This is a genomic window from Sphaerospermopsis kisseleviana CS-549 (genome assembly GCF_028329225.1).
GTDB lineage: Bacteria > Cyanobacteriota > Cyanobacteriia > Cyanobacteriales > Nostocaceae > Sphaerospermopsis > Sphaerospermopsis kisseleviana.
The window spans coordinates 1-57,671 of the sequence record NZ_JAQMTI010000084.1; the positions used below are offsets into that span (position 1 = coordinate 1).

A 57,671-nucleotide genomic window follows, 5' to 3' on the forward strand; every position below is an offset into this window, starting at 1 on the left:
CCCTTCGACACCGCCCTTCGACACCGCCCTTCGACACCGCCCTTCGACACCGCCCTTCGACTGCGCCCTTCGACACCGCTCAGGACAGGCTCAGGACAGGCTCAGGACAAGTCGCTATCAAGGAGTCAGAAGTTTAAGGATATCAAGGAGTTTTTTGTATTTGGAAACGAGGTAAAAACCAACAAAGTGCGAGGTTTTCCTACTCATAGTTTCCAAAACCTTGCACCTATTTTCTTTGTTATAGTCAATGGGTAAAGCGTCGTAATAAAATGGAGTTGGTGACAACACTAACTGAACTAAAAGCCATGAGGGCAGCGGCGCTGGAGGGGCTAAGAACAAAACCAAAATGGGGTAGTAAAACACCGGCTGCTAAGGGAATACCAATTGTATTATATGCAAAAGCCCAAAACAAGTTTTGACGTATTTTGTTGAAAGTGGCACGGCTGAGTTGTATTGATTCCACAACATCAGAAAGACTATCACGCATTAATATAATTTCGGCGGTTTCCATAGCTACATCTGTTCCAGAATGTAAAGCAATGCCGACATCTGCCTGAGATAAGGCGGGAGCGTCATTAATGCCATCTCCTACCATAGCAACGCTAGTGGTTTTACTTATCTCCCCAGTTTGAAGAGCTTGGATGGTGCTGGCTTTTTTCGCTGGGGGAATACCTGCCATGACATCGGTGCTGTTGAGTCCGAGTTGTTGAGCGATCGCATTCGCTGCTTCTAATCTATCACCACTCAGTATAATTACTCGCAAACCCAGCTGACGCAATTTGTCTACTGTTGCTTTGGCATCTGGTCTGAGGGTATCACTGACGGCAATTAATCCAACTAAATTATCACCAACTGCAACACTAATAACTGTTTTCCCCTGTTCCGCTAATCTTTGTGCGTGTTCTTGGGCAGTGTCAGTAATTCCGTGCCAGTTTAACCATTCCCAGTTACCTAACAACACAGTTTTACCATCCACGACAGCGGATACACCCATTCCTGGTTCAGTATGAAAGTCTACTGCGTGGGGAATGGATAAATTTAGCTGCTGTGCTTCTTGTTGAATTGCTTTAGCTAGGGGGTGATAGGTGCCGCTTTCTACTGCTGCTGCTAGTTGCAGAAGTGAGGATGGTTCTAAGTCTGTAAATGGTAAACAGTCTGTCACTGTGGGGTTGCCTGTGGTGAGAGTGCCGGTTTTATCAAAGACTACGGTATTTAGTTGGTGGACTTTTTCTAACACATCACCACCTTTGATTAATAAACCGCGTTCTGCACCCATCCCAGTGCCGACAAGAATAGCTGTGGGGGTAGCGAGTCCTAAAGCACAGGGACAAGCAACCACCATCACAGCGATCGCTAATTTTAAACTAATTAAAAGTGAAGAATATTCAATGTTGGCGGTTTGATGATGTGCTGCATGACTCATCATTTCCATACCATTGGAAATAATATTCACCTCTGGCCAAATATGAGTACCAAAAAAGTACCAAAACAGAAAAGTTAGCAAAGAAGCTGTTAAAACGCCATAAGTAAAATAACCAGCAACCGTATCTGCTAATTTCTGAACAGGTGCTTTGCGAGTTTGGGCGGTTTCTACCAAAGCGACAATGTGCGCCAAAGTGGTATCGTCGCCGGTTCTGGTAGCTTGAATAGCGATCGCACCAGACTGGTTAATAGTTCCCGCTGCAACAGCATCTCCTGGTTGCTTCATCACTGGTACTGCTTCACCAGTTAACATCGACTCATCTACTGTTGTTTGTCCAAACCGCACCTCGCCATCAACAGGTATTTTATCACCTGGTAACACCTGCAACCATTCACCAACCCGCACTTGTTCGGCTGGTATTTCAATAATATTTGCCCCTGCTACTAATTTATCTGAGTCTGGGTTAACAATTAACCTAGCTATCTGAGGTTGAAGTGCTAATAATTGTCGAAATGCAGATGCTGCGCGTCCTCTAGCTTGTTTTTCTAAAGTTCTGCCTAAGAGGATAAAACCCAGCATCATCACTGGTTCATCAAAAAAGCATTCCCAACCCATTTGGGGAAACAACAGCGCCACCAAACTAGCAATATAAGCTGTTAGACTTCCCAAACCGATCAAGGTATTCATATTTGGCGTTCCCCGTCGCCAACCTTGCCAGCCATCTATAATAATGGGACGACCAGGAATAAGTAACGCTACTGTTGCTAGTCCACAGTGAAACCAGATGTTATTCAATATTGGGAAAATAAAACCACCAAAATGTCCTATTCCTGAAAATAACAATAATACAAAAGCAACTACTAATTGTTTGAAAGCCGCTTGCATTTCCTGACGCTGTTTTGCGTCTGGATCATATTTTTCTTTCCCTGCTTGAGTTTTCGGTGTGCGGGGTTGAGAAGGAAAACCTGTAGCTGTTAATGTTTGTGCTAATGCTTGTGCCAGTGCATCGGCATCTATAGCACCAACTTCTGCTTCTACAACTGCCACTTCTGTAGCTAGGTTGACGCAGACATTTTTAACGTCTGGATGTTGGGTTAGCTGTTTTTCTACTGCTTTCACACAGCCAGCGCACTTCATACCCCCTACATCTAAAATAATTTTCTCTGAGTTTGTATCTCTATTGGAGGGCGCGGTTTCTGGGGTAAGTTTATTTTCAGGAACAAGTTGCATGACAAGTTATGAGATTCGCTACAAAAATGCAATGCCTAAAAAAAGGCAGTTCTACTTTGAGAGTAGGCGAAATCTGGAACTATGACCAACTGTGATAGTATTTAATTTAAAAATTAAAATATTGAATTAAATTTGTAAACTATTATCAAGGAATCCAGTGCCTATAGGTAAAATATATCACAGATACAAGCTGTATAGGCAACATAAAAATTAGACTTTTGTAGAAATAGTTAATTTCCCAATTGGATGTAGTGGTAAAATACACCATAGATATTAGTAATAATATTAGCAATGTGAGATATTTAGATTTGGATATTGGCATATTTTAAGAAAATAGGGAATGGGGGAAAATTTTAGATTTTAGATTTTAGATTTTAGATTTTAGATTTTAGATTGGAGATCACAAAAACAATCCAAAATCAAAAATCCAAAATTAATAACTCCTGGCTTCTTTTTTAGAACCAACCCTGCTTTTTGACGAAGTAGGTATTAACAAAGTCTTCATGGTTTTTATTCAAGTAAATCATGCCTTCAATTAACCCTACAAGCTGCATAATTATTAGTGTAAATCCGTAAGTGAGAGAACCACCGACTACAGAAATAACTAGCATGATAAAGCCTTCTGGGGCATAACCCAGAATAAATTTATGTATCCCAAATCCCCCCAAAATAATGCCACAGTACCCAGATAAAAGTTGTTTGGTAGCATGAGATGGATTAAGATTAGTCATATTTAGTGAAGCTCCTGTATATGTAGGGTTTGCTCTTGAAAGTCTTCTGGTGCGGGCAGGCAAGAGGCAAGAGGCAAGAGTTTGAGCTATCTGTTGGTAACAAATTTTTTCATATTTCATCCTCAAAATGCTCAATTTTGCCACTCTTACCTTCAAAACCCTTGCACCTCAAAATCTTTTTTATCAGCCTTAAACCTTTGATTTATCAGGGTTTTGCATTTATATGGCTTACGCCACGCTCCGCTATCAGCATCCCCTATGTAATTATCAGAGTATTTCTAGTTTAAGTAAATGAGAAATTTAACCACAGAAGAGAATTCTGAAGGTGAGATCAACAAATTTGATTTTGAATCTTCAATGTCAAATCAAAAATCCAAAATTTCAAATCTAAAATTTGGTAAGTTAGTTGATAAATTTTGGTGCAGATGGTTTACAGATTTATATGTTCAACTTCAGCAAAGTTGAATATCATTAACCTGAATAATCGGCAGCATCTGTGATACTACTCTAGTGTTTACGGGTTGATTGTTATTATGTCCGGGAATTTTTTTCATTTATACCCATCTGCAAAATTAATTTTACAGATGTAGGTGGGGTTGAGGTAAGAAACCCAAAACCTCAAGGACTGGTATAAGTTGGGTTTCCTATCAACTGTCACCTATTACCTGCTATAGCGGTGATGTTGCGCTGCTGGAAATTTGAGAATTTCAGATTTATATGTCGATATAATCAAATATTTTTGATTTTTTCAACTGTAATTGTCGGTTTTAATTATTGCTGCCCAAAAGAAATAAACTGAGCAAAGTACCACTATTCCAAAGTCCGTGGAGGAGCATGGGAGCGAGAAGATTGCGCGATCGCGTGTATACTATTCCTAAAACCATGCCTAATGCTGTGAGTGGCAAAATTTCCGATAAGCTGAGGTGAGCAGCAGCAAATAACAAACTACTCAAAAAAATTGCACTCCAAACAGGTAAATAACGAGTGAGGGAGGGTAATAAAAACCCACGAAATAGAAATTCCTCAAAAAATGGCGCTGCTATGGCCGCAGTAAAGAAAAATATTCCCAATGCTACATCATCTCTGCTTTCTAGCGCCAATTGTAACAGGGGGTTGCTTCCGCCTTGTCCGTTCCATAGTTGTTGATTGATTAATGATACTATGACGACTATGGGTAAAGCTGTGCAGTAGCCACCCAGTCCCCAGAAAAACCAATTACTGAAAAACCGGAAGCGAAACCAATCTTCTGGTAAGGGAAAATAACGTTTAATAGAAAAATACAGCACTGAGAGCGCACCCAAGGCAACCATTACATAACTCACCAAGACAGAAAAAGCCTGAACTCGCACATTATCCGAGGAACGGGAGATAGGGAGGAGGGTTAACAATTCAGGTATAAATAATTGTCCCATCAAGAAAAATCCCAGGACAAAAACCTGTAAAATTGTTTCCACATTCCAAGGAGTTGACCAAGGCTTTTGGGCATTTGTCGCTAAGATAGACTCTCTGCCCTTGAGTAAAAGCTGAATAATTAAAGCTATTAGTAAGATTAGACCAATAAAAGCTGTTAAGCTGGGAATAGTGGCAATTAAGGCTAATTTTAATACTGCATCGGTAGCGGCTGCTTGTTGTGCAGCCTGAACATCTGCTAAAGCAGCTTGACGTTGTTGGAGTTGGTAAAGCTGAGTTAAAGCCGTGGAGCGAAACCAACCTTCTAAATTTTTTTGTATCAGTGGTTGAGCATTTGGGAGTAGACGCGGCGGGTTGCTCCATAGTCCACTAAGGACGTTAGCGGTGGCGGTAAATTCGGTTTCAGAGGGTTCTTGTACTTGACTCCAAGTTTTTTGGGCTTTATCTGTTTCCCCTTGCTGTGCTTGTAATATTCCTAAGCGTAAGTCTAATTCATCCCGCAATTTTTGCAGTTTGCTGATAGACTTCTCTAGCTCTTTTTGTTGTTGTTGGGGAGAGGTTTTGGTTTCCAGGGGTTCATTTGGTAGGGGTTTGGCAGGTGTGACAGCGGTAATATCTTGAGCGCGAAGCTTGTCCAGTTGGTTTTTGGTTTTATCCAAGTTTGTTTTTACAGACTCACGCGCCTCTAGATATTGCTTGGCTGCACTTTCTAGGGGTTTATCACCTACTATTGCTGCCCGAAGAGCTTGAAAACTCTCGTCGTTGCTATCTTCTGGTTGCCATGCTTGGGCTTGCAAGACAATATTCGTTTGGTACAGTTCCAAACGACTTTGAAACTGAGGTTTTTGCCAACTAGCAAATAAAGACAAGCCGGACAACATAATCGCTAACAATGTTAGCGCAGTTAACAGCAACCGTTTACGTGACATCTATCCCCCTTGAACTTACCTGTAGAGAGCGATCGCCCCTTGGCAATTATAAGATAATCTGGCAGGTTGGGGGGGATAAGGGACTTCTAAATCAAAAAATATCTAAAAATATCTAATTTTTATGACAGCAGGGGTGAAGGGAATTGACACATAATTACCCCCGCATCTTGCGGGGGATTTGTGATCAAAAATGTCGTTTACCTTAGTTTAGTATGGAGTAGATTTACTGACCGGACATTTGTGGTGCTTTGTCTAGTCTCCAGGTGAAGTAGCTCTCTGGGTTGTTGTCAGGAACTATAAACCCAGTTGCTCCTCCTGATGTCTGAGGGGGTCTAGGAGAACTACTTTGTCCTTGTCCTTGTTGTCCTGGTATTTGTGGTATTTGTGGTATTTGTGGCATTTGTTGTTCTTGTCCTTGTCCTCCAACTAACAACTCTTGTGCATTTGTGGATAGTTCTTCCAGTAAATTAAACATTGAAACTTACCTCACTTACATTATTGATTTAGTTAAGGGTTCTGTCCCATTTATTAATTGACAATAAGTGGTTTTTGAAGGTAATTCATGTGTCAGATGGCAGAATTTCTATTATGCCTTTTGGTTACTATAAGAGGTAGAGTATTATTGATACAGATAAAATCAATCTTTTTCTCGGTTTTTTGGATTAAGAGCTAACCGATCTTACCTCTCACCCAAGCACGGAAAGATTTTAACAAAGCAATTTCACCCATATTTTTACTCTGCTGAATGAATCTAGTCATATCACTAACAGAAATCACAGGAAAAGCAACACTAAAATTAATTTCAATATACTCGCCTTCTAACAATTGATAAAACTTCAAAACATCACCGTCATATCTCCAAAGTTCAGCCACACCTAACGCAGCGTAAATATTAAACTTATTTACAGAACTGCTAGTAATATCAATTTCAATTGCTAAATCTGGAGGAGGATCTATTTCTAAATTTAAAGTTTCTTTACCTCTGATAGCTGGTTCATTTTGGATATAATAACAAGTATCTGGTTCAATGCCTTTTTTATTTATTTTACGTTTTAATGTAGTAGATCCAGCACTTATTAATTCTGTATCTAATACTTCAGCTAAAGCAAATATCAATCTATCAAATTGAATTTTTGGGTTTTCGTGTTCAAATAGTGGAGTCATAATTTCTAAAGTACCGCAGTCATAAGCAAAGCGAGAACCTCTATTTTCACCTGTATCTTTGAGCAAGGATTCAAAGGTATCCCAACTAACGTCATATAAAACTGTTCTTTGTTCTGCGGGTGTTGATTGGAGAAGCATAGTCATTAATAAAAAATGATTTACTTTTTATACATTAACCAAAGATTCATCTTTTTCCCAAGTAAATAAAGATTCGAGTTCACCAGATTCAGCAAAAGTGATTGCAGCTATTAAACATTGGGGTAAATTAACACACATCTGAGAAGGATAATTACCAAGTTGACCGCCAACAACTAATTTTTTTATTGGCTTAGAGATTGATAATTCAGGTGTAACTACAATAATTTTATCTTTCTGAGAATCTTTATTTTTTTGTTTTTTTAGCTGATCAGAAAGTTTAATTAAAGTTATGACTCTTTTATAAGAATGAGAAAGCTTAGATATATCGTAGCGTGGCTGATCTAAAAGAGAATAAAAATTATAGTTGTCTAAAGTTGCTGTAACAACGTATTTACCAGAAAACCCGGATTTACCTCCTCCAATCATCATATAACTATCATCATCAGCTTCTAAACTGACTAAAGTTTTAATCTTACCATCTAAGTCAAAAATAGCTGCTTCTATTTGTCGCAAAGTAGGATTTTTAATGACATTTTCTTCATTTTTGTTACCTGTCCAATTGTCTGTATATAATTGGGTGACAAACATAATTACCTCCTTGTCTTTGGTGCTTGTACTATAATTGTTTTGCTGCCACTGGGAGTAATAATTTCTAATTCCTTGAGTTAAAATGTTACACTAAAACTTTATTATTTACAATACCTATTCTGTCACGATACTAGATAAAATACCTAAAATTTTACCGATATTATTAATATAATATTCGCTCAAGTCAATTTCTACCACTTGATCAATAAGTTTTAAAAATTTCCAGTTAGTTCCAGTAGTAACAGTTCCATAAATTGTTTGAATGTTATTACCCTCCCGTTCATTAAACATTCTAGCAGCGATCATTTCTGCTACACATTGTCCTAAACCTGCATTAATATTTTCTTTTTTTGCTTCTACAATTGTCACCACAGGAGCATTAACAATTAATAATTCTGGGGAACGACTAATAATAAAATCACAATTACCATTTAATCCCTTTTCACTATCTACAGTAAAATCAATACCAGAAAATAGACTAATTTGATTTTTTAAATACTTTCTCACACTAATTAAAATCGGTGCAATTATCATTTCAGAACGTGATTTTTCCGTATTACTTGCAAGTGCTAAAGGGACATTTTCTTGTAATAACTCTGCTAATAAAGCTGGACATTCAATTTCTGGAATAGAAGCAAAAATATTAACTTTATCTATAATAGTTAAAGCAAAGGATTTTCTAACTTTGTCTAGAGTAAATTCACTGTATGACATAACTATCTTCTCCAGAAGCAATTAATATTATCTCTGCTCCTCTGCGCCTCTGCGTGAGAAATAAAAAAGGTGGGCATTGCCCACCCAAAATATTATTTATCTATTCACCAAACACACTAGCAAAGAAATCTAAAGTTTCCTTCAAAGCTTTGATAAAAACATCAATTTCTTCACGGGTATTGTAAAAAGATAAACTGACTCGTGCAGTTCCCGCTAAACCTAAATGACGGTGTAAAGGTTGGGTACAATGATGTCCAGAACGAATAGCAACACCTTCTTGATCTAACAAAGTTGCTAAATCATTGGCGTGAACTTCGGAAGCTGTAAAAGCTGCTAAAGCGGCTCTACCTTCACCGTGAGCATCGGGTTTTGGTCCGTAGATTCTGATTTGAGGTATTTGGGCTAATTGATCGAATAAATAGGCTGTTAATTCCGCTTCATAAGCATGAATTTTATCCATACCAATGTTAGTTAAATAATCTATAGCTGCACCCAGGGCGATCGCCTCACCAATAGCAGGTGTACCGGCTTCAAATTTGTGGGGTAATTCTGCATAGGTGGAATGGTCTAAATACACCTCTGCAATCATTTCTCCACCACCAAAAAATGGCGGCATTGCTTCTAATAATTCTAATTTCCCATATAAGAAACCAATACCAGTGGGAGCTAACATTTTATGTCCAGAAGCTACCAACCAATCACAGTCAATTTCTTGGACATTAATAGGAGTATGGGGGACACTTTGGCAAGCATCCATTAAGAATTTTGCACCGTATTGGTGAGCAATTTCAGCTATTTCTTTAACTGGGTTAATACAACCCAAGGTATTAGAAATATGAACTATAGAAACGAGTTTTGTTTTTTCGGAAATCAGTTTTTTAAACTGTTCAAAATCAAAGGTTTCTTCTGGAGTGAGTTCGACAAATTTTAAAACTGCACCTGTTTTTTGAGCGACAAATTGCCAAGGAACTATATTACTATGGTGTTCCATAACTGAGAGAATTATTTCGTCTCCCGGTTGTAAGTTGTTCATTCCCCAACTGTAAGCAACTAGGTTAATAGCTTCACTAGCGTTGCGTGTAAAAACAATTTCTTGGCGAGATTTGGCGTTAATAAAATTAGCTACTTTGTCTCTTGCTGCTTCGTAAGCGTCGGTAGCTTTGGCACTTAAATAATGTGCGCCGCGATGCACGTTGGCGTTATATTGTTCGTAATAATCACGCCATGCGTTTAATACTGATAATGGTTTTTGGGAAGTTGCAGCGTTATCGAGGTAAACGAGGGGTTTACCGTGGACTTCTTGATGTAATATTGGGAAGTCTTGGCGAACTTTATCAGCGAGGGTTTTGGTAGAAGTGAATGTCATTTTTAATAAGTATTTCAGGAGTACAGAATAATTTCTAAATTTTAGAAATTCGACAATTCAACAGAAAATATAAAGTTCGTAGTAAGGACTTTAGTCCTTAAAATCTTTATGTTTGAGCGATGAATCGCTCACTACGAACTTACAATGCTTTACTTACTTGTGAGAGCGACGACTGTTTTTAACAGTTTTTCTCTCAATGATGAAACAGGAATTAAGTTAATAATTTCTGCTGCGAAGGCGTTAACTAATAGTTTGCGTGCGTCGGTTTCATCTATTCCGCGACTTTGCAAGTAGAAGATTTCATCGTCTTCCAATTGACTGACGGTTGCACCGTGAGCGCATTTAACGTTATCTGCGGTTATTTCTAGTTGGGGTTTGGTGTCAACTCTGGCTTTTGATGATAACAATAAGTTGCGGTTTAATTGTGCAGCGTCGGTTAATTGTGCGGGTTTGGGAACGAAAATTTTACCGTTAAATACTCCATGAGCGCGATCGCCTATAATGCACTTGTGTAGTTGTTTACTAACACCATGCGGATGATTTAAGGATATAGCACTGTGAGTATCAGCTAATTGTTTATCACCAATAACTGTTAAACCATTGAGTGTTGTTTCTGTTTGTTCTCCTGTTTGTAAAATCTCCAAATTATGACGGGAAATTTTACCACCAATTGTTACAGTATTACAAGTATAACGACTATACCGCGCTTGTGTTACCGCAGTTTTGCTAATGTGAAAAGCAGCATTACTTTCTAACACAATTCTATTGTGATTAACCTGAGCATTTTCATTTACCCAGATTTCCGTCACACTATTATTAAAGTAAACTTGCTCCTCTTGTGGAACAGGCATCTTGCCTGTTAAATATTCTCCAATACCTGTAACATACTCTTCAATCAAACTCACCTGAGAATTACTTTCAGCTATTACCAAACAACGAGGTTGAGAAATAATAGCTGACTCACCAGCAACAGAAATAAATAACAGATGAATGGGATTTTCTACAACCACATTTTTACCCACCCAAACCACTGCGACATCATTTAAACCGACAGTATTCAGAGCAGTAAAAACATCCCTTGTTACCTCAGACTTGTCCTGAGCGAAGTAGAAGGGCTGTGCTAAATATTCCTGAGCAACATCATCATCTAAAACATCTAAATTACCAACCTTTAAACCAGCAGGTAAATTTTCAGTATCAGATAAATTCGCTGCAAAAACACCATTTACAAAAACCAAACGGTGAGCAACTTCAGGTAAAGCAAAATCATCTGGTAGGGACAATTCATGAATTGTCCCTACATTAAAACTTACCTCTTTCAGTGGAGATAAATCAGTAAAACGCCATTCTTCATCGCGGGTGTTGGGAATAACAGAATGACGTACCCACTTAACAGCATCATTCTTAATTTGTTGTACCCAACCGCTTTTTTCAGATGCAGAAACCTGATTTAATAAACCAGTTAAAAAAGCATCTCGATTTAACAAAGAATTAGAAATAGAACTAGGAGAAACATCAATATTCATGATTACACACCTACTCCTAAAGCTTCTTCCAACACCCAATCATAACCACGAGATTCTAACTCTAAAGCTAACTCTTTACCACCACTTCTAATAATGCGTCCTTGAGCCATTACATGAACAAAATCAGGGACAATATAATCAAGAAGACGCTGATAGTGAGTAATCATAATTGTGGCATTTTCAGCATTAGTTAACTGATTCACCCCATTAGCAACAATTTTCAGAGCATCAATATCTAAACCAGAATCAGTTTCATCCAAAATTGCTAACTTAGGTTCTAAAATAGCCATTTGCAGAATTTCATTCCGCTTTTTCTCACCACCAGAAAAACCCTCATTCACACTACGATTGAGAAAAGAAGGATTCATTTTCACAACTTCCAACTTTTCTTCAACCAAATCATCAAAATCGAAAGCGTCAACTTCTTCCAAACCTTGAGCTTTTCTCCGAGAATTATAAGCAACCCGTAAAAAATCCAAATTGCTCACACCGGGAATTTCTAGAGGATATTGAAAAGCCAAAAACACACCACTTCTAGCGCGTTCTTCCGCTTCCATTTCCAAAAGATTTTGTCCTTGGAAAATCACCTCACCACCAGTCACAGAATAAGCAGGATGTCCCGCTAACACTTTAGAAAACGTACTCTTACCAGAACCATTTGGACCCATAATCGCGTGAACTTCACCAGCGCGAACCTCCAAATTTAACCCCTTTAAAATTTGAGTTCCATCAACATCAGCCTTCAAATCCTTAACAGACAAAATCAAATCACTATTTTCAATAATCATGTTCTCTCTCTCTTCTCTCTTCTTTCTTTGTGAACTTTGCGTACTTTGCGGTTCGTTTCAAAAAAAACCTCAAAGAAAACAGATTAACCCACACTACCTTCCAACTTCAAACTCAATAACTTATCAGCCTCAACAGCAAACTCCATAGGAAGCTGATTAAAAACATCCTTACAGAAACCGCTAATCATCATAGAAATAGCATCTTCTGCGGAAATACCACGTTGAGCAAAAAAGAATAATTGATCTTCACCAATCTTAGAAGTAGATGCTTCATGCTCAACCTTTCCAGTATTATTCTGAACTTGAATATAAGGAAAAGTATTAGCCTGTGCATTATCCCCAATTAACATCGAATCACATTGAGAATAATTTCTAGCACCCTTCGCAGTAGGATTAATCTTCACCAAACCACGATAACTATTACTTGATTTTCCAGCAGAAATACCTTTAGAAATAATTGTACTGCGAGTGTTTTTACCAATATGAATCATCTTAGTGCCAGTATCAGCTTGTTGCTTATGATTTGTTAATGCAACAGAGTAGAACTCACCCACAGAATTATCACCAACTAACACACAGCTAGGATATTTCCAAGTAATAGCAGAACCGGTTTCTACTTGAGTCCAAGAAATCTTAGAATTGACACCTTGACACAAACCGCGCTTGGTTACAAAGTTGTAAATTCCACCTTTACCATTTTCATCCCCAGCGTACCAGTTTTGCACGGTAGAATATTTAATTTCCGCATTATTTAAAGCTACCAATTCCACAACCGCAGCGTGTAATTGATTGCTGTCGTACATCGGTGCTGTACAACCTTCTAAATAGGAAACATAACTATCATCTTCGGCAATAATTAAGGTTCTTTCAAACTGTCCTGTATCACCGGAATTAATGCGGAAATAAGTTGATAATTCCATTGGTGATTTTACACCTTTGGGGATATAAACAAAAGAGCCATCGCTGAATACTGCGGAATTTAAAGCCGCAAAATAATTATCAGCAATAGGTACAACACTACCCAGATATTTTTTTACTAATTCTGGATGTTCCCGTAATGCTTCGGAAATAGAACAGAAAATAATGCCATCTTTAGCGAGTTTTTCTTTATAAGTAGTCGCTACAGAAACACTGTCAAAAATTGCATCAACAGCAACATTAGTTAATCTTTTTTGTTCATTTAAAGGAATACCTAATTTCTCGAAGGTTTCCAATAAAGTGGGATCAACTTCATCCAAACTGTTGAGTTTTTCTTTCTTTTGTTTCGGTGCGGAATAATAAATGATATCCTGATAATTAATAGGTGGATAGGTGACATGAGGCCATGTAGGTTCGGTCATCTTCAACCATTGACGGTAAGCACGAAGACGAAATTCTAGCATAAATTCCGGTTCTTCTTTTTTAGCGGAAATTAAGCGAATAATGTCTTCATTTAGTCCACGAGGGATGGTGTCGGTTTCGATGTCGGTGACAAAACCGTACTTGTAAGGTTGGTTAACTAAGGTTTTGACGGATGCGCTCATCGGTTCTCTTGTGTTCTCTTTAAAGGATAGGCGACGGGTTCTATAAAGCTGATTCCCGTTTTTTGTTACCAATTGCTAACAGGGCTGTTAGAATAGGTTTACACACTAAAACAACTCGGCTGTTGTTTAATCTAAATCTATTGTACGATAGATTAACAACAACAATGTTGTTTAAGTCAAATTTTTTTAGAGATTTTTTGAATTTTTGGAAATTTTTATTGGGACTAACATGGCCACTACCCAGCAGTCCTCTACTAAGCAGGATATCCTAGAGTATCTTTTAAAACACTCACAAGCTACGGCTCTTGAACTTGCGGAAATATTAGAAGTTAGCCCCCAAGCGATTCGTCGCCATTTAAAGGATTTGGAGGCTGAAGAATTAGTGATATATTCTATACCGGAAAATTCTGGTATGGGTAGACCTCAACATATATATAGTTTAAGTCAACGGGGCAGGGAACATTTACAAAAGAGTGTTAGCAGTGTCGGTGGTGGTTATGGAGAGTTTGCAGTTTCGCTGTTAGATACTTTAGCGGAAACTGTAGGGCGTGAGCAGGTAAAAACGATTTTACAAAAACAGTGGGAAAGAAAGGCGCTGGAATATCGGGAAAGGGTGGGTAATGGTTCTTTAAAGGAACGGGTTGCCGCTTTGGTGGAATTGCGAAAAGCTGAAGGTTTTATGGCTGAGTTTCACCCTGTAGAATCGGATGCTAACGGTGGTGATAGGTTTTTATTTATGGAACACACCTGCGCTATTTCTAATGTGGCTGAGTCGTTTCCTAGTGTGTGTGGTCATGAGTTGGAAATGTTTGGAGCAATTTTACCAGATTGTAGTGTGGAAAGGACTCATTGGTTAATTCATGGTGAGCATCGTTGCGGGTATTTGGTACAGAAAAGATAGGATGTTGAACGCAGATGAACGCGGATAAACGCAGATGAGGAGAAGTAAGATATGGAAGTTGAAAAATTATCTGATCGTCAACAAAGATTAGACAGTTTTTTAGAAGCTGTAAAAGCTGCAAGTCAATTAGAAGATGATATCAGAAAATATGGGTTAGATGCTGCTTATTTATATTTTGAAGATATGGATGGTAATTAGTTGGAAACTTGGGGTGATGATGACGATGAACCCTGTTATATTGAATAAAAAATACATTGAATAGAGTAAAAAGCAAATTATTATGAAAGTTCAAAAAATTAAACTCAAACATTTTAAAAAATTTCGAGATCAGGAATTAGATTTTACTGATCCTGAAACTGGTTTAGCAGAAGATTTAATTGTTATTATTGGTGTAAATGGTGCGGGAAAAACGAGCATTTTACAAGCTATTGCATCCACATTAGGTACAGCTACAGGAAGATTAAAAAAACCTGCTGATTTAGATTGGCCGGGATTTAATTATGAATTATTAGGTAGTAATTGGCGTGGTTCTCCCACCAATGTCACTATTAATGTACAATTTTCTAAATCAGAACTGCAAGCTATTAGCGAATTTCACCAAAAATTAAGAGAAATAGAAAGAGATTTACCAGTTCCTCCTGCTAAAGAATACCTTGTTAATTTAAAATGGCAAGGTGAAAGTGTAACAGCAGATAGAGCAGCAGAATTATTTCAATTTAAAGGACGAGAATATGCTAAACAACTATCTCGTTCTCAAGGATTTTCAGTTTTTGAAAGAGTGGGTACAGTCTTTTGGTACACAGAACAAAGAACTGCAACTAGTCTGACTCCTGAAGATCCAGAAAAACAATTAGAAATTACAGAGGATATTTTACGCGATCGCCTAGCAAAGTGGCAAATTTTTCATGAGAAATATGGAAAAAATGGTAAAAGTTTTCGTCCAGGAGCAAAAGACTTATACGCAAAAATATCCGAAATTTATAAAACTGTTTTTCCAGGACGTGAATTTGCAGGTTTAGAAATGCGAGATAATATTGATGATATTCTCAGCGAACCTTGGTTTTATATTTATAACAGTAAAAATAAAACTCACTATGAATTTTCGGAAATGTCTGGGGGAGAGCGTGCGACATTTCCTATACTTATGGATTTTATGAATTGGAACATTCACAATTCAGTAATTTTAATTGATGAAATCGAATTGCATTTACATCCACCCATGCAACAAGCTTTACTTAGAACTTTACCGAAATTAGGTAAAAATAATCAGTTTATTATTACTACTCATTCTGATTATGTAGCACAATTAGTACCAGAATCATCTATCAGAAGAATAGAGGAGTAATTAAACTGTGAGAGTAGTTGACAAAGTTATTTTTTGTGAGGGTAATCTTGACTTAGGGCTACTTAATAAGGTGGTCGAAAATCAATTTAATAATATTACAATTGTTGCTGCTGGCGGTAAGTTTAGTTTTTCGACATTTATTCAAGGATATTTTTCTTCTGTAGAGGAAAATAAACAGGATAAAAATAATGAGAGGAAAAATCAAGATGAACGAAAAAAATCTGCTAAAAAATATATTACTTTCAGAGATCGTGATTTTGATACTGAACCTACATCAGAAATTAAGTTACTGCAAATAGATAAATTAGGAAATAGATCGTTTCTATCTCATCGTACCTGTATTGAAAATTATTTACTTGAACCTGAACTCATTCATCAATATTGGATAACCAAATATGAAGAACAATTAGAAAATCCTATTTCTAGATGGGGACACAAAGATTCACCAGGAATTGATAAAATCACTCAATGGATAGAAGAAGCTGCAAAGAATTTACAAGCTTATCAAGCTGTCAGATGGGCTTTAGGCAATTTATGTCAACTTAGTGCTAATAGACAACAGTTAAAAACAAAATGGACTGAAAATACAATTCCAGATTCTCTAGATTTATCTAATTGTAAAAGTGAGGCTTTGTCATTAATTAATGAATTTAAAAATACAGTTGAGGAAGTGACAATAGATAAGTTTGAAGAAAGTCTATCTAAGTATTTACAGCTTTTTAATCAACAGGAATTTTGGCAGCAAAAGCAGTATTTAATTTGGTTTAATGGTAAAGATATTTACAAAGCAATGCACAAAATAAGTCAAGATAAAACACGCCCATATAAATCATATATTTCTATGGATAAATTTTCTAAATGGGCAGTTAATAATATTGACATTAATCAATACCCTGATTTGATTGAATTGAGAAATAAAATAGAACAGCTTTAGAAGAAATATTTTGAAAAGTTGAAAATCAGATTGATTCCTAATTTATTCTGGAATTCAGCCAGTTAATCTTTTGGGAAAATCGAAAAGTTAGCACATCTACCCAAATCATACCCGAATGTGCCAAAATGTACATAACTATATTTTAGGCATCTGTAATCTATGGTTTGGCAAAAAGGTGATAAATTACAGGGTGGGAGATACGTTATAGAAAAAGTAGAGAATGGTTAAAGTTATTGCCTGATTTTAGTAATCAGGTTTATCAGATTAGTCAGAAAATAGAACATCAAACAATTAAGACAGAGAAAACTGTTCCTGTTATTGTAGGTGTTAATAACAAGGCTAAACTCAACAATATTAGTTTTAAGTTATTGAAATTAATGGGTATATGTTATTCAATGATGGGATTTTTATTAGCATCTTCTCCTTGGTATTATTCAGCTTTTGCTTGTTTCTTAGGTTTGAATTTGGCGTTTATCTCTGCTTTGATTTTAGTGTTAAATAAACCATTGCCTTATTTTTCATCAACTTGGTACATAGCTTTGCTTTTAAAGTTTGCTTTACAAATGGTTTTGAGTTTACCTTTGATTTTAGCTATGTTGGGATCTATTTATTTATCTATTGGATCAATTGAAGGTAAAGGAGAGGGTTCTATTGCCGGTTTAGCTGGTATTATTATTTTTTGTATTAATATTGTCTTGATTTTCATTTATGTTACAATTACTAAAAAATTCGAGAATTGTTTAAGTAGATGGAATCAATTTTTATTATTACTTGGCACATCTTGGTTAGGCTTATTTTTAGGCTGGTTAACCTATCAATTCCTCCCAATATTTCCAAATCGCTAAACCTTACATTTTTTATTATCTTATGATACAATATAATTGAGTTCCAAAAATATAACTACATAAATATAAAAAATATGAACAACCTATCAATTCAAGTGCAAACATTACAGGAAGCATGGGAAAAAGGTTTACAGCAAGGTTTAACCCTAGTTGCTGTAAATATGTTACGAGAAGGTATTGATTTAGATTTTATCGTTAAACTAACTGGACTGCCATTAGAAGTAGTTAAAAATTTACAAATTGTTGATACAGATGATGAGAAAATATTGGTTAAAGAATTTTTAGCAATGAGTGAATCATCATTAAATAAAGTTTGGCTTGATCCAGAGGAAGACGAAGCATGGAAGGATCTATAGAACATTTAATTAAAGGTGATGTTATATCTGTTCCTTTTCCTTTCTCTGATACATCTACCACTAAGAAACGTCCAGCTTTAGTTATAACTGAATCGGACAATAATAATATTATAATTTGTCCTATCACCAGTAAACCAGGTCGAGATTATGAAATTAAGTTAGAAGATCAAGATTTTAGAGTTGGTAAATTGAATTTAAGTCCTTGCTATATTCGCCCTAATATTATTGCGACGGTTGATAAAAGTAACGTAATTCGGTACATTGGAAAAATCAAAGATGAGAAAATTCATCAAGTCATTACCGCAATTATTGAAATTATAGAAAAGCCATCATCACCACCACCAGTATCAAAAGCTTGGGAAAGAGGTAAAAAACCAAAATGATGAAATACCCATATCACCGACTTCTTGGATAAACTATTGAAGTAAGAAGTTGGGGATCTTTAACTACTTACGATTAAACCAATTTTCCCCACCTGGTAACTGTATTAAAACTTCCGCGATCGCTTTCGGTAAAGTTTTCGCCGAATGTTCATAAGTCAAAGTTAAAAATTGACAACTTTTTGCTATCAACTCCGGTTTATCAATCATTTCCTCCAATTGAAATTGATTATATGCACCATTTAAAACCTCATCACTTGCATCAGCAATAGCTTTCTCTATAACCTCCTCTAAAATTAAATCTTCCCATTCATCAACATTAATATAATAGGATTTTTTATTTTCCTTTAAGTTGATATCTTGAATACCTACCACTGAATTTCTAATAGAAGCTGCCCAGGAATTGGTTAGCCGTTGCTCAATTTGATTTTTAATTAAATGTATTAGTAAAATCTTTAAAAAAGACTTTATTTGTTGTATAATTGCTTTCTTACTCATCCCCTCTAACTCATCAACAATAGCTAAAGCATCGCTATAACGCTGTTCTAAGATACTATTTCTGAGGTCTATTAATTCCTGTGTCATCTTTGTATTAACCTCAAATTAACTCAACTACATTTAATATACCATCAAATATGGTTAATGAAACTCAAACCCCATGATTAACCCCTCTCTGCGTTCTCTGCGTCTGGAGCGTGAGAAAAAACAATTATTCAAAAATTACCACAATATGATTTAATATAAAAAAACTTCCCACTTAAACACAACTTTAAACCCTATGGATATCTCCCCCAACCAATCATCAAGCCAATTTTTAACCCCTGACGAATCTGCACAAGTTGACGCAGCTTTATTATCTTCCCCTGAAAAGTTTTTAACCAGATTGACAATTTCCTCCTTACGGATTTTACAACATATTGCTACAGAATATGATGTACCCATTGAAGATTTGACAGCCAAACAAATTATTAACTGGTTTGAAATTGATGCAAAAATTAGAAGAGAAAAAGGAGTAGAAGAAGCATTTTTGAAGTGGTAGGGAATAAATCAGGAGACATTATCTTGATATATATAACTAAAAGGCGAGTTTTTATAACTCAGTCCTTTGCTATTTTTGGATTATTAGGACTATCTCTAATTAGTTGTAATTCCAAGGTAGCAAAAACCATGAAATTAACCAGCAGTGCTTTTGTAGATAATGGTTTAATTCCTGCAAAATATACCTGTGATGGTGCAGATATTTCACCACCTCTAAGCTGGGAAGAAATTCCCCCAAATACCCAAAGTTTAGTATTAATTGTAGATGACCCAGATGCACCAAAAAATACTTTTGTACATTGGGTTATTTATGATATTCCCCCTTCAGTTAACCAATTAGCGGAAAAAATTCCTGCGGGTAAAACTATTCCTATTGGTGGGATACAGGGTAAAAATGATTTTGGCAAATTGGGTTATGGTGGTCCTTGTCCTCCTAGTGGAACTCACCGTTATTTTTTCCATCTTTATGCTTTAGATAAAAAGCTAAATTTAGAACCTGGTGTTAGTAAAAATCAAATTTTAACAGCAATAGCAGGTCATGTTTTAGCAAAAGCCGAATTAATGGGAAAATATCAACGCCAAAGTTAAATGATTTAACAATGAAAAGAATCATTAGATCCCCGATTCATTTAATAAATAATAAATCAGGGATCTAATCACCAATTACCAATTACCCATTACCAAAAAAACAGATATGATAAATATTCAACACAGACAAAATCAATGATTGTAATTATTAGTCCGAGGACTACGCGCACCTGCAACTGCACCCATTAATGCTGCTGCTAAACTTAATAGAGAACCAAGGACAAACCACCATAAAGTTCTGGAAGTTGCTGCGGCAATTTCACGAGTTTGTTCAGCAGTTAAAGCAGGTAAATTTTGTGGTATCGTAGTACCTTGTCCTTGAATTTGATTAATTACTGATGCTGCATTGTAAGCAGCAACCCCAAAAGCACCCCAGACTCCATTTGCTAATAGAAAAGAGCTAATTGCTAAAGTAGTCGCCCAAAGAATTGCACCGTTAAGTAAAGCTGTATCTCGGTGCATTGGTCCACAACCACGGGTTGCTATCCAACCACCCAGAAACAGGGAAAGTAATAAAGCTAAAGTTGACCAAATTCCTACATTACTAATAATACCTGTTGCTATGCTTCTTGGTGCTAAAGAGTCAGCAATTCTTCCAGCACCTAATGCCCCAAAAAAGGAACTTAATATTAATTGCGTAGCTAGAGCAACTAAAACACCGGAAATTATTGGACCCCACCGCACGCGATCGCGGTATTCTGTTACTCGACTAGCTACCGCAGACTCAGAAGGCAGAATTTCATCCCCTATTCTATTTACATAAGACATAGTTTATTTTCTCCCTTGCTATTTCAGTAAAGTTGCTCAGGTATATTTATGCTTTATGCTTTTATTTACAATTAAATTGCTATTTTGTGTTTTTATTATCTATCAGTGGAAAGAGTTAATTACTATGTCTTTAGTGAGAAGATAAGGTTGTGAAATACAGTTTGGAAATATAGATGTAATGTTGAATTTTTCAGACTTTTTACATATTCAAAAAAGACAAAATTCTAACGCATTTTTACAGCCGTACCTGTAGCAGTAATCAGTAACAAAACTCCAGATTGATCAACATTTATTGTTCCTGTATCAATTTCTATACCGATCACAGCATCCGCCCCTAAACGTTGCGCTCTTTGTTCTAGTTGTTCTAGTGCTTTCCGTTGTCCTTCTTCAAATAAACGCTCGTAACTGCCACTACGTCCACCAACAATATCCCTGATGCTGGCTAAAAAGTCCCGCAAAAAATTGCTGCCATAGACAACTTCCGCTGTGACAATGCCCAAATATGAATCAATGACAGCGCCTTGAATGACATCGGTTGTACTTAAAAGCATAATATTTCCTTATTGACAGCCAATAGTTTAAAGTTTGGGTTTTTATGTGCCTCTGATACAGATTGCCATAACTTCTGGAACTTTTTGGATCTTATTTTCATCCTATATTTTCATCCTGCCACACTTGTAAATGCCAATTGAATTGCATCTAGTTCATAGTCTTGCCACTTATCAGATGAGTATAGATGTTCGCCTGAATTCCTATATACAGCAACAGGACAGGGTTCTAAAAATTACCAATTTTAGAAGATTTTGTTAATGTGAATAAATACAGTTTTCAAAACTAAATATTTTTGTTTTAATGTACAAACAAAAACTTCACTAAAATTTAAGGATCTTTATGGTATACAAACAAACATCATTTTTGGTGGCTGTTCTATTATTAGGAAGTTTTGTAACTGCAATTCCTGTAGTGGCTGAAAGTACAGAGGTATTAGTTGCCCAAGCAAGTAACCCACGGTTAAGGGAATTATTAGAGGAAGGGCGGAGATTAGTCGATGCGGGGGATTATAATGGGGCGATCGCTGTCTATCAGGAAGCAGCAAAATTAGCTCCCAGCAATGCGAGAATTCATTCTGGAATTGGGTTCTTATATGCTCAACAAGGTAATTTTCAGTTAGCTTTAACTGCTTATCGTCGTGCGATCGCCCTAGATGGGAATAATAGTGACTTTTATTACGCTGTAGGTTATATCAAAGGTAATTTAGGAGACACCAACGGAGCAAAAGAAGCTTATCGTCGATCCATCCAGCTAAACCGTAGCAATTTTAATGCTTATTTAGGGTTAGGTGTCACACAAACTGCTTTAGGTGATTATACCTCAGCGATGTGGGCTTTTGAAGAAGCAATTAAATTAAACCGTAACAATCCACGTACTTATGAATTGATGGGTTCAATGTTCAAACAACGTAGACAAACTCAACAGGCCAGCAATGCTTTAAGACAAGCTCTTAGTTTATATCGCAGCAGTAATGATGCAGAAGGTGCAAACAGAGTAGAAAATATGCTCAGAGAGATCGGAGGTTAATATTAGTAGGTAGCAGAAAAAAATTCCTTGACAAATTAAATGATTGCTGAACTCTAACCAATGCTAAAAATAAGAAATAGACTCTGGTGAATTACCAAAATTATGAATACTCAGGGAATAGAAAATCAGCAAAATTTGTCATGGTCTTTTTGGCCTATTTTACCTCTGTATCCCTACGGAAAAAGAAAGACTCTATGCCGAGAAATTATCAAAGATAGCCTATGGATATTTGATCAATTACAGGGCATTCTGTATACAGTTGTACCAGTTAGAATGACCATAATTAAGCTACAGGAAGGCGGACTTTTAGTTTATGCACCTGTAGCACCTACCCCAGAATGTATCAATTTAGTAAAAGAATTGGAACAAAAACATGGGGAAGTAAAATATATAATTTTACCTACCAGTTCCGGTTTAGAACATAAAATATTTGTCGGTCCTTTTGCCAGAAAATTTCCCCAGGCTTTAGTTTATGTTGCTCCCCATCAATGGAGTATTCCTTTTAATCTTCCCCTCAGTTGGTTAGGTTTTCCTCAAAAACGGACATTATTTTTATCAATAAATCATCAAAACAACCCCTTTGGTAATGAATTTGAATATAAAATTTTAGATATCAATTTAGGTAAAGGTTCTTTCCAAGAAGTTGCATTATTACACAAACCATCTCGCACTTTATTATTAACAGATACCATACTTTCTATTTCTGAAGAACCACCGGAAATTTTACAAATAGATCCCTATCCCTTACTATTTCATGCTAGAGACAACGCCCAGCAAAAAATGATAGATAATGCTCATAACCGTCGTCGTGGTTGGCAAAGAATAGCTTTATTTGCAATTTATTTTCGTCCCAGTGCAGTCAAAATTTCTCAACTTGGGGAAATGTGGAAAGATGCCAAAAAATCCCCTGATCGTTCACATCAAGCATACTTTGGTTTTTTCCCCTTTAAATGGGATGAAAATTGGCAAGATACCTTTACTGCATTATCTGGTAATGGTCGTCCTTTTGTCGCCCCAATTTTACAAATTCTCATCCTTCCTCAAGGAGGAAGAGAAGTAATAGAATGGGCTGATCAAATTGCAAATTGGGATTTTCAACAAATTATTTCTTGTCATTTTGATGCACCTATTAAAGCTACTCCTCAACAATTTAGACAAGCATTTAGTTTTTTAGAAAAGCAACCAAAAGCGAGTTATCAGCAACCTTTATTAAAAGAAGATGTGCATTTTATTGAAGAATTGGAAGCTGGTTTAGTGAAGCGGGGTATTGCTACACCTCAAAAGGAAAAGGTGTAATTTGTAATTTGTTAGTGATTTGGCCTACACACACATCACAGAAAAATTAACCGCAAAGAACGCAAAGGACACAAAGGAAAGAAGCTTTAAAAGATATTTTGTATGAAGCTTGATTTATTGGAGATTATATATCACAATAAAGATAAACTTTATATAAATTATTCAATGCAAGGAACACAACTTTCTTTTTTATCTAACGAGGATAAGGGTCATCTTAACAAAAAACAAAAAAAACCGAAGTTAGGACGTTATGAGCGTATTCAGCGTCAACTAGATCAAGATAATTCTGATCCATACAAAATATTTATTGATGTTAATACCCCACAAATTCCATTCTCTCAATATAATTTTGTGGATCTTTTTTGTGGTGCTGGAGGAATTACCCAAGGGTTATTCCAAGCAGGATTTACACCATTAGCTAGTGTAGAAATTAGTCCCATTGCTTCTGCAACTCATCAAATAAATTTCCCCAACTGTCATCATTTCTGTGGAGATATTGAAAAATTTTCTCCCCAAAAATGGCTGCAAAAAATAGATTCATCTGAAATTAATATTGTGGTTGGTGGTCCACCATGTCAAGGATTTTCAGTAGCAGGAAAACGTGATCCTAAAGATCCTAGAAATAGATTATTTTATGAATTTGTGCGTGTTGTTTCCGAAATACGCCCTTGGTACGTAGTTATGGAAAATGTGCCGGGTATTTTAACAATTCAAAAAGGGGATGTAAAAACAGCAATTTTTGAAGCTTTTGAGTCTATTGGCTATCCTAATATTTCTGTAGCAATTCTCGAATCTGCTGCTTATGGAGTACCACAAATTAGACCAAGAGCAATTTTTATTGCTAATAGATTTGGAATGCCAAATCCCTATCCTCAAGCACAATTAAAACCAGAAGAATATAAACCTATAGAATCAGCAATTTCTGATTTACCAGCATATACTCCCATACCAGAAATTAATCACGAGTGGACTAAACATTCACAGGAATACATGGAACGTTTAGCAAAAGTTCCTCCTGGTGGTTCTTTATATGAAAAATATGCTGATGCTTTCAAAAGACAATATCCTGGTAAACCGAGTATGACTGTAAAAGAAAATCATGGTGGTACACATATTCACCCTTATTTAAACCGTGTGATTTCCGCTAGAGAAATGGCCAGATTACAAACATTTCCTGATTCATTTATTTTTGAAGGTACTATGAAAAAAGCTATGTGGCAAATTGGTAATGCTGTTCCACCACGTTTAGCAGAATGTATTGGTTATGCTCTGATTCCTTACTTGAATGATATTGCAAGTAACACCAAAAAACCTGTTAAATTCCTTCATTGTGAGCAATCTGAGATAGTTTTTGGTTAAGTGCATTACGCCAAGTTTCAAAATCATACCACCCACAACCAATACAACCTTCCTCAGCTTTATCACCTCGTTGATGTTGGGAAGGCCAATCTTCACTTGCTTGATACCAGAATTTAATCCCAAAAGGTGTACCGCGTTTACCAGTTTTAATACAGCGTTCACAACTTCTCGATTTTAAAAGATTGTGATTTCCAGAAGCATCTTTTTTGAGTAATTGAAACTTTTTTCTAATTTCTTCTTCACTCATAGATGTTAAATGTGGAGCTTCACTTTCTCCCCAACGTTCCATAGGAAAACGATGGTCAATTACTAACTCATGTTTTTCTCTTTGTCTTTGTTCTATGACATCTGTATATGAATAAACTTCGAGAATTTTCTTAACTAACGAAGCAGGAATATTAGCAGCTGAATTAGCTGATTTTATTTCTCCTGTCCAGCGATCTCCTAAGCGTATTTGTTGACAAGTTAAGCAGTAATTCTTTTCTGTTTCAATTACTAAACCAGGACGACTTCTTGTACCCCTTTGTAACCCTTGAATACCTCCACCACCTGCATATTGAGTTGATCCTATATTTTTACCTTCACATTCTCGACAATGCCATTTTTGGTCTGATAGAAGATTAAAAACTTTTAACTGAGTTGAGTTTTGTCTGAATTGAGCTTGAATAGTTTCTACTAAATTTCTTTGGTTTGTCACTTTATTTTATCTTTTATCAGCTTCAATTTCCAGATTTTGCAGAAGAACAGAAACACTAATACCTAAGCCATCTGCAAGACTAACAAGCGCAGTTAAAGAAGGGTTTCTCACTCCACGTTCTACACCAGAAATGTATGTGCGGTCTAAGTTAGCACGTAGTCCTAACTCTTCTTGAGAAATTCCTAACTCTGTTCTGCGTTGTCTGACTAGATAACCTAAAGCATTAAGAATCTTTTGTTTTGATTTATCCATCAGACAATTTTCAATGTCTATGGACTATCAGTCTACGGACTATGTGTCACATCAATGAGTATTTACCCATTTTTATTAGCAGCAATAGGCATTCTCCAACCAGTACCAAAAGCACGATCTGTAATTTTCAATCCTGGTGCTGCTTGACGGCGTTTAAATTCCGCAATAGAAACCAGTTTTAACACCCTATTTACTATTACTTGATCATGACCTGCATTAACTATTTCCCCTGCTGATTGATGTTTATTAATCAACCGTTCTAAAATATCATCTAAAATGTCATAAGCTGGTAAAGAATCTTGATCAACTTGACCAGGTTTTAACTCTGCACTTGGTGCTTTTGTGATAATATGTTGAGGAATAATTTCTTTTTGATGATGGGTATTTAACCAATTACAAATAGAATAAACACGGGTTTTTGGCACATCTGCAATTACCGCTAAACCACCATTCATATCACCATAAAGTGTACAATAACCTACAGCCATTTCTGATTTATTACCAGTAGATAAAAGCAGATGTCCAAATTTATTAGATATCCCCATTAACAAAGTACCACGAATGCGAGATTGAATATTTTCCTCAGCAATACCAAATTCTGTACCTGTGAATAAATCAGCTAAAGTATGATCAAAACTTTGCATTAATTCCCCAATAGGTAAAATTTGAGTTTTAATTCCTAAATTTTCCCCTAACTTTAAAGCATCACTCACAGAATGTTCAGAACTATAAGGAGAAGGCATTAATACACCTAAAACATTTTCTTTACCTAATGCAGTTGTCGCAATAGCAGCAACTAAAGCGGAATCAATACCACCACTTAAACCTAAAACAACTTGAGAAAAACGGCATTTTTTCACATAATCTCGCACACCTAAAACCAAAGCTTGCCAAATTTCCTGATCTTCAGATTCATCAACTGGGGAAATAGAATCTAACTGTAAATCGCGCATTTGTTCATCAAATTCAACAGTCAAAAAATCTGTTTCAAAACCTTTAGCACGACAAATAATTTCACCCTGATTATTTACAGCAAAACTACGTCCATCAAATATTAAATCATCATTTCCACCAACTTGATTAGTATAAATAATTGACTGTTGAAAATTGGCTGCACTATGTTTTAACATTGCTTCCCTTAATTTTTGCTTACCAACTGTATAAGGAGAAGCGGATAAATTGACAATTAAATCTACACCTAAAATGGATAAATCAGCAATGGGATTAACTGCATAATGACGTTTTCCCCAAAATTCCTCATCATTCCATAAATCTTCGCAAATAGTCACACCAATATTGATATCATCTAAAGCGAAATAATTAGCTTGCAATCCTGGTTCAAAATAGCGATTTTCATCAAATACATCGTAAGTTGGTAATAGTCGCTTGTAGAAATATTGTTTAATTTTTCCTGCTTCTAATAAAGCAATACTATTAAATAAAGTTTTACCCCCTGTAATATGAGCATCTTTATTTTTAACTACAGTTCCCACTAAAACAGCTAAATTAGCTGGTAAATCTTGAGCTAATTTTTTTAATGTGATATCCATTGATTTCACAAAACTAGGATTTAATAATAAATCCCTGGGTGGATAACCACATAAAGACAGTTCAGGTGTTAATAATAAACGGACATTATTTGCTGCTGCTTGTTGTGCAACTTCCAGGATTTTTTGAGTGTTTCCTGTTAAGTCACCGATAATAGGGTTAAGTTGGGCAATTGCAATTTTCATAAGACAAGGGAATAGGTAATTGGTAATTGGTAATTGGTAATTGGTGATTGGTAATTGGTGATTTGTAACTAATTTTTATCTATTCTCTATTAACTGTCACCTGTCACCTAATTTAAATAAAAACTAAAGGTTTATCCTTAAACGGTGCAAAAGCTTCTGCATCAAATTTATATAAACTCGCGGGACGACCTGCACCTCTTGATACTTTAATTCCTGTATCTAATAAAAAACCAAGTTTCAATAAACGCGCTCGAAAATTTGAATAATCAGAAAAGTTTTCCCCTAAAACTGTGGTGTATAACTGATATAAGTCATTTAAAGTAAAGGTTTCTGGTAAAACATCAAATGCTACGGGACTATATTCTAATTTATTTTTCAGTCTTCTGTGTCCATAGGTGATAATTTCATTATGATCAAATGCTAACTGAGGTATTTGTTTAACGGGATACCATGCAATACCCGCAACTTTATCAGCAATTAATTCTGCTTCTTCAAACCGAACTAAAGCAAAATAACTAACTGATAAATAACGCACTCCATAACTATTAATTTCTTCTCTGGGGTCACGGTTTGGACCACCAAAAGTATAAAGTTGTTCTAAATAAAGATTATTAACCTTTATTTTTTCTGCCATAATGCGATAAGCAGCATCTTCTAAAGATTCTCCTTGTCTAACTAAAGTACCAGGGAGACTCCAAGAATTTAAAAATGGTTCTTGCTGTCGCATTACTAATAAAACTAACAGCCGATTTTTGGTAGTATCTACAGAAAATATGACATTATCCACACCGACTTTAAAATCAGCCAAAGTTTGTTGAAGTGTGGAATTTGAGATTTTCTTATGGTTACGTAGTGGCATTTAAACGTACAATTTCTCCCGATAAATATAATCTATAACAGGTGGTGTGAGAGTTTGATGGTCTTTTTGTTGACGAAAAGCGGTAGAGGAAACATCTAAACCTGTTAAACTAGCGATCGCAATTTTTCCTCCTAATTCCCTAATTTTTTCCAAACTAATATTATCTATTACATATCCAGGACGAGGAATCACCAACAATTTCACTTGTTTTAATAAATCTTCAATATGATACCATCTTGGTAATTGAATAACTAAATCTGATCCAATTACTAAGGTATATTCGACATCATTACCCCATCTTAATTTCGCTTTTTCTAATGTTTCCAAAGTTCGCCAACTACTTAATTCTTGTTCCAAACTAATATTACCTAATGGTGCTTGAATATCTGTAATTAACAAATTCAACATTGCTGCACGATGAGGTAAAGGAGTTTGTTGCTCTTTAAAAGGATTATCAGCAGCCCAAACCGCTACCCAATCATAATGTTGAGATAACCATTTAATAATTTTTTGATGTCCCGCAGTTGGTGGATCAGCACTTGTTCCGAATAAAGCGATCTTTTTCATCTTACTTTGCGTCCTTTGCGTTCTTTGCGGTTAGTTTCTTAGTCTTTTCCTTCAACTCATGCAGCATTTCCGAAATTTCTACTTTTACAGAAATTGGATTTTCTAAACTTCTTGTTTCCTGCGGTAAACTCGCTACAGATAATGCGCTTCTTTCTCGAATAGTTTGTAAATTTTCTGTTGGTTTTATCTGCTTACCTGATTTCATCACTAACTCTAACAAAGGTTTTTCTTTCCCAGAATTTTCATCTAATAAACCTAATCTATCAGATTGTAATTTACCATCAACCAAAAACCTAAAAATTTGTTTTTTACCAGGATAAGTAAACTTACCGCTAGACATTTTCATCACCGGAATACCATCAATGTCTACTAATTTATAAACTCCATTTACAGGAGAACCTGTTACTAACTTTGTGCCTAAACCATAACCATCAATTTCTGCACCTTGATTTTTTAATCTTTGTATTTCCCATTCATCTAAGTCACCACTGGCAAAAATTGTAATTTGTGGTAGGAGCGATCGCACTTGTTTTGATAAACTAACTAAATCACCAGAATCTAACCTCACCCCAGTTAATGTCATTTCCCCACTATTTACCTTTTTAGCTAACTTTTCAGCAGCAGCAACAGTATCAAAAGTATCAATCAATAAAGGCGCACCCGGAAAATATTGATGAAAAGCTATAAACGCTTGTTGTTCACTTCCTTCTAAAGCTGATAACGCCATTACTAAAGCGTGAGCCATTGTACCAGTTGGGTTTTCACCTAGTTGTAATGCTGCTAACACATTGGAAGTGGCATCTAAACCACCTGCTAAAGCTGCCCTTGCAGCCCATAAAGAAGCTTGAGGACTAAAAGCTCTGCGTGTGCCAAATTCTAAGAGTTTTGCTTTTTCCCCCGCAATATTACGTAATCTAGCAGCCCTGGTAGCGATTAATGTTTGATAATTAAGTGTATTTAAAAGATAAGTTTCTACTATTTGTGCTTGCCATAAAGGCGCTTCAATTCTTAATAATGGCTCATTAGCAAATACAGCAGTTCCTTCTGGGACTGCCCACACATCCCCAGTAAAACCACCCTCTGTTAATAATGACCAAAAACGCTCAGGTGCATGATAAAATATACCTGTTCTTTGTAAAGCAGCAATTTGGGCAGAATTAAAACGAAAATTAGCTAAATATTCCAAAGCTTGCGCCAAACCCATCGCTATTAAATAGCCAAAACCTTCAGGTAAGCGTCTAACAAACAATTCAAAGCTGGCTCGTTTTTGTTCTATTCCTTCACCTGTGTAACAAGCTGCCATTGTTAGCTGGTAAAGGTCTGTCAGCAAACTATAATTTTCAGGACAAAGATTCAGTTCTGGGTTTTGGTATCTGTACTTGTCATCATCAACATTTGCAAAAGCTGTCATCTGAAAGCGTCCTACTAAGAGTGCTTCTCTTATTATGGTAAATCATACCATAATTAATGTCAAGTATAGAAAAGATGATGCCTGAAAACCTTGCCAATCAAGGCAAATTAATCTTTATATATCTTTATATATCTATTATTTCACAGTTTTTAATGGTAAGACTAATAATTATGTCAGAAAAATACCCGATTACTCGCCAAGAATTTACAATTAGAATTAAAAGAAAAAGTGTGATTCTTCAACTCAATGAAGTATTGCAAAGCAATCTAAAAAAACATTGCGTAAAATATAAATATATTGCGAATATGAGCAACCAACAAATATCAGCATTAAAGTAAAAGTAATAGATATCTCAGATAAAGGGCATAAAAAAGGAGTCTTAGATTATGTTTATCTCCAGAATGCTTGCTAGTATGACCCAATTTATTTCTGAAGCCTTCATGCGAATTTTTAGCCCTACAGATGACGCTTATCCTGTCACTGGTTTTCAACCTTTTACTGGCGTTCCCTATAAGAGACGTAAAGCTGCATCTTGGTAGATTTTTCTTAGGAGTTCAGGAGTTCAGGAGACAGAATAAATCTCCCCAACTCCCCAACTCCCCATCTTCCTGTCACCTGTCACCTGTCACCTAACCATATTTTCAAACACTGGTTTATGTAGTAACCAATCTTGACCTACTTGAATACTAATATCAGAGGCGATATTACCAGTGCTTTCAACCCGCACTTCTCCAAAACCTAAAGTATTACGAATAGATTCAGCACTATCACTATCACCTTGTTGAGCAACAATGTGAGTAGTATCCAAAGGTTCACCCCAAAGTCGAGAAATAAAGATATTACGATATCCAGCTTGTTCTAAAGCTGCAATTAAGGGACGAATTTGAGAGCGATCGCCACCTGTACTATATTGAATTGCGATCCGTAGCCGAGAGGGATCAGTGATTTCAGGATCAACTGATGTTGATTCTAAACCAAAGTTTTGCACCATTAATTTATTAATTATTTGTGGATCGGGTATCCAATAACTAGCCTCATACTCATGTTTTTCACTAAAACGACCGGGAAGCATTAACATCTGCATATTAGAGCGATTGGTTCGCGCCCCAAAACCAACCAAAGCCACAAGTTCCTCAACAGATAAGTTAGTATCAATATGTTCTCTCACTGTTTCTAGAATTTCTGGTAATCGTGTTAATGTTGCTGGATTAAGACTTTGTTCAATCAAGGCACGTAATACCATTTGTTGCCGTTGAATCCTGCCAATATCTCCGAGTTCATCATGGCGAAACCGGAGTAATTGTAGTGCTTGATCACCTGCCAAATGCTGTTTACCAGCCTTTAAATTAATATATAAATGTTGAGAATCATCCTTATATTTCATATCTTTGGGGACATAGACAGTTACACCACCCAAGGCATCAATTAACTTGCCAACACCCAAGACATTAATGCGGACATAACGATCAATTCCCACGCCTCCCAAGAGATTGCTGACAGTTTTAGCAGTTAAAGCCGGTCCACCATCGACATTGGCGGCGTTAATTTTTTTCAACCCAAACCCTTCAACCTCTGTCCGGGTATCTCTGGGAATGGAAAGCATAACTATTTTTTTGGTATCTGGATCAAACTTGATCAAGAGCATGACATCAGCAAGACCGTCAAAAGAATTAACTTGGGGTAGATATCTAAGTCCTTGGGTTTCAATAGGTGGATTTTGGATATCTGGAGGCAGTACACTCATCCCCATCACCAAGATATTCACAGGGCGAGTTAATTGAGAAAATTGGAAGCCATTGCCAGAAATGCGATCGCTATCAAAAACTGCTGCCTCCTTAGCACTTAACTGAGCTTGCTGCAAAGGTGTACTATCCCAAGAAACAGCCAACAAAGCCCCTGCCATACCTGAGACCATTGCTATCCCGCCCATACCCACCGCAAACCATAGCCAGCGACCTGATTTTGATTTGCGAGAGTTTTTGCCTTTAGCTTTAGCTTTCGCTGATTTTTTGCCTGCTGCTGATGTTCTTTGACTAGTCACAGATTTCCTCACACTGACTGCTAAAATACCGTAAATTTGCCTACTCAATACCAACTCAATATATGTAAATAAATTAGACCATGATGGATAATTCTTGGTATTGTCTACTTACTTACCTATCGTAGATACTACAAGACCTTTACCTGCATTTCTGTTGATTTTTTGATCATCCGGGAAGTTGATGGAAGTAGTTTATGGAAGTATGGCAATAATAAACCAAATTTGATTATTTGATGATATTGGTGGGTAGATTACCTATAAATGCTGGTATCAATCCTCAGATTGTTAAAAACATGAACAAATGTAAATTTACTATTTACGCAGTATTCGCTAGGCAAAACTACTGAATCCAGGCAAAGGATAAGACCTGCCTTGAATGACACGAGAAATTAACCAAACACTCACTAAAAAGTAACCAGATGTGAGAAAACTGTTAAGAATTAACAACCGGAGTGTAAAAAAATCTGAAGTAGCTGCCCCAGTTGCTAACAGCAAGTACCCTAACATCCATGTAAAGCCCAAGGTAATGGACAGACGACTCACGGCCAGTTGTTCCCGACTACCCTCATGGCGATAGAGAGTCCAAAGGGAAGGAAAAAAGCCGATGACAGGAATCAAGTATAAAAGCAGCAATCTTTTAGAAGTGGCAGTTTCTGGAGCAGGTGGGTAATTATCAATAGGTGGTAGATTTTCCATTGTGGAGGGTCTCATCATAAACCAGAGGAAGACATAAGATTCATATAGTTAGAGATAATAGTCTGTAAACAAGAATTTAGCTTAAGTTGTATTTAGTTCTATCCCCAATCAGCTAAAAATGCAGACACGAAAGCTACTTGACTGGTGGCAAACATTTACACCAGTAGCGCGAATCGGGGCGATCGCGCTATTCGCTCCTCTATTAGTTCTCAATGGTTGGGCGATATCGGCAATTTTTCATTATTTCCACTCTTTGATAGTCATTTTAGTCGGAGCCTCAGTGCTGGCATTTCTGCTTAACTACCCAGTAAGTTGGATGGAAAAGCACGGTGCAAGACGAGAACAAGTCGCCATTTTGGTATTTTTATCAGCTTTATCAATTTTATTGGCGCTGGGTGTCACCCTCTTTCCTCTAGCCCTAACTCAAGCCCAGCAGTTAGTAGCCCGTTTACCAGAGTTGATAGACTCTGGGCGATCGCAGTTAATGATTTTAAATGAGAAAGCCGAGATGATGGGCTTACCGATTAATCTTGATGCTATCGTCGTGCAAATTAATGATCGCGTCAAGAGTCAACTGCAAGCTATAGCCGGACAAGTATTAAATCTCGCTGTCGTCACCTTTACCAGCTTGTTAGACTTTCTGTTAACGATGGTTTTGACTTTCTATCTATTGCAACATGGCGGTGAACTTTGGCAAAGCTTAGTAGAATGGCTCCCTACTAAATTTCGTGAACCTTTTTCCCGAACAGTACGCCTAAGTTTTCAAAACTTCTTTATCACCCAGTTGATTTTATCTACTTGTATGGCCTCGGCTCTGATTCCCACCTTTTTGTGGTTGAAAGTGCCATTTGGGTTGTTGTTTGGCTTAACTATCGGCATTATGGCGCTAATCCCCTTTGGTGGTTCTGTGGGTATCGCCATGACAACTTTGTTAGTCTCCCTACAAGACTTTTGGATGGGTGCTAGAGTCTTAGCCGCCGCAGTCATCGTGCAGCAAATTCTGGAAAATATCATTGCACCCCGGATTTTAGGAAGTTTTACAGGTTTAAATCCAGTTTGGATACTCATTTCCGTTTTGACTGGGGCAAGAATCGGCGGACTTTTGGGCGTGATTGTGGCGGTTCCTTGTGCTGTTGTCATCAAGACAGTTATTAGCGCCATTCGTCCACCGATTATGAGTGATGAAACAGAAAACGCTGCTTCTGGAGATTTAGCCGCACCCATGACACCAGAAGCATCTCCTTCACCTCCAGGCAATAATTCTCTCAGTGTTTCTGATGGTGTTCCTTGCCGTCAGCCGATACAAAACGGCTAACTCTATCTAGGTTTTACATTTATTCGACAAGCCCTAACTAATGCGAACAAAAGTCGACTTTTTCTTCCTGCTTTATTCTAGAAGTGTCGGCACTGTCTATTTTACAGGCTTTAAGTCGGGTGTATCTCATAGTTATTTTGCTGTATTGAATCATCAGGAATAAGTAGCTCAAGTAGCTCCCAGAATTTTACAAACCTTGGAAAAACCCTTTCATCTGCATGGAATTGATCGGTCTTTTATCAAAGAATTGGCCAGAGATGCTAAAGTAGCTCATATCATCAAGGCTATAGTTGACTTGGGACGCAGCTTGGGGTTAACACTAATTGCTGAAGGAGTAGAAAAGCCTGAATAACTAGATTTCTTAAAGTCTATTAATTGTGATGATGTACAAGGATATCTGTTCTATAAACCTCTTTCTGCCCAACAAGCTACAGAACTCATTAAAGAAGGAGTCAGGAGTCGTAGGGGCGAAGCCTGCCTGTCGGCAGACAGGCATTCGGAAAACAACCTGTGATAAAAATTGATAATTGATTGCCTTCGGCACGCTACGCGAACGCCCGAATGCTTCGCCCGTACAGGAGTCAGGAGTCAGGAGTCAGGAATAGGCTATCAACTATCAACTATCAACTATCAACTATCAAATTTTAACTTTTAGGAAATTCTGATGAACCGTTCAAAAATAGTCGCCATTATTACAGGTGCAATTTCTATACTTTTAGCTATAGCTTACCTAATTGTCGTTCAAATCCTCGACTACCGAGATATGAAACCCGCCCCTATTAGCTACATAAACTCATCAGCACCAATTATAGCAGAATTGCAAATTTCTAGAAGTCAGTAGAAACTTTCTGGCGCAGTTTATTATGTACAGGAGTCAGGAGCAAGAATTAATTTTTTTGACCTTGCTCCCGCTATTTCCTATTGCTTGGTATATTCATAGATTCTATACGATAGATACTATCAGATAAATCAATCCATAGAACTATAAGAAAAAATTAGATAAAATATCGTGGATTTATCTAGTTAAGTAATTCCCTTTTGGCAGAGATAACGGTAAGCTATATCTAACAATATTAAGCAAAAATAAAATTGCCTTATTATTTCTAGTTAACATCATCAGGGATCAACGCTTGTTGACAAACAAGCAACAATATTCAGTGCAAATATAGAGGTGAGTTCATGTCTCAGTACCTGCTAGAGACCGTTTGGCTAGTCCCTTGCTATGCTTTATTAGGTGGTGTTTTAGCTTTACCTTGGTCGCCGGGAATAATCAGGAAAACCGGACCAAGACCGGCAGGTTATGTCAACTTAGTAATGACATTTTTGGCGTTTTTACATTCTGCAATAGCCTTTCTGGGTACTTGGAATCATCCTGCTAAAGAGGTATTTATTCCTTGGTTATCCACAGCAGGTTTAAAACTAACTATTAATTTAGAACTCTCTGCAATTAATGTAGGGGCATTAATGGTTATTACGGGTTTAAATTTCCTTGCCCAAGTTTATGCTGTGGGTTATATGGAAATGGACTGGGGTTGGGGAAGATTTTATTCTTTATTAGGTTTATTTGAAGCTGGTTTATGTGCCTTAGCTTTATGTAATAACCTATTTTTCAGTTATGTAGTTTTAGAAATTCTCACTTTAGGAACTTACCTGTTGGTAGGTTTATGGTTTAGTCAACCGTTGGTTGTGACCGGTGCGCGAGATGCGTTTTTAACCAAGCGGGTTGGTGACTTATTCCTGCTAATGGGAGTTCTCGGACTGTGGACTTTAGCAGGAACTTGGGATTATAAAGATTTAGCAATTTGGGCGCAAACAGCCCAAGTAGACCCGACAATTATTACTTTGGTTTGTTTGGCTTTAATTGCCGGTCCAATGGGTAAATGCGCTCAGTTTCCCTTGCATTTGTGGTTGGATGAAGCAATGGAAGGACCTGTTCCCAGTACCATTTTACGGAACTCAGTGGTAGTTGCCAGTGGTGCATGGGTGCTGATTAAATTACAACCTGTATTTAGTTTGTCTCCCATAGCTTCCTCCGCAATGGTAGCTATTGGTGCTGTTACAGCTATTGGTGGTTCATTAATTGCGATCGCCCAAATTGACATCAAACGCTGTTTATCTTATTCTGTCAGTGCTTACATGGGCTTAGTGTTTATCGCCGTAGGCACACAACAGGATGAAGCCGCATTATTATTAGTCCTCACTCATGCTTTATCTGCTGCACTTTTAGTCATGAGTACCGGAGGAATAGTTTGGAATAGTGTCACCCAAGACGTTACCCAACTCGGTGGTTTATGGTCACGTCGTCCCATTTCCGGTTTAGCATTTATTGTGGGAACATTGGGTTTAATTGGTTTCCCACCTTTAGGAAGTTTTTGGGCATTAGTAAAATTAGCTGATGGTTTATGGGGAACACACCCTTGGTTAGTAGGAATAATAATTGCCGTCAATGTGTTTACAGCCTTTAGTTTAACCAGAGAATTTGGTTTAATCTTTGGTGGTAAACCCAAACAAATGAGTGAACGTTCACCGGAAGCTATTTGGTTGATGGTTTTACCAATGATGGTTTTATTTGGTTTTGTTTTACATCTGCCTTTAGTGTTGGAAAGTTTATCTTTATTACCTAGTTGGGCAACATTAAATAAAGATGTGGCATTGTTATTTATTTGGTCAAGTATTTTCGGTTGCAGTATTAGTGCTGTAATTTATTTAGGAAACATTATTCCTAAACCAGTTCGCTTACCCTTCCAAGGTTTACAAAATTTACTTGCTTACGATTTTTACACCCCCAACCTTTACAAAATGACCATCATTTTTGGCGTTGCCCAACTTTCTAAATTAGCTGACATGGTGGATAGATTTGTCGTTGATGGCATTGTTAATTTTGTCGGTTTATTCTCCTTATTAGGTGGGGAAGGGTTGAAATATAGCAACAATGGACAAACCCAATTTTACGCTTTCACTGTTTTATTAGGAGTTAGCGTTTTAGGTGCTTGGGTTACATGGCCTTTCTGGGGTGTGCAGTTCATGAATTTGGTTTTTTAAAAGCTATCAGTAGGTGATAGGTGAAAGAAAATTAGGAAACAAAATATCATAATTTTACCCAATCACCAATCACCAATCACCAATTACCAATTACCAATTACCAAAGATGTTAAGTGTTTTAATTTGGTTGCCAATTATTGGCGCTGCAATTATCGGATTTTTACCAGATACAGTCATTCCTAAAACGAGAACTAGATTAGTAGCTTTAACTCTTTCCTTTGTAGTTCTATTGTGGAATGCTTTCATCCTGCTGAAATTTGATATCAATAGTCCAGGAATGCAGTTTCAAGAGAATTTACCTTGGAATGAAACCTTGGGTTTAAATTATCAATTAGGTGTTGATGGGCTATCAATTCTAATGTTGATATTGAACAGCTTATTAACTTGGATAGCCATTTACAGCAGTAACCAAAATACCGAACGTCCTAAACTTTTCTATTCGCTGATTTTATTAGTTAGCGGTGGTGTTGCTGGTGCTTTCCTAGCCCAAAACTTACTACTTTTCTTCCTTTTCTATGAATTGGAATTAATACCTTTCTATTTATTAATTTCCATTTGGGGAGGAGAAAAACGCGCCTATGCTGGAATGAAATTTTTGATTTATACAGCAGTTTCCGGGGCATTTATTTTAGCAACATTCCTGGGCATAGTTTGGTTAAGTGGTTCTCATAGTTTTGCCTTAGATGCGGTTAATACTCAAAACCTGTCTGCGGGAATGCAACTGTTATTATTAGTAGGAATAATTTTAGGTTTTGGCATCAAAATTCCTTTAATTCCTTTCCATACTTGGCTACCTGATGCTTACGTTGAAGCTTCTGCACCTATTGCTATTTTATTAGGTGGAATTTTAGCTAAATTAGGAACTTATGGACTCTTAAGATTTGGGTTTGGTTTATTTCCCCAAGCTTGGAATGTAGTAGCACCAACCTTAGCAATATGGGGTGCTGTTAGTGCAATTTATGGGGCAGTTGTAGCGATCGCCCAAAAAGACATCAAGCGCATGGTAGCATATAGTTCAATCGGACACATGGGCTATATTTTACTTGCAGCCGCAGCTAGTACCAATCTGGCCTTAGTTGGTGCAGTCGCGCAAATGTTTAGTCATGGTTTAATTCTGGCTATTCTCTTCCATTTAGTGGGACTTGTAGAAACCAAAGTTGGAACAAGAGAACTAGATAAACTCAATGGTTTAATGAGTCCTATTCGCGGTTTACCTATCGTCAGTGCTTTACTGGTGTTAGGTGGTATGGCCAGCGCCGGTATCCCTGGTTTAACTGGTTTTATTGCAGAATTTATCGTTTTCCAAGGCAGTTTTTCCACCTTCCCCATCCCCACATTATTGTGTGTAGCTTCCTCTGGTTTAACTGCGGTTTACTTCGTTATTCTTCTCAACCGCACCTGTTTCGGTAGACTAAATAACGACTTAGCTTATTATCCCAGAGTGGTTTGGGCAGAAAAAATTCCCGCATTAATATTAGCTTCCCTGATCATTTTCTTGGGAGTACAACCTACCTGGTTAGTGCGCTGGAGTGAAACCACAACTACAGCAATGGTAGCAGCTATTCCTACTCCTGAAAAAACCGTAATTTCTCAAGTGGCTTTGAAGTAATTTTTTAAGCTGTCAGCTTGTCAGAAAAATTGATCTCGTTCCCAGTCTGAGACTGGGAATGCTATCTCAGAGGATCTGCCTCTACTGTAAAAAAACTAAAAGGCAGAGCCTTTTAAAATTCATTCCCATACTCTGTATGGGAACGAGAAAAAAACGAGAAAAACCACGAAGGCACGAAGAACACTAAGGAAGAGAAGAATGAGAAGAAGAAAAGGAATAAGATAGATAATCTAGTACATTTATTAACCTCTTAAATCTCTCTGTGCCTCTGCGTCTCTGCGTGATAAATTCATAAATATAGGAAATCAAAATGGTACAAACTCCCGATAAACCAATCACCAAACTACCACCATCAAATCACGAATTTGCCGATGTCATTCATCGTCTAGAAGCTGGTGGTTCAATGCTGCCAGATACACCAGAAAACTTAATGCAAATCATCGGTATTTATAAAGCTTACGCAGTACCGATGGATTTTTACTGGCGCGACTTGCTTTATATTGGGGAAAGAGTCTTTTTAAATCCTCTGCCTGCTTTTAAATATTTCTTACCTCAAGAATATTTAGACTTACATAATCATTATGCAGGGGATGATGCTGATTTAAGAATTTGGCGCGGTGAAGCTACAGCACATCCTGAACTTTTGGCATTTATGGAAAAGGGTGAAACTCGCAAAATGCCAAAGTTACTACATCATTTATTCCATGACAGAATTAACATGGAATTTGCGGAAGCTTGTATGCAAGCGATGTTATGGCATCGGAAAATGTACGCCCCTGTAAATCAATTTGATGCCTATTTAGATTCGGATGAATATAAAGCTAATGCTGATAAAGCAATTAAAGCTTACTTTAAGAAAAATCCTTTAATGTTGGGACTTTATAAACTGTTCCCTGATATGTTTTTGGAACAGTGCCGGATGATGTCTTATTATGCCAATTTAGGACTTTTCTGGGAAGTAATGGCACCGGTATTTTTTGAAATGTCGGATATTTATGATGAAGGCGGTTTTAAAGGTGTTCCTGATGCCATGAATTTTTTAGTGAATGGTATTTTTGCGATCGCCGGTCGTCCTATTTATCATCATGTTTATGTTGATGGTGAATGTTATGAAGTCATTCCCAAATCTAAAGGTTTTACTTGGTTATATGAAGCAGCTTTACCCTATGTAGAAGCTGTATTTTACCGGACTGCACCATTTAGAGGCACAAAGTCTTATAATGCCCAAGCAGGACAAGTACCAGAAGACCAAAAAGACTTCCATTATGGCATTCTTTACGCTGACGTATTCCCTGTAGGTACTGCGGGTATTCCACCCACATTATTAATGCAGGATATGTTGCATTTTCTGCCCCAATATTTAGTTGATTATTACAAAAAACATTGTCGGGGTGAAGATGATATGTTGATTCAGTTGGGTGTAACTTTCCAACGTTCAATGTACAATGTCACATCTGCGGTAATTCAAGCTTTAAGAACTGCGTTGTTATATCCTTTAGATGATCCCAATCCTAAACATTTACAGGCAAATCGGGAGTTTTTTGAAATGCAATTGAATCGCTTCACTCGTGCTGATTATGGTATGAGAGATGCGGCGAAATTGCGGAGTGTTCAAAGTCAAGATTATCGTTAATCAGCTAAAGATACCAGACTTCTTTAAAAAGTCCGGTATCTACACTTAAACTACGTAATTGAGTAGTTATTTACTATTACATAATTTCATCAGGATTAATACCCAATTTACGCAATTTTTCCGCTAATTTTTCGGCTTTTATTTTCGCTGCCTTTGCTTCTTCTGAAGGTTCGGGAATTAATTCTCCATCTAATGTAAACCACCTCAACCAAAGTTTAGGAATACCACGAAATGTTCCTTCCCATAACCCCAAACTTAAACCTATTTCTGGGATATGTAAACGTCCATCAATAAAATTTACAGATTCATAATGACCACCTACTAATTGAAATGCGCGGACTTCGTTGGTATAACGACTAAAAACAATATAATAAGGAATCCTTAATATGCGTTCGTAAACTTCCCATTTTGTAGGGGGTTTATCTGCTTGACTTGCTTTAGTTCCTAAATCTTCTTCTTCTGTTCCCGGTGATAATAATTCAACTACCACAAAAGGGTTAGCTGGTTCTTGCCAAGTGACATAACTTAAACGCAAATCTTGATGATTATATAATTTAGAAACTCCAACTACACCAAACCAATCAGGTCTTTTATACCATAAAGGATGTTGTAGATCATAATAAAGATTGAGATCCGCAGCACTATAAACTAATTCTGGATTCCAGTTTATGGGTTGAAAAGTCAAATATAAAAGTAAGGGTTGTAAAAAATGAAAATCATCTGGCAAACCTTTTTCCTCCTGGTTTTCGCTTGGTAAATCATACATTGTGGGTAAGGTTTCCCTTGGGGGAAGGGGTGGTTCTGTTTGTGGGGGTAAAGGTGGTGAGTAAGTCATTTTATTTTAGATTTTAGATTTTGGATTTTAGATTTTAGATTTTGGCTTCAAAAAACAAATCATGTTTTTCAACAATGATTTTTAAGGTTTTAATGTTTCATTTTTTCCATAATTGTTCTTTCACCCAATTTCTAAAAATGCGTGTTGTCGCTATTTCTCCGATGTTTGAAGTTTCTGCCAAAAATCCAGGAATTTCCTTGATAGTTATAGGTGTAAAAGTGGGACTGATTTCAACTTCTAAATATTCTCCATTGGTGAGAGTATAGATTCTTAATTCACTACCATTATAACGCCAAAATTCAGGAATACCCAAAGCGGCATAAAGTTTTAATTTATCAATTTGGGGTCGGGAATACTCCACTTCTAAAACTAAATCTGGTGGTGGATCAATAGCTAAATCTATTTTATCTTTACTTCTCACTAAATATTCATTTTGAATGTAATAACTACTATCTGGTTCTGCACCACGTTGGATATCATCTCTCGTTAATGTCAAAGAACCAGCGCGTTTAATTTCTAATCCTAATTCTTCACATAAAATTATTACAAAACCTTCTATATTACGGTTAGAATTTTCATGGGGCATTTGGGGAGTCATAATTTCTATATTTCCATGATCATAAGCAAATTTGGTGTTACGGTTACATCCCATTTCTGCCAGCATAGTTTTAAATGTTTGCCAGCTAATGTTTTCTACTAAAGTTCTCGTTTCTGCTGGGGTTGTAGTGGCTATCATAGTTTATTTTATTATGTATATTAATTTTATTATAGCAATCCTCAAGTTTATAGATACCGGACTTCTTGAAGAAGTCCGGTATCTCATACCAATTCACAATGCGAAAATATTTGAAAAAAGCTGCTGACAGTCTAGTTCAAGCAGGAGGTAATTTAGCAAATAGCGAACTACGAGTGTTGTTGCGCCTCCTGCTGCTGGTATTGTAGCTGGTTCACATCAATTTTGTTTCAAAAACTATCACTAAAGATATTGACAAATGTACCCTCTTAAACGAATGAAACAGCCCTGCTTTTTAAGGGGGGTTGGGGGGATCTAAAACCTATATTGTCAGTTTTATTACAAAACTCTATCAAACAGTAGGTTAGGGTGGACTTGATGCAATTAAAAAACCTCAATTTGGTGTCACCTTGTGTCTAATTTAGAACTGTACCAATATCTCCCTAAACTTACTGATGCTGCACTGCAAGAATTTACAGAATGGTGTGTTTTAGAACAGTCTAAAGCCGCAGGATTGGAATTTAAACCTGATCAAAGTAAGTTGCAAAATTTAGCAACAGCAGATTATTTAAAACAGCTAATTGATCAGTTTATGAAATTGAAACCTGATCCTATTCGTGCTGGTTTAGTTGCTGTTATTGCTGGACAACAATCTGATAAACATGATTTGTCTGGTTTAGCAGCTGTTGTTGATTTTGTTTCTCTTTATGTGAAGTATTTAATTCCTAAAGATGGTACTGATCCCACAGAAGCAGAAGCAATTTTAACGAAAGCAGCACAACATCAGTATGATCAACTTACTGAAATTGCTAAAAAACATGGTGTAACTTTATGATTTTCAGATCCCCGACTTCTTGAAGAAGTCGGGGATCTTAGTGGTAAAAAATTTGTTTTAATTAAATATGTTTTTCATATTTTTTTAAGTAATTTTTCTTCGATACCAGAATTTCCTTGTAACCCACCAGTATGTATTAATAGTATTTTACCTGGTGAAAAAAATCCCTTTTTTAATAAATCCATTACACCATAAAACATTTTTCCCGTATATACGTAATCTAGGGGTATGTTATGTTCCTGTTGGAATGTGTGACAAAATTTAATTAACTCTTGGTTAACTTTTGCATAACCTCCGAAATGGTAATTGTATAGCAATTGCCAATGTGCCGGATTATGAACTGGTACAGGTAAACCGGATTGAATATAATCTTGTGTTAAATTTGTAATCTGTGGTGCTAAAAATTCTCCACCTTTTAATATAGGAAATCCGATAATTTTCTGATTTGAATGTAATGATAAAGCAATTCCAGCTAGGGTTGTACCTGTGCCACAGGCGAGACAAATTGTGTCAATGTCAAGATATTTTAGGTTTTCCATGATTTCTGTACAACCACGCACACCATTTAAATTACCACCACCTTCGGGAATGATGAATACTTCACCAAATCGTTGTTTTAATTCTTCCTGTAGTTGGTTTGTGTGCCGTTTTTTGTAAGTTGTGCGATCGCAATATACTAACTCCATGCCTTGTTCTATGGCAAAATTTAAGGTAGGATTCAGTGGTAAAGTTTCTTCTCCACGAATCACCCCAAGAGTACGCAAACCAAAAACCTTACCTGCGGCAGCGGTAGCAAAAATATGGTTAGAATAAGCACCACCAAAAGTAAGAATGGTAGAGTATTTTTTTTCCTGAGCTTCTAATAAATTGTATTTCAGCTTGAACCATTTGTTACCATTAATTTGGGGGTGCATGAGATCAAGACGGAATACATATAACTCAACACCAGCACTATCAGCTATTTGATGATTAATTTTTTCTAGAGGTGGAGATAAAAATATTGACGACATTTCAAACACAAGTTAAGCTTTGTGAGAATGGTAGAAAATAACAAATCTGCAAAAACTATCAAACTGTTTATGGCTAAAGTTTTTGAATCTATCACCGAAGAATTGCAAAAATTTATTGCAAATCAGCAGATGTTTTTTGTTGGGACTGCCCCTTTAAGTCCTACTGGTCATGTTAACATTTCTCCTAAAGGTTTAGATAGCTTTCGTATTCTTTCACCCCATCGGGTTGCTTATTTAGATGTCACAGGTAGCGGTAATGAAACTTCTGCCCATCTGTTAGAAAATGGCAGAATTACATTTATGTTTTGCGCTTTTCAAGAACCACCTTCTATTTTGCGGCTTTATGGACAGGGAAAAACTATATTACCTAATGCTGCTGAATGGGATTATTTGTATTCTTTATTTCCTCCGATTAACGGAACTCGGCAAATAATTGTTGCTGATATTGACAGGGTGCAAACTTCCTGTGGTTTTGCTGTGCCATTTTATGAATATAAAAGACAAAGAGACACTTTAGTTAACTGGGCTATTAAGAAAGGTGAACAGGGAATTAAAGAATATCATCAACAGAAAAATTTTGTCAGTATTGATGGTTTGTTAACTCCCTTGTCTCAGGTTCACAATCAAAGGTAATTTGATGAATAGATGATGCTAGAAAATCAATATTTGATTTCTATTTCAATTAAATGTTTAAATCACGCAAAGCTAAACGAATTTGTTCCATACGTCTGCGGTTGACACCAAGATCCGACTCTCCCACACGAGAAGCTGAACGGATATGAATTACTGGTTCATCATTTGGTAAATAAAACTCTACATCATCAACAAATTTGAAGATGCGACTTTTAGAAATAGCATGAATGTAATTATCTGTTTGTTCTATAACTTCTGTACGTGGTACAACAGTGAGAACTTGGAGTAAGGTTTTTCTTGCTTGATCACGGTCTACATGATAAATAATCGGATCAATGGCGTGTTTAGTATCTGCATTTTGACTGACAACACAGTTATTTGTATTGGGACAAGGACTCAGATAACCTGATGTCACTCCTAAACCAGTTGCCCATGTAACAGCAGGAAGCATGAAACCAATAAATAAGGTTAAGAGTATTGCTAATGTAATACTCTTTATCCTTTGTGGAAATGTGTTTAGATATTGCATGATGATTTTCTTGACTACAGTTAATTGAATCATTGTTTGATATTTGACAATAAATGACAATAAAATATTAATATAAATTGGGAATATTGTTGAAAGTATTTTTGTGGAGTTAGAAAATAGTGAAGAAGGAATAGGGAATAGAGAATAGTTTTAGTTATCTAAAATAAACATATAAAATAAACATAATTAACAGAAATATAGGACTCCTATTTGATTTTTGAACAGAACTCAGTACATGGTTCGGCTTCGCTCACCATAAATACTGACAGCGTTCTTTCCTGTTAAGAGTTTCCTGTTCCCTGCCTCCACGAAAAATTCATGAATCAAATCGGATCACTATAGATGTAAATAACATTATTGAAATCAAAACTGCTTCATTTTGACTAATAATACTATTGGCTGATGACTGATAATTGATGACTGAGGGTGCAACTTTGATGACTTGATTTATAAAACCCTTTTTTGCTAATCTCTGTGTGCAACTCATTATTAATTTTTAATTTTGAATTTTTAATCACTCATCATGTCTACACAACGCATAATTCAAAGCATATATACCGATGGTGCTTGCACTGGCAACCCTGGTCCTGGTGGTTGGGGTGTTGTTGTTTACTTTAATGATGGTTCAGTTTACGAAATGGGGGACGCATCCCGGCATACCACCAATAATAAAATGGAAATGCAAGCGGCGATCGCTGCCCTAGAATTTTTTGCTACATCTGGACAAACCCAACCCATCACCCTGTACACCGATAGCGAATATCTCATTAACAGTGTTACCAAATGGATGCAGGGTTGGAAAAAGAAAGGTTGGAAAAAAGCAGACGGAAACCCAGTCCAAAACCAAGACCTGTTAGAAACCCTGGATAGACTCAACAGCCGACTTGTAAAATGGCAGCACGTGCGCGGACATTCTGGTAACATAGGTAACGAAAGGTGTGATGTGATTGCTCGCTCCTTTGCCAGCGGCAAAATTCCATCTCTTCAACAATTATCCCCGGAAAATCTTGATGCAACCTTAACCAATACAAACAATGTAAATTTCACAAAAGTATCTGATTCTCCAATCAACTCTACACAAATCGAAGAAAACATTTCGGAAAGCAGAACTTTTTTATCAGACACAACCACTATGGAACCATCTACAGCGTCAGCTGCAACCACAAACAACGAAAAACCACCTGAGATGAGGGTTTTACACCTCCGCAACCTAGTTGAAACTTTGCGGGTTGCTGACGAAATTGCCGAAAAAGGCTATTTAATCACCAGTTCCGAACTAGCAGACTTGATGGATGTCCATGCAAGTGCTGTCACCAGTCGGGGAGATCAATGGCGTTGGCGAAATTGGATAGTTTCACGGGTACGACGGGAAGGAAATCAAATTCTTTGGGAACTAGAAAGAGGTGATCAAGTGGTAAATGACAATGAATAAATCATGGTAATGGGTAATGGGTAATGGGTAATGGGTAATGGGTAATTGGTAAAAACTCTTTTCTGTCACCTGTCACCTGTCACCTGTCACCTACTCAATACTTTCTTCCTCGCCATTCCTTGGGTTTGCGGAGTGCAGATAAAAAGATTCTCAGCACAGCGAGGGGATCAGCTAAAGGAGAAAGCCAGAACAACCAACCACCCTGAGCATTTTTCCGGTCGTAGGAAGGAGCGATCGCCAATAACAAAGCAAAGCGAATTACCAGTAAAAATATATTCAGTCCCAATAACAGGCGCAGGGGGAGCAGGGGAGGCAGGGGAAGCAGGGGAAGAAAGCCCAGTAAAATCAATATGGGTAAACCCTGTACAGAGGACAATAACCATAAATCACCCCAAATTTGAGCGCGGTTAGAAGCATCCTTTAAATCTAAACTGCGCCCCCACTCCTTCCAAGTTTCCTTTGCTCCCTCATACATCCGCACTTTGAAAACTTTAGCCCCATCCAAAAACCCCACCTTAAAACCAGCCGCCGCAATATTTCGCGCTAAGGTAACATCATCACAAAAAGAACCTTTAGCAGTGCTATAACCATCTACAGCCGCTAAAACCGAGCGCCGACATAAAAAACACTGTCCGTTAGCCATCACCCTTTCCGGTTGTTCAGTGTGAATACCCGCAGGATCAAATCTATATAACAGCGTCATCAACAAAGCCGGTTGTAACCAACATTCACCAGGATACTTGAGAATAAACTGAGGAGACAGGGAAACCAAATCATAACCCTCTGTTTGGGCTGTTTTCACCAAACTAGCGACCAAACCGGGATGAGGTTGAATATCGGCATCCATCCCCAAAAACCACTCACTGTCTGGGGAACTAAACAAAAAGCCGTTATGTAAAGCCCAAGGACGACCCACCCAACCGGGAGGTAAAGGATCATCATTCATGACCCGAAAGCGGGGATCTTTTTGTTGTGTAGCTTTTACCAAGTCGGGAGTACCATCCTGGGATCTGCTATCCACAACAATAACTTCTCGGACTTCATAGCTTTGCCGACTTAACCCAGCTAACAGGGGACTAATACGCAAAGCTTCATTTAAAGTGGGAACAACCACACTCACACTACCCAAAATATCCGGGGTTGGTTGTTGTGGTTGCAAAGGTGGATGTCTTCTGGGACCCTTGAGCAAACGTGACAATAACAGCGCCGTTGCTGGTACTTGGATCAGTAATAGTAGAAGTGAAATAATGCTTTCTGTAATCAAAATATGTATACCAATTAAAAATATAGGAGGCAGGAGGCAGAAGGCAGAAAATATAAAATTTATACTAATTACCAATTACCCATTACCCATTACCAATTACCAAGTTAGTGCTGAGTGTAATTAATTAATTATTGACTCAGCACTATTGAAGTTACTTTAAAGCAACTTTCACATTACCAACAGAAACTTCCTGTTTTGCTGCTTCCACAGCTACGGAAGTGGATGCATCGGATCCTCTTAACCACAGTGCTACAGCAGGTGCAACGCCAAGTAACACACCCAGCAATACAGGGATAGAGAAGCCAGCAGCCAAACTCATCACTGTGGCAAAACCAAAGTTAGCCAAATAAACTACTAAAGGAATATTGAGTTGCGATCGCTCTAATTTAATGGGGTTGTTTCTCCACAACAGCGCCGCTACTGTCATAAACACTGAACCAGTACCCATCCAACCAGCAAAGTTTTGATAAGGCATTCCAAAGAAAGCACCAGGTTGTTGCCAATACCAGAAGGGAAGAGAAGTTTGGCTCATTGCCGGATCAAGTACAAAGTCCCAAGAAGTGAGCAATAAAGCACCGAGAGCGATCGCCCCTAAATGACGTAATAAACTGGGTTTTTTATCTACCTCTAAACCTACACGCGCCAGCAGGTAAGAAACACATCCCACATAAAACCAAGACAAAGGAATAGTAAACGGTACTAAACCCGCAATTTTATAACCCAAACCACTCAAATAGCTGTAGTGACCAAAAGGAAAACCTGTGCTAGTTCCCAATAACTCACTTGTCAAAGAAATGGACACCGAAGGCACTAAAAAACACAAAGCCCTTCCTAAACCCAAATTTCGGTACGCATACAGGAACACACCCACTGCACCTAAAATCATATAGGCAACACCGCCACCAGCCATGCTCCACTGCATGACAGTCTGACCGACCTCAGATAAGCTCAAAATCACTTCGGCATTAGGAATAACCAGTAATATCCCTACCAGTCCAAACACCATGGATACGATATGACCAATCAGGCATACGCGCTCAACAATAACTAGTTGTCTCATGATCAGTCCTTAACCTTCCTAAAATATGACATAAGGATACTCGACTGCTAATAGTTTACAAATGTTTAAGATCATAATTTAACTAATTTTTAAGAAATAATCCGGGAACATTGAAAGTTCATTTGGTTTCATGCTCAAAAAAGTATAAATACCCAGAAGTCGGGAGATAGGAAAATTCTTTACCTGTTCCCAGTCCCCAGCGATGCACTGAGCTTGTCGAAGTGTCCCCAGTCCCCAGTCCCCAGTCACCTTTATGTCAAACTTGCAAAGAATTCCCTGGTTTTCCCTCACACTATTACTTCTAAGTTATAGTGCGTTAGGCTGGGTGATATCAGAAACCAAACCCACTTTGTTTGTGTGGTTAATAGTTGTATTTGGTATCTTGGTATTACTAGCCAGCTTGACAACTCCCTGGTCTAAAATGGTACAGTATTACAGTATATTGTCCAAATCTAATATCAGGAATTTTGGTATCACCGTTTTAGCAGCTTTTCTATTCTTTTTAATGCTCGCTTGGTTTCGCATATTTCTTGATCTTTTACTTATCCTCTCAGCGACTATCTTAGCCAAGATAGACTTTCAGTCGGCTGGGTTCAAAGAAGGTCTAGGTTTTTGGCTGACATCTATATTTGCACTCTCTGGTTTAGGCGCAGGTGCTTTATTACACAGGTTTATTTGAATTTAGGAGGCAGGAGGCAGGAGTTATTAATTTTTCTCTCCTGTTCCCTGTTCCCTAAGACTTAACTTGCTACCGCTTCAGCAGCGATCGCGGGATAAACGCTGACTTTTTTGCGGCTTTTGCCTTTTCTTTCAAAGGTAACAACGCCATCAACTAAGGCAAATAAAGTATCATCACTGCCAATACCGACATTGTTACCAGGGTGAAACTTAGTACCGCGCTGACGGACAAGAATATTTCCTGCAAGCACAGTTTGACCACCAAAACGCTTTACACCCAGACGTTGAGCATTAGAGTCACGACCGTTGCGTGTACTACCTGTTCCTTTCTTATGAGCCATGATTTCCTCTTCTCTTTAATTTATCTACTTCTGTTTATTATTCAGCAGCAGCTTCTTCAGCAGGTGTGCTATCTACCAGATTAGGAGATTCTGGGGTAGTTGGTGCTTCTGCGTGCGCCAAAACTTCACCATTGAGGTTGATGGAGTTAATCAAAAGTCTGGTAATTTCCTGGCGATGTCCCCGTTTTTTGCGGGTTTTCTTCTTGGGTTTCATTTTATAAACCAGGACTTTACGACCTCTCAAGTGTCGCATTACGGTCCCCTCTACAGTCGCACCTGCTACTCGTGGCTGTCCGATAGAGACTCCGCCCTCGTGCTGCACCAGTAATACTGCGTCTATTGTCACTTTTTCATCTGGTTCGGCACTCAGCAGTTCAATGTCGTAAAAACGACCTGCTTCGACTTTTACTTGTTTGCCACCAGTTTCAATAATTGCGTAGGTCATGAAATTGTCCTTGAAGTTGCCGTACAGGTAGCTGGCTTCCATCTCTTGTAGAGACTTGATTTATAGCTCTTGCCAGCTTTTGCAGTGTGTCTACCTGATCCGAGCAGGAATAAGACAGACAATCTAATATTGTATCTTAATCTATGTTATTGTGTCAAGCTTTTAAAAAAATGATCATAAATTTGGCTGAAAAGTTGGACTTGATGACCCATTTGGGCAATGGTTAGATTTTGGCAGATTTTTTTGCCCTATTTTTGCCCTGTGGATATAATACAGTTTAGCGTTTAATAAATCCAAATAAATCCAAAATCCTCGTCAATACTTTTACCTAGAAAATTCATACAATTAGATTTCTACAAATCATTAAACAATGATATCAGGATTTATGCAAAGAATCGAAGTTGAACAAAGAACAATTTTTATTGGTTTAGCAGGTAGTCACGGATATGGTTTAAATCGCCCTGATTCAGATTATGATTATCGGGGTGTATTTATTGCACCTAAACGTTACTATTTAGGGTTTGATAGCATAGAACAAAAAGATAGTGGTTGGGATGAACCAGGAATATTTCCGTTTATAGATAGTAATCAAGATACAGTTATTTATGAATTAAGGAAAGTATTACATTTATTAGCAGGTGCAAATCCTAATGTTTTAGAATTACTATGGTTGCCCACCTATCCTATCTTAACAGATGTGGGACAACATTTAATTAACCATAGAAAAATATTTTTGAGCAAAAAAGTTAAACATACTTATTCTGGTTATGCTTTCGCACAAATCAAAAAAATGGAAACTCATCGCAAATGGTTATTAAATCCACCGGGGAAAAAACCCATCCCCTCGGATTTTGGTATCGAAGATGAAGCACCATTGAGCAAAGATGAACTCAATGCTTTTTTAGAATATCTTTATTTATTAATTCGTGGCAAGATAGAATTTTTAGAAGAATCAGAGCAATTATATAAATTGCTGACAGCAGATATTGATTTTAAAGGAATATTAAAACAATATGCTTTAAATGATGAAACTTTGGCATATACTCAAAATTTAACTCATGGACGTAAAGATTTTATTCGCTTATTGCAAAAAAGTCAAAGTTACCAAATTGCGTTAAGAGAATGGAAAGCTTATATATCCTGGCAGCAAAATAGAAATCCCGCTAGAGCAGAAATGGAAAGAAATTCAGGTTATGATTTAAAACACGGAATGCACTGTATTAGATTACTGCGTAGTGGTTTAGAAATTTTGCAGAGAGGAGAAGTAATTGTAGATAGAAGAATTGCGGGTGATGTTGATGATTTAAAAGCTATTCTTAGAGGAGAATATACTTATGAAGAGTTGATGAAAATGGCAGAAGATTTAGTTGCTCAAATGGATATTTTTTATCAACAATCAACTTTACCACATAAACCTGATTTAGAGCAAATTAATGATTTATGTATGGAATTAGTAGAAATGCAGGGATGGGAATAAAGGGAGTATTCAGTGTTCTGTTTTACCTTGTAGGGGCGAAGCATCGGACGGAATATGAACTGGTTTCAGCGATAGGTTATCGCCCGAATGCTTCGCCCTTACGATTAATGAATCGGTGTTCTAGCAAAATGCTGACAATTTGAATTAAAATAAAATATAAAATTGTTAAACCTGTAAATAATCAGCAATGAAAGGATCATTTTTTAGTCGTAATACCAGATTAATCAGCCAAAAAATTATAGCATCCTGGGATTCATTTAATCATTGGTTTTTCACAACTCCAGAAAGAGCTATTTTAGAAGCTTATCAAGCTGCTCAAGCTATTCAAAAAATTGAAATTGAGCAATTTGGAGGTAAAAAAATTTCTGCCGAATCAGGTAATTATAGTGCCAACGTGATGGCTTTTTGGCGAGGAGATTTAAATAGAAATTTGACTATTATTAAAGTCAGACTAGCAGAATTTCAATTAGGTTTTACCATTGCTGATACTACTGATTCAAATTTATTAGAAAAACTCAAGTTTATTGATGAAACGATATCTAAGTATAGCAAACAAGATGAAGCAATTACAGAACCGTTAAGCATTAATCTTGAACTTAAAACTGTTACCAATCAGGCAAATTCAGAAGAAACTGAGATTATTAAAGAACCATCTGTAACTCAAAAGAAAGGTATATTTCCCAGATCAATTGGTAGAACATTTAATAAAATTGCCAAGGATTTTACACCAACAGCAGAAGAAGAGTTTGTTAGAAATTATCGAACTTCTAGAACGAGAACAAGGAGGGCAGTGAGATTTTTATTACTGCTGATTATTATACCACTTTTAACGCAACATTTTTCTAAACAATTATTATTAAAACCGATATTACAGTATTTTCACTCTGAAAATACACCAACAATTTTTTTGAACTCAGAAATGGAGGAAAAAGCACTGAATGAATTAAAGAGTTTTGAGAGAAAATTGCAATTTGAAAGACTACTTCGTCAAGCACCAGAACTTTCACCAGAAAAAATTAAAGCTGAAGTAAAAAACAAAGCTATCGAAATATCAGAAGAGTTTCGCTATCAGAGTAGTAGTGCTATCAGTAATGTATTTGCTGATGTGATATCACTAATTTCTTTTGCGATGGTTATTGCTTTGAGCAAAAAAGATATTGTTTTTATTCAGTCACTTCTAGATAAAATAGTCTACGGTTTAAGTGACAGTGCAAAGGCGTTTTTAATTATTTTAATTACAGATATATTCGTTGGTTTCCACTCTCCACATGGTTGGGAAGTTCTTTTAGAAGGTGTTGCTCAACATTTAGGTTTACCAGCGAGTAGAAATGCCATATTTTTGTTTATTGCTACATTTCCAGTCATATTAAATACTATATTTAAATACTGGATATTCCGTTATTTGAGTCGCTTGTCTCCTTCCGCATTAGCTACATTAAAAGAAATGGATGAATAATTTATCAATCATAAGTCAAGATCCCCGACTTCTTTGAGAAGTTGGGTATCTGGGTGATCTGTGGATGATCTGAGTTTGGTGATCTTAGTCATTTTATCAAGCTCCCAACAATTTTTCATGAATACATAAAAAGATTTAGTGCATAAACTCCAGTTTTCTGCTAATAATTGAGGTGAATAATTGCTTTGGTTTTGAAAAAAAAGTGATTATTCATACAGTTGAATGTTAATATTCAGCATTAACTCTAGGATAAAAATCAATTTAGAAGTGTAGTTACCGAATTAGGCTTATGAATCTCTTATTCAATCGTAAATTCCAACTTTTATCAGGTATTTTTGCTTTCTTGCTAGTTATTTTCACGCATCAAAATATATATGCACAATCAGAAACTCAGCAACTAATATCACAACAAACAACCACACAAAATCAACCTAATAAACAAGATACATCTATATTTTATTCTGTCATTGATGAATGGCAAAAATATAAATATAGTGTTAATGGTAAACACATTTTAAAACCTGTGAAATTACCAACAGCTAAGGTGAATTTCAATCAAAATGATTTATTAACTGTTCTCACTAATACGAGAAAATATTTTCAAGATTACAAGGAAAACGATCCCAATATTTCTCGGAATGGATTACTATTAAGTCAAGGTGTAACAGTCGAAGACGTGAGCAAAACCTTAGATTTTATGATTACTGTTTTAGAGGAGGATATTAGCAAGAATCGCCCGACTCGGTTACAAGATCCTAATTTTATCAATGCTAATTTTCGTGTGATTAAATGGTCAGCTTATAATCCCGAAAACCCCCGACAAAAACAACTGAGAATTACAAAATATGCTGTTTTTACCCATACTGGTTCTCATACCAAAACAGCTAAATATAACATACCAATTTATAGCTTAAAAAACGATTTAGCTGGTGATAAATTCTACACCAAATATACAAAACAAGATGTTTTATCGGGGATTTATGAACCAGGTGGTAAAGAATATGGTAAAGTCGAACCTTTGGCTTATCTCACCCGTGAAGGTTTGGAAGAAGCATTAATGCAGGGAACAATTTTGATTAATTTTACAGATGGAACAAAGGCATTTTTTAATGTAGACAGAAACAATGGAATTTCTTATGTTAGAGGATTAAAAGCCACAGCACAAAAGCGTTATTGGTATTTTCGACAAGTTGATGCAATTAAAGGTTATGGATATAAGATTGATGCGAAAATTTCCATTAAACCTGGTGTAACTTTTGCGGGAGATGTGCTAAACATTGGCTTGGGAAGAGTTATTATGATGGAGTATAATCAAGGTGGAAGTAAGCGCCTACAAATGGGGGTAATAGCAGATACAGGCGGCGCATTTTTACCCAATTTACATCAATTAGATTACCTGGCAGGTATTTTTAAAAATCAAACAGAATTTAGGCAGTATATTCGCAAATTACCAGAATATGCTACTGCATATATTTTGGTGAAGAAGTGAAAAAAGTTACCAGCATTTAGTTATAAGTAGTCAAAAAGAGACACAAAAAAATTAAATACAGGACTTACGCAAAAGGGAACGAAAGTAGGGGTAATTCATGAATTACCCCTACGCAAGAATAAGGTTTTTAGTCATATCTTGCGTAAGTCCTAAAATAATTGACAATTGTTAATTGTCCATTATCAATTGATATCGCTATGGCAGTGCTAAAACCCTAAAAAATATATGTAGTTTTTCTTGCTAATTTTTAATATCTGTTGTATAATTATGATAGTTAATATACTCAAAGCCACTGGCTAATAAATCAAAAAACTGAAATAAACTGAAATAAATTTTATGTATCAATTTTTAAAACCTGTTGCATTAAATTTGTTAGCACTGACTATTGTTTTGATATTGCAACCAGATGTAGTTTTTGCACAGGAAAATGTGAATATATCTGCTTTCAATCCCCAAGCTATTTTAAAAGATGCTTTACAATGGATTGATAGTCTTGGTACAGTGGGAGCAATAGCTTTTATTGCTATCTATATTATGGCGACTGTTGCTTTTTTACCAGGTTCGATTTTAACTTTAGGTGCGGGTGTTTTATTTGATGTTTTTTGGGGTTCGGTTTATGTATTTATCGGTGCTACTTTAGGTGCAACAGCAGCATTTTTAATAGGACGTTATTTAGCGAGAAATTGGGTGATTAAAAAAATTGCAGATAATAAAAAATTTGCTGCTATTGATAACGCTGTAGGGAGAGAAGGTTTAAAAATAGTGTTGTTAACGCGACTTTCTCCCATATTTCCTTTTAATTTATTAAACTATGCTTTTGGAGTTACTGCTGTTTCTCTTAAAGATTATTTTCTTGGTTGTGTGGGGATGATTCCTGGTACAATTATGTATGTTTATATTGGTTCTTTGGCTGGTAATTTGGCTTTAATTGGAACAGAAAATCAACCTACTAATTCTACTCTCACATGGGTTATTAGAATTGTCGGTTTTATTGCCACTGTTGCTGTCACAATTTATGTTACTAAAATAGCTAAGAAAGCTTTAGAAATAATTGATAATTGACAATTGATAATTTTTTCAAAAATGTTAAATACACAACTGACAAAATTTTCTGAAGGCTATATGTATTGTAAATACAACACCGGATTAAATTAAAACGACAATCACAAGATAATTTATACTACATTTTTAGAGGCAATATTAATGTCTAATTTAGAATTTGAAAGAATCACAGTTTTACCAATGGATGAATATAATCAAAGATTGGTAGCTAATGTACATCCTGAAAATTGGGTAAATCCCCAACCTGCGGAATGTTATGATTTAGTAGTAATTGGTGCGGGTACTGCGGGTTTGGTTGTTGCTGCGGGTGCTGCGGGTTTAGGTTTGGGTTTAAAAGTAGCATTAATTGAAAAACATCTCATGGGTGGAGATTGTTTAAATGTTGGTTGTGTACCATCTAAAGCTTTAATTCGTTCTTCCCGTGTAGTTGGTGAAATTGGCAAAGCTAAAAATTTAGGTGTGAATATTTCCCAAAATTATGATGTTGATTTTGCCACAGTTATGGCTAGATTACGTAAAATTAGAGCAGGTATTAGTCATCATGATTCAGCAGCAAGATTCAAAAATTTAGGAGTAGATGTTTTTTTAGGAAGTGGTAAATTTGCTAGTAATAATACTATAGCAGTTGATGGACAAATTCTGAAGTTTAAAAAAGCGGTAATTGCCACAGGAGCAAGAGCAGTTAAACCAGAAATTAGAGGTATTGAAGAGGCAGGATTTTTAACTAATGAAAATGTATTTTCTCTCATTCAAAAACCAGATAAATTAGCGGTAATTGGTGGCGGTCCTATTGGTTGTGAATTGGCGCAAGCTTTTCGGCGTTTGGGTTGTGAAGTGACGTTATTTCATAAAGGTTCGCATATTTTAAATAAAGAAGATCGGGAAGCAGCGGAAATTTTACAAAAAGTTTTTAGTGATGAAGGAATTAGATTAGTTTTAAATTGTCAGTTAGAAGAAGTGGTGACAGTAACGGAAGGCAAACGGCTGTATTTTTCAGCTAATGGAAATCGAGATTCTGTAACTGTTAATGAAATTTTAGTAGGTGCAGGAAGAGCGCCAAATGTGGAAGGTTTGAATTTAGAAGCGGTGGGTGTAGAGTATGACAAAAAGCATGGTGTCAAGGTAAATGATTATCTACAAACTACCAACCCTAATATTTATGCAGCAGGTGATATATGTATGAATTGGAAATTTACTCATGCGGCGGATGCTGCTGCTAGAATAGTTATTAAAAATACGCTGTTTTCGCCTTTTGGTTTAGGACGTTCTCAACTCAGTAAATTAGTAATACCTTGGGTGACATATACCGATCCAGAAATTGCCCATGTGGGAATGTATGCAGAAGCAGCGGAAAAAATGGGTTTAGAAGTGGCGACAATTAAAATTGATTTTAATCATGTAGATCGAGCAATAACTGATAGTGAAGAATTGGGATTTTTAAAGATTTACCACAAAAAAGGAACTGATGAAATTATCGGTGCAACCATTGTTGCGAGTCATGCAGGAGAAATGATTTCAGAACTTACTACCGCTATTGTTCATAAAATTGGTTTAAGTAAATTAAGCAATGTAATTCATCCTTACCCCACTCAAGCGGAAGCAATTAAAAAAGCAGCAGA

Annotated in this window: 59 protein-coding genes and 1 pseudogene (1 of these 60 running past the window's edge); 30 read left to right on the forward strand and 30 right to left on the reverse strand. The window is 36.7% G+C overall.

Annotation, left to right across the window (positions count from 1 at the left end; translation table 11 throughout):
* Positions 1-255, forward strand: a 255-nt coding sequence (locus PN497_RS06035) for a hypothetical protein (RefSeq protein ID WP_272109793.1), incomplete at its 5' end; no start/stop codon positions are given.
* On the opposite strand, the gene PN497_RS06040 is transcribed toward PN497_RS06035, so the two are convergent.
* The 11 genes from PN497_RS06040 to sufB form a co-directional block, all read right to left on the reverse strand.
* Positions 245-2,653, reverse strand: coding sequence for a heavy metal translocating P-type ATPase (locus PN497_RS06040; protein WP_096566667.1), 2,409 nt, complete (start codon positions 2,651-2,653; stop codon positions 245-247). The two genes, PN497_RS06035 and PN497_RS06040, sit on opposite strands and share 11 nt — an antisense overlap.
* Positions 2,654-3,108: 455 nt before the next feature.
* Entirely contained in the window at positions 3,109-3,384 is a 276-nt protein-coding gene (locus PN497_RS06045) for a TM2 domain-containing protein (protein WP_096572610.1), read from the reverse strand.
* Positions 3,385-4,151: 767 nt separating this feature from the next.
* Positions 4,152-5,723: a CPBP family glutamic-type intramembrane protease gene (locus PN497_RS06050; protein WP_096566665.1), complete on the reverse strand. Its 1,572-nt coding sequence runs from the start codon at positions 5,721-5,723 to the stop codon at positions 4,152-4,154.
* A 223-nt stretch (positions 5,724-5,946) separates the two neighbouring features.
* Positions 5,947-6,198 (reverse strand): hypothetical protein, encoded by a 252-nt coding sequence (locus PN497_RS06055; RefSeq protein WP_096566663.1) that lies wholly within the window; start codon positions 6,196-6,198, stop codon positions 5,947-5,949.
* Between the two features lie 194 nt (positions 6,199-6,392).
* Positions 6,393-7,025, reverse strand: coding sequence for a Uma2 family endonuclease (locus PN497_RS06060; RefSeq protein ID WP_096566661.1), 633 nt, complete (start codon positions 7,023-7,025; stop codon positions 6,393-6,395).
* Positions 7,026-7,052: 27 nt separating this feature from the next.
* The gene (locus PN497_RS06065; RefSeq protein WP_096566659.1) at positions 7,053-7,613 is read right to left on the reverse strand and encodes a hypothetical protein; all 561 of its coding nucleotides are present in this window, start codon (positions 7,611-7,613) and stop codon (positions 7,053-7,055) included.
* Positions 7,614-7,727: 114 nt separating this feature from the next.
* Positions 7,728-8,327: a hypothetical protein gene (locus PN497_RS06070; RefSeq protein WP_096566657.1), complete on the reverse strand. Its 600-nt coding sequence runs from the start codon at positions 8,325-8,327 to the stop codon at positions 7,728-7,730.
* 100 nt (positions 8,328-8,427) lie between these two features.
* Positions 8,428-9,693: a cysteine desulfurase gene (locus tag PN497_RS06075; protein WP_096566655.1), complete on the reverse strand. Its 1,266-nt coding sequence runs from the start codon at positions 9,691-9,693 to the stop codon at positions 8,428-8,430.
* Positions 9,694-9,842: 149 nt separating this feature from the next.
* On the reverse strand, positions 9,843-11,219 hold the full coding sequence (gene sufD, locus PN497_RS06080) for a Fe-S cluster assembly protein SufD (protein ID WP_096566653.1): 1,377 nt from the start codon (positions 11,217-11,219) through the stop codon (positions 9,843-9,845).
* A 2-nt stretch (positions 11,220-11,221) separates the two neighbouring features.
* Positions 11,222-12,007 carry a Fe-S cluster assembly ATPase SufC gene (sufC, locus tag PN497_RS06085; RefSeq protein WP_096566651.1) on the reverse strand — a complete coding sequence of 262 codons (786 nt, stop codon included), beginning with the start codon at positions 12,005-12,007 and terminating at the stop codon, positions 11,222-11,224.
* Positions 12,008-12,090: 83 nt separating this feature from the next.
* Complete coding sequence (gene sufB, locus PN497_RS06090; protein ID WP_096566649.1) at positions 12,091-13,530, reverse strand: Fe-S cluster assembly protein SufB; 1,440 nt, start codon at positions 13,528-13,530, stop codon at positions 12,091-12,093.
* A 229-nt stretch (positions 13,531-13,759) separates the two neighbouring features.
* Here sufB and sufR point away from each other — a divergent pair, with 229 nt between their 5' ends.
* From sufR to PN497_RS06125, 7 genes are all read left to right on the forward strand, one after another.
* Positions 13,760-14,431 (forward strand): iron-sulfur cluster biosynthesis transcriptional regulator SufR, encoded by a 672-nt coding sequence (sufR, locus tag PN497_RS06095; RefSeq protein ID WP_096566647.1) that lies wholly within the window; start codon positions 13,760-13,762, stop codon positions 14,429-14,431.
* Between the two features lie 51 nt (positions 14,432-14,482).
* Positions 14,483-14,629, forward strand: a complete 147-nt coding sequence (locus PN497_RS06100; protein WP_272109794.1) for a hypothetical protein — start codon at positions 14,483-14,485, stop codon at positions 14,627-14,629.
* Positions 14,630-14,711: 82 nt separating this feature from the next.
* Positions 14,712-15,776, forward strand: a complete 1,065-nt coding sequence (locus tag PN497_RS06105) for an AAA family ATPase (protein WP_096566645.1) — start codon at positions 14,712-14,714, stop codon at positions 15,774-15,776.
* A gap of 7 nt (positions 15,777-15,783) precedes the next feature.
* Positions 15,784-16,710 (forward strand): hypothetical protein, encoded by a 927-nt coding sequence (locus PN497_RS06110; RefSeq protein ID WP_096566643.1) that lies wholly within the window; start codon positions 15,784-15,786, stop codon positions 16,708-16,710.
* 233 nt (positions 16,711-16,943) lie between these two features.
* The gene (locus PN497_RS06115; protein ID WP_096566641.1) at positions 16,944-17,555 is read left to right on the forward strand and encodes a hypothetical protein; all 612 of its coding nucleotides are present in this window, start codon (positions 16,944-16,946) and stop codon (positions 17,553-17,555) included.
* Positions 17,556-17,629: 74 nt separating this feature from the next.
* Entirely contained in the window at positions 17,630-17,911 is a 282-nt protein-coding gene (locus PN497_RS06120; RefSeq protein WP_096566639.1) for a hypothetical protein, read from the forward strand.
* Complete coding sequence (locus tag PN497_RS06125) at positions 17,896-18,294, forward strand: type II toxin-antitoxin system PemK/MazF family toxin (protein ID WP_096566637.1); 399 nt, start codon at positions 17,896-17,898, stop codon at positions 18,292-18,294. The genes PN497_RS06120 and PN497_RS06125 overlap by 16 nt, the downstream gene beginning before the upstream one ends.
* 63 nt (positions 18,295-18,357) lie before the next feature.
* Here PN497_RS06125 and PN497_RS06130 read toward each other — a convergent pair whose 3' ends face one another.
* Entirely contained in the window at positions 18,358-18,876 is a 519-nt protein-coding gene (locus PN497_RS06130; protein ID WP_096566635.1) for a DUF29 family protein, read from the reverse strand.
* Between the two features lie 193 nt (positions 18,877-19,069).
* Between PN497_RS06130 and PN497_RS06135 the strand changes: the two genes are divergently transcribed.
* Positions 19,070-19,330, forward strand: coding sequence for a hypothetical protein (locus PN497_RS06135; RefSeq protein ID WP_096566633.1), 261 nt, complete (start codon positions 19,070-19,072; stop codon positions 19,328-19,330).
* A 128-nt stretch (positions 19,331-19,458) separates the two neighbouring features.
* Positions 19,459-19,917, forward strand: coding sequence for a YbhB/YbcL family Raf kinase inhibitor-like protein (locus PN497_RS06140; protein WP_242027337.1), 459 nt, complete (start codon positions 19,459-19,461; stop codon positions 19,915-19,917).
* A gap of 132 nt (positions 19,918-20,049) precedes the next feature.
* Here the strand turns inward: PN497_RS06140 and PN497_RS06145 are convergent, their stop codons facing one another.
* Both PN497_RS06145 and PN497_RS06150 read right to left on the reverse strand, forming a co-directional pair.
* Positions 20,050-20,685 (reverse strand): hypothetical protein, encoded by a 636-nt coding sequence (locus tag PN497_RS06145; RefSeq protein WP_096566631.1) that lies wholly within the window; start codon positions 20,683-20,685, stop codon positions 20,050-20,052.
* Positions 20,686-20,909: 224 nt separating this feature from the next.
* Positions 20,910-21,236 carry a YbjQ family protein gene (locus tag PN497_RS06150; protein WP_096566629.1) on the reverse strand — a complete coding sequence of 109 codons (327 nt, stop codon included), beginning with the start codon at positions 21,234-21,236 and terminating at the stop codon, positions 20,910-20,912.
* Positions 21,237-21,576: 340 nt separating this feature from the next.
* On the opposite strand from PN497_RS06150, the gene PN497_RS06155 reads away from it, so the two are divergent.
* From PN497_RS06155 to PN497_RS06165, 3 genes are all read left to right on the forward strand, one after another.
* The gene (locus tag PN497_RS06155; protein WP_096566627.1) at positions 21,577-22,263 is read left to right on the forward strand and encodes a tetratricopeptide repeat protein; all 687 of its coding nucleotides are present in this window, start codon (positions 21,577-21,579) and stop codon (positions 22,261-22,263) included.
* Between the two features lie 102 nt (positions 22,264-22,365).
* Entirely contained in the window at positions 22,366-23,559 is a 1,194-nt protein-coding gene (locus PN497_RS06160; RefSeq protein ID WP_096566625.1) for a DUF4336 domain-containing protein, read from the forward strand.
* Positions 23,560-23,724: 165 nt separating this feature from the next.
* The gene (locus PN497_RS06165) at positions 23,725-24,918 is read left to right on the forward strand and encodes a DNA cytosine methyltransferase (protein ID WP_096566623.1); all 1,194 of its coding nucleotides are present in this window, start codon (positions 23,725-23,727) and stop codon (positions 24,916-24,918) included.
* On the opposite strand, the gene PN497_RS06170 is transcribed toward PN497_RS06165, so the two are convergent.
* The 6 genes from PN497_RS06170 to PN497_RS06195 form a co-directional block, all read right to left on the reverse strand.
* On the reverse strand, positions 24,875-25,615 hold the full coding sequence (locus PN497_RS06170; RefSeq protein ID WP_096566621.1) for a restriction endonuclease: 741 nt from the start codon (positions 25,613-25,615) through the stop codon (positions 24,875-24,877). The two genes, PN497_RS06165 and PN497_RS06170, sit on opposite strands and share 44 nt — an antisense overlap.
* Positions 25,616-25,621: 6 nt before the next feature.
* Positions 25,622-25,867, reverse strand: coding sequence for a helix-turn-helix domain-containing protein (locus PN497_RS06175; protein WP_096566619.1), 246 nt, complete (start codon positions 25,865-25,867; stop codon positions 25,622-25,624).
* A gap of 62 nt (positions 25,868-25,929) precedes the next feature.
* Positions 25,930-27,600 (reverse strand): NAD+ synthase, encoded by a 1,671-nt coding sequence (locus PN497_RS06180; RefSeq protein WP_096566617.1) that lies wholly within the window; start codon positions 27,598-27,600, stop codon positions 25,930-25,932.
* A 112-nt stretch (positions 27,601-27,712) separates the two neighbouring features.
* Entirely contained in the window at positions 27,713-28,459 is a 747-nt protein-coding gene (locus tag PN497_RS06185) for an NUDIX hydrolase (protein WP_096566615.1), read from the reverse strand.
* Positions 28,460-29,026: a nicotinate-nucleotide adenylyltransferase gene (locus PN497_RS06190; protein ID WP_096566613.1), complete on the reverse strand. Its 567-nt coding sequence runs from the start codon at positions 29,024-29,026 to the stop codon at positions 28,460-28,462. It abuts the gene before it with no gap.
* A gap of 1 nt (position 29,027) precedes the next feature.
* Positions 29,028-30,437, reverse strand: coding sequence for a nicotinate phosphoribosyltransferase (locus PN497_RS06195; protein ID WP_096566611.1), 1,410 nt, complete (start codon positions 30,435-30,437; stop codon positions 29,028-29,030).
* A 56-nt stretch (positions 30,438-30,493) separates the two neighbouring features.
* Between PN497_RS06195 and PN497_RS06200 the strand changes: the two genes are divergently transcribed.
* Entirely contained in the window at positions 30,494-30,775 is a 282-nt protein-coding gene (locus PN497_RS06200) for a hypothetical protein (RefSeq protein WP_137667745.1), read from the forward strand.
* A 48-nt stretch (positions 30,776-30,823) separates the two neighbouring features.
* Positions 30,824-30,976 carry a nicotinate phosphoribosyltransferase gene (locus tag PN497_RS06205; protein WP_096566607.1) on the forward strand — a complete coding sequence of 51 codons (153 nt, stop codon included), beginning with the start codon at positions 30,824-30,826 and terminating at the stop codon, positions 30,974-30,976.
* Between the two features lie 86 nt (positions 30,977-31,062).
* Here the strand turns inward: PN497_RS06205 and PN497_RS06210 are convergent, their stop codons facing one another.
* Positions 31,063-32,478 carry an LCP family protein gene (locus PN497_RS06210; RefSeq protein ID WP_096566605.1) on the reverse strand — a complete coding sequence of 472 codons (1,416 nt, stop codon included), beginning with the start codon at positions 32,476-32,478 and terminating at the stop codon, positions 31,063-31,065.
* Between the two features lie 330 nt (positions 32,479-32,808).
* Positions 32,809-33,174 (reverse strand): hypothetical protein, encoded by a 366-nt coding sequence (locus tag PN497_RS06215; protein ID WP_096566603.1) that lies wholly within the window; start codon positions 33,172-33,174, stop codon positions 32,809-32,811.
* 118 nt (positions 33,175-33,292) lie between these two features.
* On the opposite strand from PN497_RS06215, the gene PN497_RS06220 reads away from it, so the two are divergent.
* From PN497_RS06220 to PN497_RS06245, 6 genes and pseudogenes are all read left to right on the forward strand, one after another.
* Complete coding sequence (locus tag PN497_RS06220) at positions 33,293-34,489, forward strand: AI-2E family transporter (RefSeq protein ID WP_096566601.1); 1,197 nt, start codon at positions 33,293-33,295, stop codon at positions 34,487-34,489.
* Positions 34,490-34,694: 205 nt separating this feature from the next.
* Positions 34,695-35,003: pseudogene (locus PN497_RS06225) on the forward strand (EAL domain-containing protein); the annotation flags it as partial.
* A gap of 150 nt (positions 35,004-35,153) precedes the next feature.
* Positions 35,154-35,330, forward strand: coding sequence for a hypothetical protein (locus tag PN497_RS06230; RefSeq protein ID WP_187039704.1), 177 nt, complete (start codon positions 35,154-35,156; stop codon positions 35,328-35,330).
* Between the two features lie 338 nt (positions 35,331-35,668).
* Positions 35,669-37,531 carry an NAD(P)H-quinone oxidoreductase subunit F gene (locus PN497_RS06235; RefSeq protein WP_096566599.1) on the forward strand — a complete coding sequence of 621 codons (1,863 nt, stop codon included), beginning with the start codon at positions 35,669-35,671 and terminating at the stop codon, positions 37,529-37,531.
* A 106-nt stretch (positions 37,532-37,637) separates the two neighbouring features.
* Positions 37,638-39,140 (forward strand): NADH-quinone oxidoreductase subunit M, encoded by a 1,503-nt coding sequence (locus PN497_RS06240; protein ID WP_096566597.1) that lies wholly within the window; start codon positions 37,638-37,640, stop codon positions 39,138-39,140.
* Between the two features lie 310 nt (positions 39,141-39,450).
* Positions 39,451-40,773: a CO2 hydration protein gene (locus PN497_RS06245; RefSeq protein WP_096566595.1), complete on the forward strand. Its 1,323-nt coding sequence runs from the start codon at positions 39,451-39,453 to the stop codon at positions 40,771-40,773.
* A gap of 76 nt (positions 40,774-40,849) precedes the next feature.
* On the opposite strand, the gene PN497_RS06250 is transcribed toward PN497_RS06245, so the two are convergent.
* Both PN497_RS06250 and PN497_RS06255 read right to left on the reverse strand, forming a co-directional pair.
* Entirely contained in the window at positions 40,850-41,608 is a 759-nt protein-coding gene (locus PN497_RS06250) for a Uma2 family endonuclease (RefSeq protein ID WP_096566593.1), read from the reverse strand.
* Positions 41,609-41,705: 97 nt separating this feature from the next.
* Positions 41,706-42,344, reverse strand: coding sequence for a Uma2 family endonuclease (locus PN497_RS06255; RefSeq protein ID WP_096566591.1), 639 nt, complete (start codon positions 42,342-42,344; stop codon positions 41,706-41,708).
* Positions 42,345-42,753: 409 nt separating this feature from the next.
* Between PN497_RS06255 and PN497_RS06260 the strand changes: the two genes are divergently transcribed.
* The gene (locus PN497_RS06260) at positions 42,754-43,176 is read left to right on the forward strand and encodes a hypothetical protein (protein ID WP_096566589.1); all 423 of its coding nucleotides are present in this window, start codon (positions 42,754-42,756) and stop codon (positions 43,174-43,176) included.
* A 74-nt stretch (positions 43,177-43,250) separates the two neighbouring features.
* Here the strand turns inward: PN497_RS06260 and PN497_RS06265 are convergent, their stop codons facing one another.
* Entirely contained in the window at positions 43,251-44,186 is a 936-nt protein-coding gene (locus tag PN497_RS06265) for a 1-aminocyclopropane-1-carboxylate deaminase/D-cysteine desulfhydrase (RefSeq protein WP_096566587.1), read from the reverse strand.
* A gap of 69 nt (positions 44,187-44,255) precedes the next feature.
* Between PN497_RS06265 and PN497_RS06270 the strand changes: the two genes are divergently transcribed.
* The gene (locus PN497_RS06270; protein ID WP_096572608.1) at positions 44,256-44,819 is read left to right on the forward strand and encodes a pyridoxamine 5'-phosphate oxidase family protein; all 564 of its coding nucleotides are present in this window, start codon (positions 44,256-44,258) and stop codon (positions 44,817-44,819) included.
* Positions 44,820-44,868: 49 nt separating this feature from the next.
* On the opposite strand, the gene PN497_RS06275 is transcribed toward PN497_RS06270, so the two are convergent.
* A complete protein-coding gene (locus tag PN497_RS06275) occupies positions 44,869-45,348 on the reverse strand; it encodes a DUF1499 domain-containing protein (protein ID WP_096572607.1) in 480 nt (159 codons plus the stop codon).
* 523 nt (positions 45,349-45,871) lie between these two features.
* Here PN497_RS06275 and rnhA point away from each other — a divergent pair.
* Positions 45,872-46,780 (forward strand): ribonuclease HI, encoded by a 909-nt coding sequence (gene rnhA, locus PN497_RS06280; protein ID WP_096566585.1) that lies wholly within the window; start codon positions 45,872-45,874, stop codon positions 46,778-46,780.
* A 94-nt stretch (positions 46,781-46,874) separates the two neighbouring features.
* Here the strand turns inward: rnhA and cruG are convergent, their stop codons facing one another.
* Entirely contained in the window at positions 46,875-48,044 is a 1,170-nt protein-coding gene (cruG, locus tag PN497_RS06285; RefSeq protein ID WP_096566583.1) for a 2'-O-glycosyltransferase CruG, read from the reverse strand.
* Between the two features lie 151 nt (positions 48,045-48,195).
* Positions 48,196-49,104 (reverse strand): gamma-carotene 1'-hydroxylase CruF, encoded by a 909-nt coding sequence (cruF, locus tag PN497_RS06290; protein ID WP_096566581.1) that lies wholly within the window; start codon positions 49,102-49,104, stop codon positions 48,196-48,198.
* A gap of 253 nt (positions 49,105-49,357) precedes the next feature.
* Here cruF and PN497_RS06295 point away from each other — a divergent pair, with 253 nt between their 5' ends.
* Positions 49,358-49,783 carry a hypothetical protein gene (locus tag PN497_RS06295; protein ID WP_096566579.1) on the forward strand — a complete coding sequence of 142 codons (426 nt, stop codon included), beginning with the start codon at positions 49,358-49,360 and terminating at the stop codon, positions 49,781-49,783.
* 61 nt (positions 49,784-49,844) lie between these two features.
* Here the strand turns inward: PN497_RS06295 and rpmA are convergent, their stop codons facing one another.
* On the reverse strand, positions 49,845-50,123 hold the full coding sequence (gene rpmA / locus PN497_RS06300) for a 50S ribosomal protein L27 (RefSeq protein WP_096566577.1): 279 nt from the start codon (positions 50,121-50,123) through the stop codon (positions 49,845-49,847).
* A gap of 37 nt (positions 50,124-50,160) precedes the next feature.
* Entirely contained in the window at positions 50,161-50,568 is a 408-nt protein-coding gene (gene rplU / locus PN497_RS06305) for a 50S ribosomal protein L21 (protein WP_096566575.1), read from the reverse strand.
* Between the two features lie 385 nt (positions 50,569-50,953).
* Here rplU and PN497_RS06310 point away from each other — a divergent pair, with 385 nt between their 5' ends.
* From PN497_RS06310 to PN497_RS06330, 5 genes are all read left to right on the forward strand, one after another.
* Positions 50,954-52,045 (forward strand): nucleotidyltransferase domain-containing protein, encoded by a 1,092-nt coding sequence (locus PN497_RS06310; protein ID WP_096566573.1) that lies wholly within the window; start codon positions 50,954-50,956, stop codon positions 52,043-52,045.
* Between the two features lie 187 nt (positions 52,046-52,232).
* Positions 52,233-53,501, forward strand: a complete 1,269-nt coding sequence (locus PN497_RS06315) for a proton extrusion protein PcxA (protein WP_096566571.1) — start codon at positions 52,233-52,235, stop codon at positions 53,499-53,501.
* A 289-nt stretch (positions 53,502-53,790) separates the two neighbouring features.
* Positions 53,791-54,990: a hypothetical protein gene (locus PN497_RS06320; RefSeq protein WP_096566569.1), complete on the forward strand. Its 1,200-nt coding sequence runs from the start codon at positions 53,791-53,793 to the stop codon at positions 54,988-54,990.
* A 336-nt stretch (positions 54,991-55,326) separates the two neighbouring features.
* Complete coding sequence (locus PN497_RS06325) at positions 55,327-56,052, forward strand: TVP38/TMEM64 family protein (protein WP_096566566.1); 726 nt, start codon at positions 55,327-55,329, stop codon at positions 56,050-56,052.
* A 141-nt stretch (positions 56,053-56,193) separates the two neighbouring features.
* Positions 56,194-57,671, forward strand: partial view of a mercuric reductase gene (locus PN497_RS06330; protein WP_096566564.1) — the 5' portion only. Its footprint extends 70 nt past the window's final position; only the first 1,478 of its 1,548 coding nucleotides appear in the window; the start codon lies at positions 56,194-56,196; its stop codon lies beyond the right edge, outside the window.

What these genes read in the sequence shown, in the direction of transcription:
- PN497_RS06075 (WP_096566655.1), bottom strand. Translation starts at nt 9,693, where the DNA reads ATGACATTCACTTCTACCAAAACCCTCGCTGATAAAGTTCGCCAAGAC.
- PN497_RS06200 (WP_137667745.1), top strand. Translation starts at nt 30,494, where the DNA reads ATGTCAAGTATAGAAAAGATGATGCCTGAAAACCTTGCCAATCAAGGC.
- PN497_RS06050 (WP_096566665.1), bottom strand. Translation starts at nt 5,723, where the DNA reads ATGTCACGTAAACGGTTGCTGTTAACTGCGCTAACATTGTTAGCGATT.
- sufR (WP_096566647.1), top strand. Translation starts at nt 13,760, where the DNA reads ATGGCCACTACCCAGCAGTCCTCTACTAAGCAGGATATCCTAGAGTAT.
- PN497_RS06140 (WP_242027337.1), top strand. Translation starts at nt 19,459, where the DNA reads ATGAAATTAACCAGCAGTGCTTTTGTAGATAATGGTTTAATTCCTGCA.
- PN497_RS06215 (WP_096566603.1), bottom strand. Translation starts at nt 33,174, where the DNA reads ATGGAAAATCTACCACCTATTGATAATTACCCACCTGCTCCAGAAACT.
- PN497_RS06220 (WP_096566601.1), top strand. Translation starts at nt 33,293, where the DNA reads ATGCAGACACGAAAGCTACTTGACTGGTGGCAAACATTTACACCAGTA.
- PN497_RS06255 (WP_096566591.1), bottom strand. Translation starts at nt 42,344, where the DNA reads ATGATAGCCACTACAACCCCAGCAGAAACGAGAACTTTAGTAGAAAAC.
- PN497_RS06315 (WP_096566571.1), top strand. Translation starts at nt 52,233, where the DNA reads ATGAAAGGATCATTTTTTAGTCGTAATACCAGATTAATCAGCCAAAAA.
- PN497_RS06265 (WP_096566587.1), bottom strand. Translation starts at nt 44,186, where the DNA reads ATGTCGTCAATATTTTTATCTCCACCTCTAGAAAAAATTAATCATCAA.
- PN497_RS06275 (WP_096572607.1), bottom strand. Translation starts at nt 45,348, where the DNA reads ATGCAATATCTAAACACATTTCCACAAAGGATAAAGAGTATTACATTA.
- PN497_RS06120 (WP_096566639.1), top strand. Translation starts at nt 17,630, where the DNA reads ATGAACAACCTATCAATTCAAGTGCAAACATTACAGGAAGCATGGGAA.
- PN497_RS06195 (WP_096566611.1), bottom strand. Translation starts at nt 30,437, where the DNA reads ATGACAGCTTTTGCAAATGTTGATGATGACAAGTACAGATACCAAAAC.
- PN497_RS06160 (WP_096566625.1), top strand. Translation starts at nt 22,366, where the DNA reads ATGAATACTCAGGGAATAGAAAATCAGCAAAATTTGTCATGGTCTTTT.
- PN497_RS06320 (WP_096566569.1), top strand. Translation starts at nt 53,791, where the DNA reads ATGAATCTCTTATTCAATCGTAAATTCCAACTTTTATCAGGTATTTTT.
- rpmA (WP_096566577.1), bottom strand. Translation starts at nt 50,123, where the DNA reads ATGGCTCATAAGAAAGGAACAGGTAGTACACGCAACGGTCGTGACTCT.
- PN497_RS06205 (WP_096566607.1), top strand. Translation starts at nt 30,824, where the DNA reads ATGTTTATCTCCAGAATGCTTGCTAGTATGACCCAATTTATTTCTGAA.
- PN497_RS06175 (WP_096566619.1), bottom strand. Translation starts at nt 25,867, where the DNA reads ATGGATAAATCAAAACAAAAGATTCTTAATGCTTTAGGTTATCTAGTC.
- PN497_RS06295 (WP_096566579.1), top strand. Translation starts at nt 49,358, where the DNA reads ATGTCAAACTTGCAAAGAATTCCCTGGTTTTCCCTCACACTATTACTT.
- PN497_RS06070 (WP_096566657.1), bottom strand. Translation starts at nt 8,327, where the DNA reads ATGTCATACAGTGAATTTACTCTAGACAAAGTTAGAAAATCCTTTGCT.
- PN497_RS06235 (WP_096566599.1), top strand. Translation starts at nt 35,669, where the DNA reads ATGTCTCAGTACCTGCTAGAGACCGTTTGGCTAGTCCCTTGCTATGCT.
- sufB (WP_096566649.1), bottom strand. Translation starts at nt 13,530, where the DNA reads ATGAGCGCATCCGTCAAAACCTTAGTTAACCAACCTTACAAGTACGGT.
- PN497_RS06165 (WP_096566623.1), top strand. Translation starts at nt 23,725, where the DNA reads ATGCAAGGAACACAACTTTCTTTTTTATCTAACGAGGATAAGGGTCAT.
- PN497_RS06145 (WP_096566631.1), bottom strand. Translation starts at nt 20,685, where the DNA reads ATGTCTTATGTAAATAGAATAGGGGATGAAATTCTGCCTTCTGAGTCT.
- PN497_RS06190 (WP_096566613.1), bottom strand. Translation starts at nt 29,026, where the DNA reads ATGAAAAAGATCGCTTTATTCGGAACAAGTGCTGATCCACCAACTGCG.
- PN497_RS06040 (WP_096566667.1), bottom strand. Translation starts at nt 2,653, where the DNA reads ATGCAACTTGTTCCTGAAAATAAACTTACCCCAGAAACCGCGCCCTCC.
- PN497_RS06325 (WP_096566566.1), top strand. Translation starts at nt 55,327, where the DNA reads ATGTATCAATTTTTAAAACCTGTTGCATTAAATTTGTTAGCACTGACT.
- PN497_RS06250 (WP_096566593.1), bottom strand. Translation starts at nt 41,608, where the DNA reads ATGACTTACTCACCACCTTTACCCCCACAAACAGAACCACCCCTTCCC.
- PN497_RS06130 (WP_096566635.1), bottom strand. Translation starts at nt 18,876, where the DNA reads ATGACACAGGAATTAATAGACCTCAGAAATAGTATCTTAGAACAGCGT.
- PN497_RS06155 (WP_096566627.1), top strand. Translation starts at nt 21,577, where the DNA reads ATGGTATACAAACAAACATCATTTTTGGTGGCTGTTCTATTATTAGGA.
- rplU (WP_096566575.1), bottom strand. Translation starts at nt 50,568, where the DNA reads ATGACCTACGCAATTATTGAAACTGGTGGCAAACAAGTAAAAGTCGAA.
- PN497_RS06180 (WP_096566617.1), bottom strand. Translation starts at nt 27,600, where the DNA reads ATGAAAATTGCAATTGCCCAACTTAACCCTATTATCGGTGACTTAACA.
- PN497_RS06245 (WP_096566595.1), top strand. Translation starts at nt 39,451, where the DNA reads ATGGTACAAACTCCCGATAAACCAATCACCAAACTACCACCATCAAAT.
- PN497_RS06310 (WP_096566573.1), top strand. Translation starts at nt 50,954, where the DNA reads ATGCAAAGAATCGAAGTTGAACAAAGAACAATTTTTATTGGTTTAGCA.
- PN497_RS06100 (WP_272109794.1), top strand. Translation starts at nt 14,483, where the DNA reads ATGGAAGTTGAAAAATTATCTGATCGTCAACAAAGATTAGACAGTTTT.
- PN497_RS06055 (WP_096566663.1), bottom strand. Translation starts at nt 6,198, where the DNA reads ATGTTTAATTTACTGGAAGAACTATCCACAAATGCACAAGAGTTGTTA.
- sufC (WP_096566651.1), bottom strand. Translation starts at nt 12,007, where the DNA reads ATGATTATTGAAAATAGTGATTTGATTTTGTCTGTTAAGGATTTGAAG.
- PN497_RS06065 (WP_096566659.1), bottom strand. Translation starts at nt 7,613, where the DNA reads ATGTTTGTCACCCAATTATATACAGACAATTGGACAGGTAACAAAAAT.
- rnhA (WP_096566585.1), top strand. Translation starts at nt 45,872, where the DNA reads ATGTCTACACAACGCATAATTCAAAGCATATATACCGATGGTGCTTGC.
- PN497_RS06240 (WP_096566597.1), top strand. Translation starts at nt 37,638, where the DNA reads ATGTTAAGTGTTTTAATTTGGTTGCCAATTATTGGCGCTGCAATTATC.
- PN497_RS06060 (WP_096566661.1), bottom strand. Translation starts at nt 7,025, where the DNA reads ATGCTTCTCCAATCAACACCCGCAGAACAAAGAACAGTTTTATATGAC.
- PN497_RS06125 (WP_096566637.1), top strand. Translation starts at nt 17,896, where the DNA reads ATGGAAGGATCTATAGAACATTTAATTAAAGGTGATGTTATATCTGTT.
- sufD (WP_096566653.1), bottom strand. Translation starts at nt 11,219, where the DNA reads ATGAATATTGATGTTTCTCCTAGTTCTATTTCTAATTCTTTGTTAAAT.
- PN497_RS06150 (WP_096566629.1), bottom strand. Translation starts at nt 21,236, where the DNA reads ATGCTTTTAAGTACAACCGATGTCATTCAAGGCGCTGTCATTGATTCA.
- PN497_RS06135 (WP_096566633.1), top strand. Translation starts at nt 19,070, where the DNA reads ATGGATATCTCCCCCAACCAATCATCAAGCCAATTTTTAACCCCTGAC.
- PN497_RS06185 (WP_096566615.1), bottom strand. Translation starts at nt 28,459, where the DNA reads ATGCCACTACGTAACCATAAGAAAATCTCAAATTCCACACTTCAACAA.
- PN497_RS06230 (WP_187039704.1), top strand. Translation starts at nt 35,154, where the DNA reads ATGAACCGTTCAAAAATAGTCGCCATTATTACAGGTGCAATTTCTATA.
- cruF (WP_096566581.1), bottom strand. Translation starts at nt 49,104, where the DNA reads ATGAGACAACTAGTTATTGTTGAGCGCGTATGCCTGATTGGTCATATC.
- PN497_RS06270 (WP_096572608.1), top strand. Translation starts at nt 44,256, where the DNA reads ATGGCTAAAGTTTTTGAATCTATCACCGAAGAATTGCAAAAATTTATT.
- PN497_RS06105 (WP_096566645.1), top strand. Translation starts at nt 14,712, where the DNA reads ATGAAAGTTCAAAAAATTAAACTCAAACATTTTAAAAAATTTCGAGAT.
- PN497_RS06045 (WP_096572610.1), bottom strand. Translation starts at nt 3,384, where the DNA reads ATGACTAATCTTAATCCATCTCATGCTACCAAACAACTTTTATCTGGG.